Genomic DNA, 54,180 nt, shown 5'->3' with positions numbered 1-54,180 from the left:
CCCCGGTACCGGCCCCGGCCGCGCCCCAGGTGCAGGCCGTGCCCGCTCCGGAGCCCGAGCCGGCCCCGGCCCCCGAACCCGCGCCCGCCGCGCAGGCGGCGCCGTTCGGCAGGGACGCCACGAGCGAGGCGTCGCCGGCCCCCCACGCCTCGCCGTCCTCGCACGCCGAGCAGCAGCCCCAGGGGCCGGTGTCGATCCCGAGGCCGGCGCCCGAGCCGCCCACGCCGATCACCTCCCGCGTCTCCGAGCCCACCCGGCGCCGCCCGGTGGTCTTCGAGGAGCAGGAAGAGGAGCTCGACGTCCCCGACTTCCTGAAGTGATCGCACGCCTGACGAAGTGAGCGCCCGGGCACGACTCCGGGGATGCGGGCCGGAGTGGCCGCCCGGGCGCGAGGTCCGTAGGCTGAAGCGGTCCACCGTACGACTCGCCTGGAAGTGCCCGGACCCCCACGTGAACGACCCCAGCACCACACGACGCGACGAGATCGCGGCGGGCCTCGCCGAGGTGGAGCGCCGCATCGCCTCCGCCTGCCGGGCGGCGGGCCGCCCGCGCGGCGACGTCACCCTCGTCGCGATCACCAAGACCTACCCCTCCTCCGACGTGCGCATCCTGGCCGGGCTGGGCGTGCGCCACGTCGGCGAGAACCGCGACCAGGAGGCCTCGGTCAAGGCGGGGGAGTGCGAGGACCTGCCGCTGACCTGGCACTTCGTCGGCCAGCTCCAGACCAACAAGGTGAGGTCGGTGGTGTCCTACGCCGACGTGGTCCACTCGGTCGACCGTCCCCGGCTGGTCGAGGCGCTGTCGCGCGAGGCCGTCAGGACGGGCCGGCAGGTCGCGTGCCTGGTGCAGGTCGCCCTCGACGACGACCCCGGCCGCGGCGGCGCCGTCGCGGCCGAGGTGCCCAAGCTCGCCGAGATGATCGCCGGCGCCGAGGGGCTCACCCTGGGCGGGGTCATGGCCGTCGCCCCGCTCGGCGCCGAGCCCGGCCCGGCCTTCGCCAGGCTCCTGGAGCTCTCGCTCTCCCTGCGGGCCGACCACCCCGCCGCCACCGTCGTCTCGGCGGGCATGAGCGGGGACCTGGCGGAGGCGATAGCCCACGGAGCGACACATGTGCGAGTCGGTACGGCGTTGCTCGGCCGCCGCAAGCCCTTCGTCAGGTAATGTCCCCCCGAGTGGACCTTGATGTCCATGTATCCGAGCAGAGGTCGACAGCGGTGCCTTAGGTTGCCTTGGGTACGGCGACCATGAGCAGGAGGACGACGTAGCGATGGCCGGCGCAATGCGCAAGATGGCGGTCTACCTCGGTCTCGTGGAGGACGACCGCTACCCGGAGTATGGTAACTACGCCGACGACGACGATTACACCGACGACTACGTCGAGGGCCGTCGCGGCGACGATCGGGGTCTCGGAGCGGCTCAAGACGCCCACGAGGAGGTCGAGGCCCCCGTCCCGGCACCAAGGTCCGGGGCCGCCGTCGTCGAGCGCCGTACGACCGATCTGGCGCGCATCACGACCCTCCACCCTCGCACCTACAACGAGGCCCGCACCATAGGCGAGCACTTCCGCGAGGGCACACCGGTCATCATGAACTTGACTGAAATGGTCGACAGCGACGCGAAACGGCTTGTTGATTTCGCGGCAGGTCTGGTCTTTGGCCTACATGGCAGCATTGAACGTGTTACCAACAAGGTGTTCCTGTTGTCCCCAGCCAATGTCGAGGTGACCGCCGAGGACAAGGCCCGCATCGCGGAACGAGGGTTCTTCAACCAGAGCTAGAGTTCCACCATGAGCAGTGAACGGCCACTCAAGGCCTATCCGGACCGAGGCCGGCAGATCGGGATGGAGGCAGGGCGCGACCGTGATCGTTAGTGAAATCCTGGTCGCGATCCTGTCGATCTATCTCGTGTTGCTGATCGGCAGAATGATCTTTGAGACGGTGCAGCAGTTCGCCCGATCCTGGCACCCCAGGGGGGTGGTCCTGGTGCTGGCGGAGGTCATCTACACGGTGACCGATCCCCCGCTCAAACTCTTCCGCCGTTTCATTCCGCCCCTCCGGTTGGGTACGGTGGCCCTTGACCTAGGCTTCACTTTGCTGGTGCTTGGGGTCCTGGTCATGATCCAACTCGTGTCCGCGCTTCCTTTTTGATCGGGTACCGTCCTCCGGACAGACTCCGAGCGCGCCAAGGAGACCGAAATGCCGCTGACGCCCGCTGATGTGCGGAACAAGCAGTTCAGTACGACCCGGCTCAGGCCGGGATACGACGAGGAAGAGGTTGACGCCTTCCTTGATGAGGTGGAGGCCGAGCTCGACCGCCTCATCCAGGAGAACGAAGAGCTTCGGGCGAAGCTGACCGAGTGCCTGCGGGGCAAGGTGCCGGGCGGAATGGGCATGGGCATGGCACCGGCCCCGGTCGCCGAGCCGAAGCCCGAGATGATGATGCCTCCGCAGCCTGAGCCCATGAAGCCGCCGGAGCCGATCAGGCCCGAGCCGGTTCCCGTGGCGATGGGCATGCCCCCCGCCGAGGACAACATGGACACCGCCGCCCGTGTGCTCGCCCTCGCGCAGCAGACGGCCGACCAGGCGATCGCCGACGCGCGCCGCGAGGCCGACGAGACGGTGACCCGCGCCCGCCGCGAGGCCGACGAGATCCTCGGCAAGGCCCGCCGCCAGGCCGAGCAGATCATCGGCGACGCCCGCGCCCGCGCGGAGACCCTCGAGCGCGACGCCCAGGAGCGTCACCGCCAGGCCATGGGCTCGCTGGTGCAGACCCGCGACGAGCTCGAGCGCAAGGTCGAGGAGCTGCGCAGCTTCGAGCGCGAGTACCGCAGCAGGCTCAAGCTGTACCTCGAGAACCAGCTCGCCGAGCTCAACGTCGCGGCCGAGGGCAGCGGCGGCTTCCCCGTCGTCGGTGCTCCCATGGGCGGCGCCCCGGCGATGTCCCACGCGGTGGCTCCGGGTGGCCAGCAGCCGCTCCCCGGCGGCCAGAGCAACCCGTTCGGCCCCGAGCCCACCCAGCACTCCGGAGCCTTCCAGGGAGTTGACGGCCCTCACAACGATCGCCGTTAAGGTAACGGGTCAGGTTCAGCCCGACCCGCGACTGGAGACCCTGTGATCTACCTCAGCGCCATTCTGGTCGTCCTCGCCTTCGGCCTGCTGGTCATAGGCGTGGTGACCGGAACAGCGGTCCCGCTTGTGTGGTCGATCGTGGTCAGCGCGCTGGCTGCGGTCTTCCTGCTCATCGGGATGCTGCTGCGACGCCACGAGCTCTTCCCTTCCGGCGGCACCAAGGCGGCCCAAGCGCCGCCGATGCCCCCGGCGGGTGCGGGCGTCGCGGCCGGCGTGGCGGGTCATCACGGGATGGCGGGCTCTCCGGCGATGCCGCCGCGCGGGCCCTCCTCACCTCTCGCCCGGCCGCCCATGGCCGCACCCCACATGGCGGCGCAGTCCGCCGCGTCGGCGGTGTACACCCCGTCCGGGCCCCCGCGCGGCCCGGTCGCCGCGGGCGGCAAGCCGTCCCCCGAGGGGATCGTCCTCGTCATCCCCGGGCGCAAGCGGTTCCACCTGCCGGGGTGCCGGCAGCTCGCCGGGCGCGACTTCGAGGAGCTCACCTACGAGGAGGCCCGCGAGGAGGGCTTCTCCGCCTGCACCACGTGCCTTCCTGAGGGCTACAAGCCCCAGGCCCACGCCCCGGCCGCCCCCGACACGGCCGCCAAGCCCCCGGCTGCCGCCTCCAAGCCCTCCACGGGCGCCTCCTCCGAGGCGGCTACCACGTCCCTCACGGGCACTTCTTCCGAGGCCGCTCCCAAGCCCTCCGCGGGAACCCCCGAGGCGCCTTCCAGGCCCTCCACCGGTACCTCCCCCGAGGCTGCTCCCAAGCCCTCCACGGGCGCCTCCTCCGAGGCCGCTCCCAAGCCCTCCACGGGCACATCCCCGGCTCCGAAGCCCCCGGCGGGCACTTCCCCCGAGGCCGCTTCCAAGGCTCGTACGGCCTCCGGCGTGGATCCCCGTGGCAAACTGTCCACCGCCTCTCCCGTCGAGGCCCAGGCCTCCGCGGCCTCGCCCGCCGAGAGCGCCGCCAAGCCCTCCACGGCCTCCCGCGCCGGCGCCGGGGGCGCCAAGAGCACCCCGTCCGACGCGGCGGCGAAGCCCGCGTCCGGTGAGGGCGGTGCCAAGGGCGCCTCCGCGACCGGTACCGGGACCTCCTCCGGAGCGGGTGGCAAGGACGGCTCCGCGACCGCGGACAAGGCCGCCTCCCGCCTGGGGGGATACGTCTCCGAGCCGACGCGGCCGGTGACCAAGCTTCCGTCCGAGTCGCCCTCCGCCACGCCGCCGAGGCCGGCCGATCCGTTCGCCGGCATCAAGCCGGTGACCGTCCCCGAGGCCAGCACACCGTTCGAGGCCTTCAAGCGCCCTGCCGCCGCCACGCCGGACCTCGACCCCGGCAAGTCCGCCGGTGAGACCACGCCCGAGCCGTCCGGCAAGTCCGCCGGTAAGACCGCGCCCGAGCCATCCGGTAAGACCACGTCCGAGCCGTCCGGCAAGTCCGCCGGTGGGACCGTGCCCGGTGCGTCCGGCAGGCCCGGTGGTGCGGCCGCGGACGACGACACCGAGGACGACTCCCCGATCGTCGTCGTGACCGGCCGCTCCCGTACGCCCGCCGGCGCCGCGGCGAAGCCGGGAGAGGCCGCCGCGACCAAGGACGAGCCGCAGGGTCGCCCCTCCAAGGCCACCACGGCACCCAAGGGCAGGCCGGGAGACCCGGCCGCCGAGGAACCGACCGGCCCGGCCGCGGAGGAATCCGGCGGACCCGCCAAGGCGTCCGCGGGTGCCGGCGCCGCCGGCAAGGCCCGGGACGCCGAGTCCGGCAAGGCCCGGGACGCCGAGTCCGGCAAGGCCCGGGACGCCGAGTCCGGCAAGGCCCGGGACGCCGAGTCCGGCAAGGCCCGGGACGCCGAGTCCGGCAAGGCCCGGGACGTTCAGGCGGACAAGGGCGGGGACGTCGGGTCCGGTGAGGGGACCAAGGGGGAGCCCGCCGGTGAGGAGGGCGACGGTGGCGGGAAGCCGCGTAAGAGCGGGCCGACCGTCGAGGCCATGCGGCCGGGCATCGTCAAGGTCATCCCGGGCACCCGGCGCTACCACAGCTCCGCCTGCCCCCTGATCAAGGGATCCGACCCCGGCACCCTGGAGACCATGTCGAAGGCCGACGCCGAGGCCGCCGGTCTCACCCACTGCTCGGTCTGCGCCACCGACGACTAGCGTCGGCCCGGCTGAGGACGGCCGCGGCCGCTCCAGCAGCATGGATTGTGTGAGCCGCACACTTCCGGGCACCGTCATGCAGACGTCGGCACGGCAGGCGAAGGGGGAGCGATGATCTCGGAATCACATGTGATCGCGAGCCTTGCGGAGCTGGCGTCGCTGCTGGAGGGGCGCCAGGGTCTGTTCATCCGGTGGTCCCGGGACCTCGACGGGGACATGGCCAACGGCGGCAGCCGCGACGCCCTCACCGGTGCCGAGCTGCCCGGCCTGTCCGCCAACCCCATGGACCTCGAGGAGTGGTGGGGCGAGCGCCCGACCCGCCTGTGGGCGGCCCGCCGCCTGTACGACTACTCCCATCTCCGCCGCGAGCGCGGCCCCGGCGTGCGGGCCTGGGTGCTCGCGGGCACCGAGGTCGGCCGCGGCCCCGACAACGAGCCCCTGATCAGGTGCACCGAGGTGATCGGCCCGGTCGGCGACGCCGTCATGCGCGAGGCCGCCACACTGGTGGAGGGCCAGGACTGCCGGACCTGGGGTCCTCTCGACCGCGCCCGCACCACCTGACGCGCCCCGCTTCCCGCGGCGGCGGTGCGTCGCGCAGCCGGGGGCGCCGACCGCGCCGGGACGGCCGCCGGGGGTGGTGGCGAGCACGCGTGGACGTCCTGAAGGCCGGGAGCCCCCGGGGCGCGCCCGGTCGTGGACCTGGATCCCGCTAAAATTCGGTCATGACCGAGCTTGACGTTATCACCGGGAAATCAGATCCCGCCGTACAAAGAATCATCGACGTCACAAAACATTCGAGATCCGTTGTCAAGACGGCGCTGATCGAGGACCCCGAGCCTCTCATGGAATGCATTCGCGCGGGGCTGGAGTTCATCGAGGTCTACGGGATCGAGAGCACTCCCATGCCTGATGAACTTCTCGACGCGTGCAGGCGCCGGAACATTCCGGTCCGCCTGATCGAGTCTTCGATCGTCAATAGTCTGTTCAAAACCGACAAGAAACCTAAGGCGTTCGGTATCGTCCGGGTCCCGAAGCCGTACGGTTTCGGCGATCTGGCCCGCACGACCGGCGACCTGATCGTCCTCGACGGAGTGAAGATCGTCGGAAACATCGGCGCCATCGTGCGGACGTCCTTCGCGCTCGGTGGCGCGGGCATCGTGCTCGTCGACAGTGATCTCACGAGCATCGCCGATCGGCGCCTGATCCGGGCGAGCCGGGGATACGTGTTCTCGCTTCCGATCGTCCTCGCGTCGCGGGAGGAGGCGATCGGCTACTTCCGCGAGAGCGGCATCCGGCTCATGGCCTTCGACGCCGAGGGCGATCTCACCGTCGACGATCTCCGCGGGGTCGACGAGCGGCTCGGACTCCTGTTCGGCAGCGAGAAGACCGGCACGTCGTCCGGTTTCGAGGGCCTCTCGGCGGGTTCGGTGGCGATTCCCATCAACCCGGCGGCCGAGTCGCTCAACGTCTCCGTCTCCGTCGGGATCGTGCTCCACGGACGGGCGCACCGGAACCTCCCGGCCCGCCCCGCCGCCGCACGCCGCGGCTGACCCCGCACGGTGGGGGTGCCGAGTCGGCCGCGGCGCCTCCCGCTACCGGCCACCCTCAGATCTCCCCGGTACCGGGCTCGTCCCGAAGTCGGTGAGGGCCTGAGCCGCCAGCCGGGCGATCAGGGCCTCCTGGGCGGGATGCACTCCCAGACGGTTGTTCGTGGTGTGAAGGTAGTTCGCGACGCAGCTCAAGAAGGGAACTCCGGCGACCTGCAGCTCGGTGACGGGCTTCGCAGGTCCGCGCGGATCGAGCAGTTCGGCCTCACGCCTGGCCCCCGCGTAGATCGAGGCGAACTCCGAACGGTGATCGCCCGGCAGTATCGCCTCCAGCATGCGAGCGAACGGCGTCCGGACCTTGGCGTAGAGCGCCGCCCATCGATCGCGTGCGTCCGGCGGCTGGTACCGCTGCCAGTCGTCCGCGTACCGGCGCATGAAGCCGCGCATCCGCGCGGCGTCCAGGCCGATGCCGGCCAGCGACTCGAGCATGATCCTGGCCGCCTCGCCGACCGGGGGCCCGGACGCAGGCCGCCCGGGCAGCAGGCGAAGCAGGGCGCCCGAGGTCGCCACGAAGACGGATTCGGCGATGGCGACGCCGGCCGGGCCGCCGTACTTGGCCGGCTCGGGCACGTACGCCTCGGCCGTGACCGTGCCGAGGCCGCGCAGGCCGATCGGCTGCTCTCCTTCGAGGGCGGCCAGTCGCGCCTGTGCGCTCGACTCGTACTCGTACTCGGCGATCTGGGTGCCGGTGAAGCCCGGCACCCCGGCGCGCAGCGCGTCCTCGACCCGCGCGCGCCACGTGGTCCCCTCCCCGGCGAATCGGAGCCGCACGTGGGGGCCGCCCTGCCAGTACCGCAGGAAGAAGAAGGAACGGACGGCGGGCAGGTCCGTCAGCAGCGGCCGCACCACCCGGCCCAGGTAGTCCGACTGCATCGAGTAGGGCAGGAACACATGGAAGGCGGTCCAGTCGTTCATCGCGGCGCCCCGGGTTCCTGGCCGCGGTGGAGTTCGACGAAGAATTCCTCGGCGCTGTGCGTGCCCTTCTCCGCGTCGTAGTCGTCAGGTGCCGGAAGGCATTCACGGACGGACACGTGAAGGCCGGGCCGTGACAGCGCCGCCCTCGCCAGGCTGCGCAGCAGGCGCGGGTTGCGGAAATCGACGTACATGGGCTTGTGCACGCCGGCCCGCCGCATGTGGGTGAGATCCTGCCACGACTTGACCGACGTCAGGTTGCGCCCCGAAAGGACGTTGTACTCGTCGACGCTCTGGCACAGAACGAAGGCGTGCCGGGGCCAGCCCTGGGCGCGGCGCCACTCGTCGAAGTCGACCACCGCGGCGAGGTCGTCGGCCGCGAGCTCGTCGAGCAGCGGAACGGCCTGCGCGGCGATCGTCCACGATCGTCGTTCGGCGACCACGTCGCCGACGCACAACCTGGGGGCCGATGAGGGGAACGCGTCGACGTCCGCGTCAGCCTGGAGATCGCTGAGCAGGCGCCACGGGTAGAGCGTCGTCGGGCTCAACGCCTCGAGCAGTTTGTACAACGGCGGCGCCCACACCGGGATGAGGAAGTTCATGCCGACGAGATTCAGTTCGGCCCCGGTCCGCGCGTGGCGCATTCGCAGCGTCTTTCGGGCGTGGTCGGGGTGCAGTTCGATTTCGTCCAGGGAATATCGGGTCTGTGTGCGGTCGGATATGCAGCCGCCCGGGTAGTCCAGCACGTTTTTCGTCAGTTCCGGGTGGAGATTGAAGTTGAGGCCGAAGACGGCGTTCAGGTCCGTCTGGGCCGGAAAGACGTCCCGCAGGTGGCCGCGAACCGATTCCTCCAGGCTCCACCCGTCCGGCCCGGCGGGGATGAAACCGCAGAAACGCGAGAAGAACACCCCGTACCCGGTGTGCACTCCGTTGACGACCAGGGTGTCCTGCCCCTGGCGGGCGTGCCGGGTGAACTGCACGCGGAAGGTGATCGAATCGGGATCCAGCACGTGGCAGACCGAGTCACACGCCTGCGCGACGGCGTCGGGATCGATGTGCAGCACGCCGTCCCCGGATTCGCGGGCGGCGTCCCGGATCCGCCGCACCGCCCGCCTGCGAGCCGTCCGGAATTCGGACACCAGCTCGCTCCCGGTACCGGCCAGCAGCCGGTCCTGGTCGGCGGGCGACAGCCGGGCGAACTGCTCGTAGAAGTCGAGAAAGGCGACCGGGCCGCCCTCGGGGAAACGTTCCAGGGCGAACGCGTACAGCGCCAGCCGCTTGACCTGCCCGTAGTCCAGGAGCGACGCGAGCCGCCACAGGCTCGTGAGAGCCTTCGTCGCGTCCGTCACGCAGTCGGGCCGCCAGGCGGCCGAGGCGCCGGGTGAGGCCATGTCCTCGTAGACCAGCGACTTCATGCTCTCCTCCGGCGGGGGCGTCACCCCCGTCGACGAGGTCGCCGTCTGGATTCCCCGCCGTGCGGCACTCAGGAGCTCCTCACGCTGATCGAGCGAGGCGCCGGCGAAGCCCGCCTCCAGACGCAGCAGGTCGTCGAAGCACTCCGCGAGAGCCGACGCCTCGGGTGTCTGGGCCCTGGACAGCAGCGCCGCCAGCTTCGCGCCGTAGCGAGGGTCCTGGTCGTCGATCCCGGTGCCGAAGACGAGGAAGCCGACGCGCATCAGCGCGTCGAGAACCGTCCGGGCGTGCTCGGCGTCCCCGCCCGGCGGCGTGATGTCGGCGAGCACCTTGGTCGCCTCGACGGGCCCGTCGGACAGCAGCGTGAGAAGCCGCTCCACCACGGGCTCGATCCGGAGCCGGATCATCTCGAAGCCGCAGTACCCGTGGTCGTGCCAGGCGCGGCTCTTGCCGATGAACCGCACGATCGGCCCGACACGCTGAAGGCTCGAGTTGAGTGACAGGACACCCGTCTCCAGGCCGCCGGGAACCTGTGCCAGCGAGCCGATCAGCCAGTTCACCAGCACCCTGTTCACCGTGACGTGCGAGAAGGCCCGTGATTCGTCCGGCGGCTCGCACCGTGCGGACGAGGCGAAGGCGCCGACCTCGGTGAAACGGGCGAACGGGGACGGCTTGTAGGCGGCCCGGTAGAGGAAGTTCACCAGCGAGGTCTCGATCGAGCGCAGCTTGCTCGGCTTGAGCGGCGCCGGCGCCGGGCCGAACCTGCGCGCCATGGACGCGTACAGGCTGCTCCCCGAGAGCTGGATGCTCCCGGCGATGGCGTCGTGCCGGAACAGGTCGCCCAGCAGCGCCTCGGACGCCGCGTACTCATCGCGCAGGCTCGCGTGCGCCTGCCGCAGGACGTCCTGGACGGACTGCTGCCGCCGGCACCACGACCGGACGTCCTCCACGCACGAGTCGGGCAGCACGCCGCCGAGCGTCGCCAGCCGGTCGTCCACGCGGGCGGTCCGCGCGTTGTAGATGTCGCGGCGCAGCGTGACGACGTCGCTCCGGGCGTCGCCGTCCAGCCCCGCGATGACCGCCGACAACTCGTCCGAGAGCCGGCCGGCCAGCCGTTCGGCGTCGGCCCGTTGTCGCGCCGCCTCGTCGAAACGACGCCAGCTTTCGGTGAACGCCAGACCGTCGAGCATCGCGACCGGTAACCGACCGCGGCGGTACAGGACGTAGGGGCTGATCCGCATGTTCACGATGATCCTCGGCTGCTCGTGCTTCGGTGCCGCTGCCATGTTCGGGAGCGGCGGGCTCACGGGAAGGTGTGCGGGGGGACGTCGAGGTGGCTCTCCCCGGGCCGCAGCTGTGACGGGTACGGGAGCGTCGCGGTGGTCAACCGGGGAAGCCCCTCGGTCCGCCGCAGGTCGTGGCCGAAGGTCATCGGCAGGAACCCCGGGATGACGGCGCGGACGCAGACGAAGTCCCTCCACCGCAGCTCGGGCGTCGTCACGTCGGCGACGTAGGCCTGGTGCCCGGCGTGCGACACCTTGGCGGTCACGTAGCCGAGGTCGTCGGCGATGCTGTCGAAGCCGGGGTAGTCCGAGGGCACCTCGCTCAGCTTCATGGTGGGCGCCGGCGACTCGGTCAGGAAGTCGAACCACGGCCGCGACGACGGCAGCGCGCCGACCAGGCAGTGGTCCAGCATGGTCGTGACCAGCGTGAAGTCCTGCGCCATGGCGTGTGCCCTGGGGAGGTCGTCGAGGTAGGTGACGCTGATCGCCGCGAGGATCGCGGCGACCTCACGGACCGCCGACTCGGCGGCCTGAGCCGCGTCGAGGCTCGCGCCCGCCGAGACGAAGGTGCACGGGCCGGTCGGTGATTCGTTCCGGGCCAGCGCCACCACCACGGGGATGCCGGTGTCGAGCCCCGCCCAGAAGAGCCGGATCCGGAATCCGGAGAACAACTCGACCCTGGCGATGATGTCGCGAAGATCGCGGTGGTGGTGATCCAGTTCGATCTCGGGCAGCCGGAGCCTCCGGTACCAGGTCAACAGGAAGGCGTCACGCTCGATCACTTCCAGCATGCCGTGCAGCGCCGCCTCGTCCACCGTGCGCCCCAGGGCGTAGCCGTTGGAGCTGTCGGCGAAGAACGCCTTCGCCCGGCCGGGCCGCTCGGCCCAGTAGAGCGCGCGCTCGGGCAGGTAGCGCGGCGGTCCGCCCCCGGCCGGGGTGACCTCGACCCAGTCGGTGACCTCGTCCGGGGAGAGTTCGGCGAACGGGAAATCGGGACGGGCATAGCACCTCGGCAGGTGGTAGCCGAGCTCACGGGGGTCGATGGCGGCCGGTCCCAGATCCGCCAGCGACCCCGGGATCCGTCCGTCCCCGGCGGAGTGGCAGAAGCCGGCGTACCGCTCCAAGGCTTCGAGGATCGCCACCTCACGGCTCCGCCGCAGCGACGAGGTCCTGCCGACCCCCGGTTCGAGCTCACCGGTTCTGAGCGGGATCGAGACCTGAGCGGCGGGGACGGCGCTGTCCAGGTCGGCCATCGGCCGCTTGAAGAGGGTCTGCGGACCGACGTAGGCCCGCGACAGGTCCGCGGGCAGCGGCCTCGCGGAATGGAACGAGCCGGGCGCCTTGGCCAGGGACGCGGGGTCGGTGCTGAACTCGGCCCTCGTGCTGTGCGGAGGGCGGCACGAGCGGCACTGGGACCGTGGCGGTACCTCGCGCTGACCGACCTCCATGGTCACGAGGTCCAGGGTGATCAGGTTTCCCACCGGGAACCGCGCGTCGCGCGACGCGCCCGCGAGCGCGGCGACGATGTCCCGGGTGGCGTCGTCCAGCGACTCCCAGACATCGTCCCGCCCGGGTTCGGAGGAGGTGTAGCCGACCACCTGCTGGGAGGTGAGATGGCCGCGCAGGCAGTTCGGGCACGGGCCCGTCCCAGGGCTGCCGTATTTCAGCACGTGGACGCTGCCCCGCCACTCGAGCACGGCCAGCCCGATCCCCGGTGATGCGCCGGTGGCGCGGTGGATGACCTCGGGGTGCGTCATGCGGCCCAGGAGGATCTCACCGACCACCTGCCCGTCCTGCCGTGACGTCACCATTGTGACCAGCGATGCGCGCGTCAACACAGAGGAGCTCTCTCCGGCTCGTGCCATGCCTCATGGCGTCCGATGTGACCCGGGACCGCGACGCCGACCAGCGCCGCCCCCGTGCCGAGGAAGGGGACGAACCCCGACAGGTCCCACAGCTTCGGTGGAGGGGCCAGACTTTCCCAGACTTCCGGCCACGTCGCCTGGTGGGGCTGCACCGGGATCATGACGTCCGGGGCGTTGAGCAGCCGCAGGCACGCCATCGCCACGGCTTCGGCGCGGCACATCCCGTGGCCGCGGGCCGTGACGCCTCCGGCTCCGGTCCACGACGCCGTCCACAGGCCGCGGGACGTCGGCCCGCTGCGCCAGCCCCGTTCGATCGGCAGCCCGTCCCGGCGCAGGACGTCCACGAGGTACGCGGCGCGCTTGGCGCAGTCGTCCGGCCCCAGGTCCAGCGGCTCGACGGCGCCCGGCGGCTCGCCTTCCAGGAGCGAGAGCCGGAGCAGGGCGCGGTAGCGTGCCTCGGACGGTGACCAGCCGGCGGCGACGGCGAACCCCTCGGGGGCGACGGCCGCGCCCATCCGTTCGATCGCCAGCAGGGCGGCCTGATAGTGCGCCTCCCGCGTCGACAGGGTGTAGGCGGCGCATTCGCCGGCCCGCGTGCCATCGGGGCCGTGCACGAGGTAGCTGGCGCGGGCGCCGCCCAGCGGGACCTGCCGGAGGTCGTCTCCGTCGACCTCCAGGAACGGGCCCAGCAGCGGGTCGGTCCAGCGCTCCAGGGTCTGGAGTATGGCGTTGTTGTCGTCGAGGACCTGCTTGCCGTCCTCGTACCGGGCGATGTCGCTGCGGATCATCGTGCCGGTCGGATCGGCGGCGTCCAGGGGCTCGGCCACGGCCGCTCCGCGCCGGTGCGCGCAGGCTGCCAGGACATGGCCGGTGACGGAGGCACCCGAGGTTTCGACGCACAGAACCGGGGCGGCGTACGGGTCCCGGTGCGGCACGGCGCACCTCATGACGAGCCATTGCGCCACGGCGTGCCACTTGAGGGCCTGTGCCGCGGGCGGGGGCAGCGCCCGGCCGGACGGGTCCTCCTCCGGCAACGCCGCTCGCCGCTCCAGGCAGCGCCAGCAGGCCGGCGCACGCGTGTCCGACCAGAGGGCCCAGTATCGCGTCCCGAGCCGGCCCACGACGGCGTGCCGGACGTCTCCCGCCGCGAGCTCGTCGTGCAGCGACGCCAGCGTGTCCCGGTCGGTGGAGTCCGCGTCCAGGACCACCACGCGGCGGGCGCGCGCCTCGGGGTCCTGGAGCGCCGTCCCGGCGGATCCCGGTGAGCCGGTCCGCGCGATGTCCACAGCGCCGGGCAGCGCGCGTCGCAGGGCGTCGTGAAGCGTGCCCGCCCAGGCTCGGGAGCCGTCCAGCACCAGGCGCAGGTCACAGAGCCCGAGCAGGGCCTGCTCGGGGTCGGGCGTGAGCATCGCGAGGCGGCGGAGTACGGCGCCGGCGCCCCGCCCGATCGCGGCCTGGTGGGCCTCGATGGGCCGTGACAGCGGCGCGGCGAATCCACGGGCGACCAGAACCTCGATCGCCTTCTTCACGAACTCTCTCGCCCCGTCGGGGAAGGCGGCCAGCGCGGACGCGAGGTCCCGGTCGCCGTCGAGGACGGTGGCGAGCCTGGCGAAGACCCTGTGGCCTTCGGCTCCCTTGACGGTGAAGTACCCGTCCCGATGCCCCACCCAGGCGCCCGTGCCGGTGCGCTCGACGGCCACGTCGGGCCGGAGCAGCGGATAGCCGGAGCGTTCAGTCGCGGTCATGGCGCGGATACGCGTAGGTGCAGGAGAACAGCGGTTGCCGGGTGACACCGTCGGCCTCGATGAGGTGCTTGACCGAGGCGACGATGAAGCCGCCGAGTGTCGTGCCGGTCAGGCCGCGCGACTGGCACCGCAGGTGGAAGTCGTAGGCCATCATCGCGGCCCGGACCACCATGACCCGGTATCCGTGCGATCCGGCCCAGGTGTCGGCCTGGTCCAAGGACGCGCACACCGTGACCAGGCCACTGGCGTCGGCCAGCTCGCGTTGCACGCTCAGGCGCCCGGGATCCACCTGCCGCGACGTGGCCACCCGCCGCACGCCCGAGGGGGTGACGTGATGGACGCCCGTGTCGTCGTGCTCGCCGCGAAGGACGATGACGAAGACGTCGAGCGGACCGGCGAGCGCGTCCAGGCGCCAGTCCTCGACGTCGCCGAGCAGCGCGGCGTGCAGCATCGCGAAGACCTCGGCCGTGGGCACCGGGCGCGTCGAGTACGTCAGCGAACTGTGCCGCCCGGTCAGGGTCTGGAGAAGGTCCCGGCCCGCGCGCGACTCCGGCGCCGCCGGGATCGCGCCCAGGGGCCCGGAGCCCGGATCACGGCGGTGGCGCTCGGCGGCCCTTCCGTCGGCGGTGCTCCCGCGGGCCGAAAGCCCTTCGAGCACCCGCGTCATCTCGCTCTGCTGGAACCTCATGACCTCATCCCCAACTCCATGACCGCCGCCACCGGTTCGCGCGCGGGCGAGGTGCCCAGCACCTCGTGCAGGACGCCGTCGTCCCAGTCGGGCACCGGCCGGTACGGGACGCCGAGCCCGCGGCACACCGCTCGTACGGTGCTCAGCGCGCACCCGGCGTCCAGCCAGCACAGTCGCAGCCCGAACGCGCCGTACTTCTTCACGGACTTGCTCAGGTTCGCCGTCACCACCAGCCCGACGCGGCCCTTGCCCGGCACCACCTCACGGGTGATCCGGGCGAGCTGGTGGTCCCGGTCCACGTAGGCGTAGACGCCCTCGGGAAGGATCGATTCGTCCCGCGACACGACGTAGGCGATGGCGGATCCGATGTTCGCCGCGGAGGCCGTCCACCTGGCCACGCGGTCGGCCGTCAGCGTCTCGTCCCGTATCCCGAAGCCCATCTTCAGGATCACCGACAGGTCGCCGCCCGACATCCCGGTGTCCTGCTCGGGTGGGCCGGCCGACAGCCTGTCCATCTCCACGGGCGGAAGCTCGAACCTGGTCGCGCTCGGCCAGGAACGGAACTCGAACGGCAGACGGATGTTGGACGCGTGGTAGTGGCCGCGCAGGCCCTTGGGGTCGAAGTAGTCGTACGGCGGCAACGCCACCGCGGCTTCGTACACCGCGCTGTCGGGCGCCTTGGGCGCCACCGGACCGGAGACGAAGGAACACGACGGGCAGCCCGGACGGGTGGCCGGTGAGCGGTAGGCGGTGCGCAGCGTCGTCAGGTCGATCTCGCAGACGTCCAGGGGCAGGAACGTGGCCCAGGATCGCGAGAGCAGCGCGACCACGTGGTGGCCCGCCATGCCGGCGACGAGGTCCACCGAGTGCCGGGGCACCTCGCCGCCGAGGTTCCCGGCCCCCGACAGCACGCACTCGAGACACGGGCTGAAGGAGCGGTCGATCACCGGGCCCACCGCGGCGGTGCGGGCGTCCGCGCGGACGAGCAGCAAGGGGCGTCCCTCCCGCCACCATCGCCGCGCCCGCTCGGCGAGCCCGTCGTCGCCGCCTGTGCTGAACGCCACGACCAGATCGCCTCCGGCGGCGTCGCCGGAGGCCGGGTCGTCCCGCAAGGAGCAGACGCCCGACAGCAGCTCGCGGGTGGCCGCGACAAGTGCGGTGTCTCCCACCAGCGTCACGGTCCGGCTCGCCAGCCGCTCGGCGGCGTCGGCCCAGGACGCGTTGGTGCCCGTGGAGTTCCCCAGCCGCGACAGGGCGCAGATCAGCTCCGGCGGCAGCCCGCCTCCGGCCCCACCCGGCCGGTGCTCCTCCAGCGCCCCGACGCTCCACATCAGCGTGACGGCCTTGTGGACGGCCTCCTCGGGCAGGCCCAGCTCGGTGGCGATCGCCGCGTGGTCGCGAGTGCCGTCGCACAGCGCGGCCAGGGTGGCGAGCATCTCCCTGGCGAAGCGCCCGGTGAACACCTGCGGCCTGTCGGCGCCGTCGAGGACCACGACGTCGCCGGCCTCGCGGAGGCGGACGCCGATGCGCAGGACCGGCAGGCGAGGGACCGACAACTGCCTGTCCCGTCGGGCCGCGTCGCCGATGACGTCGGCGTGGACTTCGTTACCCATGGCAGATCCTCACGGCAGACTCGACAGGGCGACGGTCGAGCCGTCACTTCGTTCCCGGAAACGCCCGCCGCACCGCCGGCATCCGTTCACGCTGAGTGTCCCGGCGGACGAGGGGACTCCCGACACGAGATCGAAGGCGCGCACGGTCCCCCCCAGGCCTGAGGGGCCGGTCCGGATCTCCTCCAGGGCCTGGGCGAGGAAGCTTCTCGCGATGGCGACGTGCTGCGGGCCGAACCCCTCGGGAAGATCGCGTGTGGCCGCGTCGAGGTCGTAACCGTCGTCGCCCGCGCGGTGCTGGCGCAGGCGTTTCTCGAAACACGCGTAACACGCCGTTCTCCCCGGAATGGTGACCGGCCCGCAGACGATCCTGGCCGGCAGGAGTTCGACTCCCACCGAAGGGACACCCTGGGCGTACGCGACGGCGTCCAGCGCGTCGCGCAGTCCGCTGTCGTGACCGGCGTGCACGCAGACGACCTGGTCCGCCCCGGCCACGAGTTCCGGCGTCACCTCGGCCGGGCCGCAGGTGACCGGACGCGGAAGGTCGAGGCCCGCCCTGAGGGCATGGCCGAACCGGTCGCGCACCACCAGTAACGTCGATGATTCGCTGAAAGAAGGCAAGGTCTGTTCCAATGTGCGGCTATGCGAACGGCTGCGGGGCCGGATTGATGTCCGCCTCGGCGCGGGACGGGTACCCCATGGCGCGGGGAGCCTGGTAGAGCCGCGGCGTCGCCAGATAGCGCTCGGCGTGGATGAACGACACCGGCATGGCCTGCGGGACCATCACCTTGACCACGTGCTGTCCGGCCTGCCTGGCCTCGTCGGTGGTGATGTCGACCGCCAGCACCTCGGCCCCCCGGGCTCGCAGCCGGTCCACGGCCTCGGCCAGCGGGTCGCCGGCGTCGTCCAGGCCGGGCATCTCGGCCGGGGTGCGGGGCGGGCGATGACCGCCGAGCAGGAACGCGAAGTTGTCCCGTCGTTCCCGCGCCGCGTTGTAGGCGGCGCCGCCGACCACGCTGACCTTCCCGGCGTCCGGCACCCGATCGGCATCGCCGCGGTACTCACGCAGGGCGATCCGCAGCGAGGCCAGCTCCCGGTAGAGCTTGCCGACGGCCGCGCTCGGTGAGACGTCGCAGGTCGCGGCGACCAGCTGGGCCATGCTCCGGTCTCCCTCGCAGAGCTGCACCCCGTAGACGACCGGGATGCCGAAATCGGTCGTCGCGTCGAACAGCCGGACCGTGAGGCCCGACGATGTGCCCCTCTCGTGGCATGACCGGGCGTAGGGGTCCAGCGACTCGGGGTCGACGGTCAGCTCGGGCAGTTCGAGGCGCTGCAGCCACGTCAGCGCGATCGAGTCACGCTCGACGACCTCGAGCAGGCCGCCGAGCACGGCGCGGCGCAGGTCGGCGTGCACGGCGGCGCCGGTCGTGATGGTGCGGATGAACATCTCGGAGGACGTCGCCGGCACCATGTGCAGGTACACCGCCATCGCCGGGACGAGTACCTCGCGGCGGCGCGTGAGCGACCATCCGCGCACCCACCTGATCGGGACGGCCGGGTCGTAACGGCGCAGCCCGCACGACGGCTGGGCGAACTCGGTCTCCGAGCACCGCGGCCATCGGCGTGGCGACACGTACTCGGCGCCGAGTTCCGATTCGCTGGCGTGGACGAGGGTGTCCTCACGCCAGGCGCAGGTGGAGTACCTTTCCAGGGCTTCGGCGATGGAGATCAGGCGGGCTCTTTCGTCGGTGAGCGCCGTGCCGACGCCGTTGATGTTGCCCATGTCCGGGTCATGACGCCAGGCCCGCAGGTTGTCCAGCGCACCGGACAGGTTGCCGACCGAGGAGACCCTGATCGACACGTCGGGATCCCCTTCCGAAGGGAAGAGGGGATACGTCTGTGAGACGAGGCCGAAGGGCGATACCAGGCGCTCCAGCCTGCGGAGCTCCGGAGCGACGGGAGGGGAGGTTACGGGACTCAAAGAACCACCGACCTGGAATCGAGTGCGAACGGATCACGCCGGACCGGAGCCGCCACGACGCCTCCCTAGAACCCGGGCCGGGGACGGGCGACGGTGGCGGCGAACATCTGGTGCCGGGAAACGCCGTCGGACGCCAGCACCGCACGTGCCGCGGCGGTGTTGAAGCCGGCGAAGACGGTGCCCCCGAGGCCTGCGGCCAGGGTGCGCAAGTGGAAGAGGTAGACCAACGCGCTGCACCGCGACATCGCCATCCGGTACCCGTGGGCGCCCCAGCGTGTCTCGGCGGCGTCCAGGTCCGCGGCGACGCTCAGCACGGCCGCGGCGGTGGCGAACTCCCGCTGGAGCCCGAGGTACTCGTCCGCAGGCCCGTCAGGCAGGTCCCCGAACCAGTCGGCCGCCTCCGTGCTCACGCGGTAGATCCCGGCGTCGCGGTCCATCGGGCGGAGCGCGATCAGGAACGCCTCGATGGGCGCGGTGGCGGCGTCGCCCCAGCCGGCGGCGTCGTCCCGCATCAGGTCCCGCAGCGTGACCAGCATCGGCGTGACGGCGACCGGCTCCTCGGTGTAGACCAGCGTCGATCGCCGCCGGTCGAGGCACGCGCCGACCGTGGTCGACGGCAGCGGCTCACAGCCGCTCAGCTCCAGCCGCCGGACGCTCGCCGGCTCGCGGCGCCGCCTGCCGGCGCCCGCTGGGGACCCGTCCGGCCTGGTCGGCAGACCGCGGAGAACCTCGTTCATCGGTCCGAAGTCACCGCGCACCGTCGTCACCTCCGAGCAGATCCAGGACGCCGCAGATGACCTCGCTCTCGGCGAGCCCCAGCTCGGCGCGCAGCTCTTCCTCGTCCCAGTCGGCGACATGCCGGAAGCCGACGCCGAGCGCCCCGGCCACCAGGACCGCGGTGGCCAGGGCGCAGCCCGCGTCCTGGAAGACCACCCTGAGCGCGAACGCTCCGTACTTCTCCGCGACCTTGTCGACGTCGCCGGTGAAGACGACGCGGGTGCCGGCGCCGCGCCGGGCGCCGCCCCGGCCGACCTCGGCCAGCTCGTGGTCGAGGTCGACGTAGGCGTAGGCCCGGCCGGGCAGGCCCTCGACCGCGCCGGGCAGCACGTAGGTCGTGACGGCGCCGATGTTCCCACCGGCGGCCGTCCACCTGCGGATCTTTCCGTGCACCGGCTCGCGCGACCTGATCCCGCTCGACGCGAGCAGGATCATCGCGAGGTCGTGCGGGCCGGGCGGCCTCCCGGTGCCGTCTCCGGCGGTCATCCCCGCCCGCAGGCCGGCCGGATCAACGTGGGGCAGGGAAGTGCGCGCGGCCCCCGGCCAGTCACGGAACCGGTGCTGGAGCTCCATGTTCCCGACCTCGTAATGGGCCTGATGACCCTTCACGGCGAGGAACTCCCGAGGCGGAGCCGCGACGGACGCCTCGTAGGAGCCGCCCGGCGAGAGCCGGTCGCTCACCGGGCCGTCGGCCTGCGAGCAGTACGGGCAGCCCGGGCGGGTCACCTGCGGGCGGTAGGCGGCGCGCAGGTCGTCCAGGTCCCACTCGATGGAATCCATGGGCAGCGCCGAGTTCAGCGACCGGCTCAGCAGGCTGGTCAGCTCGCGGGCGATCAGGCCGGCGGCCAGCTGGATCCCCGTGCGGCTCCCGCCGTCGCCCTGTGGGATGCCCCTCGCGCAGTGCAGGCATGGCGTGAAGGCCGGATCGACGTACGGCCCGATGAGCAGCCGGCGTCCGCTCCAGGCGACGTGCAGCAGCGCGCGCCCGCTCGTCCAGCAGGTGGTGGCGAGCCGGGAGAGCGCGGCGTCCAGGTGGCCGTCCGTCAGGACGACCGTCAGCGCCGGCCGGGTCCGGTCCTCCTCCGTATGACGGGCCACCTGGACGCCGGTCGCCGCCAGCGCGCGCCCCACCTCGGCGACCAGTGGCTCATCGCCCGCCAGTGTCACGGTCCGCGCGGCCAGGTGGTCCAGCGCCAGGCTCCAGTGCTCGTGCACGGCGGTCGAGTCGCCCAGGCGGGAGAAACAGACCGCCAGTGGGGTGACGTCACGAACGACGGCGTTGGCGTGGTCTTCCACGGCGCCGGAGGTCCACAGCAGGGCGATCACCTTGAAGACGATGTCCTCGCTGAGGTCCAGCGCGGCCGCGATCCCGGCATGGTCACGCGTACCGTCGAGCAGGTCCGCGAGCTCCATGAGCCGGGTCCGGGCGAACTCGCCGCGCAGGAGCCGGCTCCGGACCGCGCCGTCGAGGGACACACCGTCGCCGGCAGGTCGCAGCCGGACGCCGAGCCGCAGAACCGGCCGCTCCGGGACGGTCAGTTGCATGTCGAACCGGGCGGCCCGCCCGATGTGCTCCGCTCGCAGTTCAGACGGCATGCTCGGGCGCCTCCTTGTGCGGCGGGGCGGCCGGTTCGCCGCACCGCGGGCAGCCGTCGTGCCTGTTCACCGTCCGCACCGTCATGGTGCCGTGCACGCAGTCGTACGAGACGAGCTCCGCGGCGGCGGACAGGCGGTCGAACGCGCGCAGCAGCAACCCCGCGCCGATCAGGACGTCGTGGGGGGCGAATCCCTCCGGTAGGCCCCGCAGCCGTGACAGCCGGTCGTCGGCCCCCGGGGTGTGCTCGCGCCGTTCGGCGGCGAGGCAGGCGTGGCACGCGGTGCGTCCCGGGAGGACGGACGGCCCCAGCACGATCCGGGTCGGGAACAACTCCAGCACGCTGGTCGGAAGCCGCCGGTCGGCACCGACGTGGTCGATCAGCGCGTGGACTTCGGCGAAGCCCGCCGGCAGCACGGCGACGATCGCGCTCGCCGCGGGGATCTCGCCGGGCGTCAGGCCCGGGTGGATCGCAAGGCGTCGTCCCACGGCGACCCGCGCCGCGTCGAGCACCTCGACGGCGAACCCGCCGGAGTACAGGAAAAGGGCGTCGTCGACGATCATTCGGTCCGCGCCGCTCGCTTTCGAGCCGCGCCCCCACTCGAACCCGTGCTCATGTCACACATAGCTCATTCCTGCGCCGTCCCTCGACCGCGCGAAAGCCTCCGCCAACTCACCGAACGCCCGCAGAAGATCGCTCGCCGTGCACCCGGCGACGTCCTCGTTGGAGCGGGCGACCACGTAACACAGGAGATACCGCTCGGGGACGCTGAGGCCGAGCGTGTGAACCAGGCTGTAGAGCACGCTGGATTCCATCCTGAAGGCCTGGAAATCCGCGCTCCGGTACAGCAGACGCTCCAGCGCCTCCCGCCGGCCGAGAAGCGAGTGGAACCTGGTGGGGGACAATGGTTCGTCCCGTCCCTGGTCGAGGTTCTCGAGGCTGTCGCCCGTGGACTCCAGCACGCCGTTCCTGAAAGCCTGCCGGAGGTCGCCGAACGTGGCCTCGACGAAGCGGCCCCAGGAGCCCGAGGGCCCCTCCGGAGTCCGCGCCGTGGGGACGAGAGCGAGGCGGATGTCGTCCCGCACCTGCTCGCCCAGGCGCCGATAGGCGTTCTCGAAGTGCTCCCGCAGCCGTTCGGGCTCGGCCACCCGCGCGATGAACCCCTCGAAGTGGGACCTGAAGCTGAGCAGCCGCAGCGGCATCAGACGTGCGTGGTCGACGCCCTGGAGGTCCAGGAGCTCCGACACCGCGACGTTCGACCGGGCGTGAGCCACCATGGTGCGGGCCAGCAGGCGGTACGCCGCGTCGCGGTCACCTGTGAGCAGCCGCCGGGCGTGGTCGAGCAGGGCCGGGCCGCTCGCCCGGCACAGCCGTTTGGACATGGGATCGAATTCGACTCCGGAGAAGCCGGCGTTCCACAATGGCGACGGCCCGGAGTCCGCCGGATCGTCCCGCGTCTCACCGGAGAAGCCGTGGTCCCGTAGCACTCGCAGTGCCTCGGCGGTGCGGCCGTCGTCATCCAAACTTATTTGCAAACAGTCGTGAAAGGAATCGCCGTCCCAGGTCCGGACCGCATAAGAGCCGGAAACGGACGCCCCCAGGACCAGTATTTCGGCAATGCAGGCCCTCAACGCCGTGGCGTCCAAAGAATTCTGGCCGGGCAGTCGCGCGGTGATGAACAGACGCAAGGTGAGCCCTCGCTCTCGCCGTCGGCGTGCAGAGGAAGTGAATCAGTGAAGACCGCTCCCGGCGCCGACACATCTGCGCGGCAGCGCCGGGAGCGGTCTTTTCTCACGCCGAGCAGGTCGAGCTGCAGGAGCTGCAGGCGCAACCGCTCGTCGTGGTGGAAGCGGCCATCACCTGCGACGGCGTCTCGTCCGACCGGGCGTCGGCGCTGATGAGATCGGAGATCTCAATGGCGCTCAGGTCGATGCTGTCAATCATCTTGTCCATGTTTTTCACCCCCTTACGGATATGAGGGGAATCTAGCCCAGGCAATGAAGGTTTCGCAATGGATCACGACGACGAATTATGGGATCCAATTCCCTGCAAAATAGGTAGAGTTCAGTTATTCGCGGGGCTGACCTGCGATTTCAGGGAATGCATGACGATGAATGGAGTTTCGAATCGAAGAGGTTCGGCGCTGTCCGGGGCGAGGCTCTGGTCACAAGTGCCGGTACTCGCCGCGGCCACGACGAATAACGCAGAGAAAAGTGGCGTTCTCTGCGTTAGGAATGGCGAGAGATGAATTTTTTGGACAGCGGCGTTCGGAGCCGGTCGACCTTCAGGTGAATCGCACCGATGAGATGACAGGCTGAGCGAGGACGACCGCGACCGGCGTCCGGGGACGGAACGGCCGCGAACCCCGGCCGGCCGTACCCGACGAGACTCGGAGGACCGTGACCCCTACGCCGGGGACCTCAGCTCGCTATGCCCGCCACACGCAGAGGTCGAATCGGCCGGCCGAAGCGAGGGCGGTGCCCAGGACAGCAGGTGCCATTGATCGACGAATGCGCATGGACTACCTCTCCGATTGAACGCCTGACCCGACCGGTCGGCCTGGTACGCGAAGACCAGGGACCTGGTCTCGTCGTCACGGCGATCTTGTCTCCGCCGTCACGGACATCATCGTGAAGGAGTTCCCATGAACTGTCATTGACGACTTCTGCACACTTCTTGTCGATTGCTGCACAGAGGCCGCATCTCGCGCACGTCCTGGAGGCGGCTCAGGGCTGAGCAGCAGGAACGCCGCGACGCCCGGACCGATCGCAGCACCGCTTCCCGCCGAGCCGGCGGCACGCGACCGCCGCACCCGACCAAGGTCCTGAGCGCGGACGACACGATCCACCCGCCGGCACTTGTTGCGGCGATCCGGCGGCTACGCCTTGCGGGCGACGGCGCCGTAGAGCCACTTGGTGGCGGGCGGGGCGGGGTCGGTGGGGTCGGGGTGCCAGGTGTCGATGGTGACCAGCCCCGGCTCGACCAGCTCGAAGCGCTCGAAGAAGCCGGCCACCTCGGCGTGTTCGCGGAAGTAGATCGGGGTCGGGGTGGTGGCGTAGACGGCCTCGATGCCCTCGACGGCGGACAGGGCGTGGCCGTCCCGGGTGACGTGGGTGGCCGTGATGAGGCTGCCGGGCGCCATGGCGTCGTGGAGGGCGCCCATGACGGCGTCCCGCTCGTCCAGGGTGAGGAAGTGGATCATGGCGATCAGCAGGACGCCGACCGGCCTGCCGAAGTCGATGAGCTTGATGGTCTCCGGGTGCCGCAGGACCTCGGCGGGCCGGCGCATGTCGGCGGAGACGACCGTGGTGTTGTCGTCGGTGGCGAGCAGGGCGCGGCCGTGCGCGAGCACGATGGGGTCGTTGTCGACGTACACCACGCGGGCGTCCGGGACGATCTGCTGGGCGATCTCGTGCGTGTTGCCCACCGTGGGCAGGCCGGAGCCGATGTCGATGAACTGCCGGATGCCCTGCCGCGCCATGTGGCGCACGGCCCGGCGCAGGAACGCGCGGTTCTCCAGGGCGAGCTGCCCGATCTCCGGCATGGCCTCGGCGACCCTGCGGACGGCGGCGCGGTCGACCTCGTAGTTGTCCTTGCCGCCGAGGTAGTAGTCGTACATCCGGGCCACGCTCGGCCTGGTGGTGTCGATGCCGGCCGGCGCCGGGCCTCGCTCCGCCACGCTGGGATCTCCGTTCACGAGCGCCGGGCACGCGGGAAGGCATGGAGTTGGCCTGCGGACCGGCGTCAGGGGTTGGCAGGGGTCCTATAACTGTAGATCTTTCCCGATCTTGACGTGCCGAGTTGGCGGAATTGCCCCCCTGTCGGCGGAAGATCGGCACATGCACAGTCTGAGATCCGCCGCCGCCGGACTGGCGGCCGCCGCGATGCTGTCGTCCGTCCAGTGCGCGGCCGTCCCGGCCTGGGCGGACCGGACCGCGGAAGCCGGGGCCACCAGGGCCCGGACCGTAAGAGCCGGGGCCGTCAAGACCCGGACCGCAAGAGCATGGGCCCCCAAGGCCCGCACCGCAAGAGCCGGGGCCGCCAGGGCCCGGACCGCAAGAGCCGGGGCCGCCAATGCCGGGATCGCACAAGCCGGGCTCACCGAGGCCCGGCCGGCCGAAGCCGCGGCCGTCACGGCCGGGGCCGTCCAAACCCGGGCCGTCCAAGCCCGCACTGTCAGGACCGGCGAGGCGTGTCCCTCGGACGCGACCTGCGGCACCCTCGTCGTCCCGCTCGACCGCACCCGCTCGGCCGGCTCGACGAGGGTCGCCTACATGCTGGTGCGCCGGCGCGACCCGTCCCGCCCCGCGGAGGGCACGATCGCGCCGAACCCGGGCGGGCCGGGCGTCGGGGTGATCGCCCAGCGCGACTTCTACGGCTCCCGCTACCACGACCTGCTCGCCACGCACGACCTGCTGCTCGTCGACCCCCGCGGGGTCGGCAGGTCGGACCCGCTGCGGTGCCCGTCCGGGGGCTGGGACGACCTGCGCGGCAGCCGCGCCGCCGCGGTGGGGGCCGTCGCCGCCTGCGGGCGGGAACTGGGCGAGGTCCGCCGCTACTACACCTCAGCGGCCGCCGCCGACGACATCGACGACGTCCGCGCGCATCTCGGGATCGGGAAGCTGACCCTGATCGGCCAGTCGTACGGCAGCTACCTCATGACCGTGTACGCGCGCCGCCACCCCCGCCACGTACGCACGATGGTCCTGTCGTCGGCGTACCCGTTGCGCTTCGACATGCTCGGCCGGCCCACCGCGCGCGCCATGCGGCGGGCCGTGCGCCTGCTGTGCCGCCGCTCCGGCGGCGCCTGCGACGGGGACCAGGTGCTGGCCGACCTCGCCACCGTGGCGGCGCGGCTGCGGCGCGAGCCGGTCCGCTACGCGGACGGCGACCGCGTCCTGGACGAGACGGCGCTGGCGAGCACGGTGTACAAGCTGGCCTCGGGCCACGCCGACCTGTTCGGGAAGCTGCCGCTGGCGCTGCGCACGGCGGTGGCCGGGGACACCGGCCCGCTGGTGGAGCTGGCCGAGCAGGTGCGGCCGATCAGCGGGGCCCTCGCCGCGGGCCCCTCCAGCATGCCGCTGTTCGTGACGATGGTCTGCAACGACTACCCGGCGCTGTGGGACAGGGACGACCCGGTGCGCCGGCGCGCCCGGACGTACGGTGCGCGCCTGGCCCGCCTGGACCCGCGCGACTACCGGCCGTTCCGCCCGAGGGCCTGGATCGCCGGCATCGTCGACCTGGGCGATCTGTGCCTCGCCTGGCCGGGCCGCCCCGCGCCGTCCCCGCCCGGCGCGGGGCGGCTGCCGGACGTCCCAGTGCTCGTCCTGTCGGGGGAGCTGGACACCAGCACGCCGACCGAGGAGGGGCTGCTCGCGGCCGATCAGTACCGCGACGCCCGGGTCGTGGAGGTGCCGAGCACCGGGCACGTCCCGGAGAAGAACGGCAGGGCGTCGGCCTGCGCGATCTCCATCGAGACCGGGTTCATCCGCCTGCGGCGCGTCCCGGACACCGGCTGCCTGCGCCACGTCGCCCCGATCGCCGTCGAGAGGGTGCCGAACGCCCTGACCTGATACGACGGACAAATCACGCCGCGGATTTTCGTCGATCACGTGCATCCGGCGGCGGCCGCGCCTCCTGGCACCGTTGTACGGGGGCATCCCGGCCGCGTCCCGCGCCGGACGGGCCCCACACGGAAGGGGGCATGTGATGCAGCAGACGACGAAGGACGGCGCGTCGGTCACGGGGCTCGGCGCGACCACGCCGCTCGGCGCGGACGTGAGGTCCACCTGGGCCGCCATGCTGGAGGGACGCTCGGGGATCGTGCCGGTGGAGGAGGAGTGGGCGGCGGCCCTGCCCACCCGGATCGCCGGACGGCTGGCGGCCGACCCCGCCGAGGCGCTGGGCAGGGTGCGGGCCCGGCGGCTCGACCGCTGCCAGCAGGCCGCCCTGGTCGCCGCGCTGGAGGCCTGGGCGGACGCCGGGGCCCCCGAGGTCGAGCCCGAGCGCCTCGCGGTGGTGATCGGCACGGGAGTCGGCGGCGTGCTCACCACCCTGGGCCAGGACGATCTCCTGGAGACCTCCGGGGCGCGGAGGGTCTCGCCCTACACCGTACCCATGATGATGCCGAACGGACCGGCGGCGGTGGTCAGCATGGAACTCGGCGCGCGGGCGGGCGCCCACACGCCGGTCAGCGCCTGCGCCTCCGGGGCCGAGGCGATCGCCATGGGGCTGGACCTGATCAGGCTCGGCCGCGCGGACGTGGTCGTGGCCGGCGGAGCCGAGTCCTGTCTCCACCCTCTCACCCTGGCGGCCTTCGGCCAGGCCAGGGCGCTGTCCACGCGCAACGACGCGCCGCAGGAGGCCTCCCGGCCGTTCGACGCCGCCCGTGACGGGTTCGTGCTCGGCGAGGGGGCCGCCCTGGTCGTCCTGGAACGGCCGGGGTTCGCCGCCGCGCGCGGCGCCCGCGTCCACGCGACGCTGGCCGGCGCGGCGACCACCTCCGACGCCCACCACATCACCGCCGCCCACCCCGCGGGCCAGGTACGGGCGATCCGGCTCGCCCTGGCGTCGGCCGGGCTCGACGCGCTCGACGTCGGGCACGTGAACGCCCACGCGACCTCCACCGAGGTCGGCGACCTGACCGAGGCGCAATCGATCACCGAGGCGGTGGGGACGCATCCGGCGGTGACCGCCGTGAAGTCGATGACCGGGCACCTGTGCGGCGCGGCCGGGGCGCTGGGCGCGATCGCCACGGTCCTCGCCCTCCGCGAGGGGACGATCCCCGCCACCCGCAACCTGGACACGCCGGACCCGCAGATCAAACTCGACATCGTGACCGGCGCCCCCCGGCACGGCCGGTGGACGGCGGCCCTCACCAACGCCTTCGGCTTCGGCGGCCACAACGCCTGCCTGGCCTTCACGATCTGATCTACAACGTAAAGGGCGCCGCGACGGTGCCGCGGCGCCCTCCGTACGGCCGGCTCAGCCGGACGTGCGGGACAGGTGGAAGGTCAGGCCGAGGTCGGCGTCGTGGTGGGCCCGCAGGGCGGCGCCCGGCTCGCCCTCGGTCATGCTCACCGCCAGGACCTCCTCGGCGACCTTGCCGCCGTCGGCGCGCAGCGCCTCGGCGAGGTCGCCCGAGGCCGTCCACCACAGGTCGATGCGGTCGCTGATCTCCAGACCGTTCGACTTGCGGGCGTCCTGCACCAGGCGGATCACGTCGCGGATCAGGCCCGCCCGCGACAGCTCCGGCGTGATCGTCAGGTCGAGGGCCACGGTCTCGCCGGTGCCCGTGCCGACCGCGCCGGTCTCCACCGCCCAGCCGGCGCGCGGCTGCTCGGTGACGATGACCTCCTCGGCCGCCAGCGAGACATCCTCGCCGCCGACCACGACCGTCGCCGCCTCACCGGCCCGGATGCGGGCGGCCAGCTCCGCCGGGTCGGCGGCCGTGATCGCCGCAGCGACGTCCTTGGTGCCGCTGCCGAACCGCTTGCCGAGCGCGCGGAAGTTGGGCTTGACCGTGAACGACACCAGGTCCGCCGAGAACGCCGAAAGGTCCTCCAGCGTCTGGACGTTGAGCTCGTCGGCGATCAGCTCGCGCAGCTCGCCGGGCAGGGTGGCCCACCGGGACGCGCCGATGAGCGCCCGCCCGAGCGGCTGGCGGGTCTTGACGCCGCTGCCCGCGCGGGCCGACCTGCCGAGCTCCACCAGGCGCCGTACCAGGGCCATCTGCTCGGAAAGGCCCCGGTCGAGCAGCTCGTGGTCCACCTCCGGCCAGGTGGCCAGGTGCACCGACGAGGGCGCGTCGGGGCCGCGCAGCACGTCCCACAGGTAGTCGGTGAGGAACGGCACGATCGGCGCCATCAGCCGCGTCACCGTCTCCAGCGACTCGTACAGCGTCGCGAACGCCGACTCGTCCCCCGACCAGAACCGGCGGCGCGAGCGGCGGACGTACCAGTTGGACAGGTCGTCGAGGTACTCGGTGATCCGGCGACCGGCCCGCGCCGTGTCGAACACCTCGAGCGCGTCGGTGACCTCGGCCACGGTGCGGTGCAGCTCGGCGAGAGCCCACCGGTCGATCAGCGGCCGGTCGGCGTACGCCGGGGCCTGTGCCGGCCGGGACGGCGTCCACGACTCGGCGCCCGCGTACAGGGTGAAGAACGAAGTGGTGTTCCAGTAGGTCAGCAGGACCTTCCGGACGATCTCCTCCAGGGCGGCGTGCCCGACCCGGCGCGGCGACCACGGCGAGCCGGAGGTCGCCATGTACCAGCGCAGGGCGTCGGCGCCATGCTGGTCCATCAGCGGCACCGGCTGCAGGACGTTGCCGAGGTGCTTGCTCATCTTGCGGCCGTCCTCGGCGAGGATCAGGCCCAGGCACAGGACGTTCTCGTAGGCCGACCGGTCGAACACCAGCGTGCCGACGGTCATCATGGAGTAGAACCAGCCGCGGGTCTGGTCGATGGCCTCGCAGATGAACTGGCCGGGGTAGGCCTTCTCGAAGACGTCCTGGTCGACGTGCGGGGCGCCCCACTGCGCGAACGGCATCGCGCCCGAGTCGTACCACACGTCGATCACGTCGGGCACCCGGCGCGCCTCGGCGCCGCAGGTGGGGCAGGGGAAGGCGACGTCGTCGACGTACGGCCGGTGCGGGTCGAGGCCGGTGAGGTCACGCCCGGCGTGCTCGCCCAGCTCCTTCAGCGACCCGACGCAGGTCACGTGGTCCTCGTCGGCCGAGCACACCCACAGTGGCAGCGGCGTGCCCCAGTAGCGCGACCGCGACAGCGCCCAGTCGACGTTGTTGCGCAGCCACTCGCCGTAACGGCCCTCCTTGATCGTGCCGGGGAACCAGTTCGTGCGCTCGTTCTCGGCGAGGAGGCGGTCCTTGATGGCGGTGGTGCGGATGTACCACGAGGGGAGCGCGTAGTAGAGCAGCGGCGTGTGGCAGCGCCAGCAGTGCGGGTAGCTGTGCTCGAAGTGGCCGCCGCGGAACAGCAGGCCGCGTTCGCGCAGGTCGTCGGTGAGGCCCTCGTCGGCGTCCTTGAAGAACTCGCCGCCGACCTTCGGCACCTCGGGCAGGAAGCGGCCGTCGGGGCCGATCGGGTTGACCAGCGGCAGGCCGTACCGCTTGCAGGTCGCCATGTCGTCGGCGCCGAACGCCGGGGCCTGGTGCACCAGGCCGGTGCCGTCCTCGACGGTGACGTAGCCGGCCAGCACGACGTAGTGGGCGCCGGGGATGTCGACCAGGTCGAACGGCCGGGAGTACGGCGTGTGCTCCAGCTCGGTGCCCGGGAAGCGCTCGGTGACGCTCCAGCCCTCGCCGAGAGCGGCCTCGACCAGCGGCTCGGCCACGATGACCGGCCGCTCGCCGTCCTTGGCCGCCACCACGTAGGTCACCTCGGGGTGGACGGCGACGGCGGTGTTGGACACCAGGGTCCAGGGCGTGGTGGTCCAGATGAGCAGGTCGGCGCCCTCGAACCGGCCCGAGGTGACCGGCATGCGGACGTACACCGACGGGCTGGACACCGTCTCGTACCCGCCCGGCTGGCCGAGCTCGTGGTCGGACAGGCCGGTGCCGCAGCGCGGGCAATAGGGCGTGATGCGGAAGTCGCGGAACAGCAGGTCCTTGTCCCAGATGACCTTCAGCGACCACCAGACCGCCTCGACGTAGGAGGGGTCCATCGTGCGGTAGGCCTGGGACATGTCGACCCAGTAGCCCATCCGCTCGGTCATCTCCTCGAAGGCGTCGACGTGACGCAGCACCGACTCGCGGCAGCGGGCGTTGAACTCGGCGATGCCGTACGCCTCGATCTGCGGCTTGCCGGACAGGCCGAGCTCCTTCTCGACCGCCACCTCGACGGGCAGGCCGTGGCAGTCCCAGCCGGCCTTGCGGGGCACGTGGTAGCCGCGCATCGACTTGTAGCGGGGGAAGACGTCCTTGAAGACGCGGGCCTCGACGTGGTGGACGCCCGGCATGCCGTTGGCGGTGGGCGGGCCCTCGTAGAACACCCACGACGGGCCGCCGGCGTTCTGCTCCAGCGAGCGCTCGAAGACCTTGCCGTCGCGCCAGCGGCCGAGCACCTCCGCCTCGAAGGCGGGCAGATCGACCTGCGCGGGGAGCGGGCGGAAGTACGGTGAGGACATCGTAGGGGCAGACCTCCACGCGAGCGGTTCGTCGATGGCGTGGAGGGACGAGGCCTGCGGGCCCCGCGGTACCACCCTCCTTGGCCGGGATTCGGAAGATTGACCGAATCAAGGCCCACTCTTGTCCTTGCTGCCGGGTCTACTGGGCCGCGCGCACGCCCTGGGGCGTGTCACGGCCGTTCTTCCGGCGGCTCCGGGGTGATCTTCCCTCCGGCTCTCGCCCCGGGCTCGCACCGTCCCCGGGTCGCTCCTGCGAGTGGGCTCGGAGGTACTCCTCCCCATCAACGCCTTGCAAACTAAAACGATAGCCGACGGCGGAGAGAGGACCGACACGTTCATGAGGCTCGCGATCAGAGTACGGCCCGGGGCGGCCCGCGAGGGCGTCGGGGGCGTGTACGGCGAGGGCGCCGTGGTGGTGAAGGTGAACGCCCGCGCGGTCGACGGCAGGGCCACAGAGGCGGCGCTGAGAGCGGTCGCGGACGCCTTCGGTGTGCGGCGGGCGGATGTGCGGCTGGTAAGTGGTGCGACAAGCAGGGATAAAGCCGTGGAGATCACCGGTAACGACGAGGAATTGACCCAAAGGGCTGCGGCGTTACGGATGGCGTAAAGGGGCGGCGCGTCGTTTGTTCTTCGGATATGGCGGGCCTATGCTTCCCGCACTGCTCATATGGTCCGAATGGCGAGGAGGCCTTCCATGGCCGGTGTGACGCGGGCGGCCAAGACCGCCACGGAGACGAACGGCGACGCCCAGTGGACCTCCGAAGAACTGTCCGAGGTCCGAAGCCGCCTGTTGGGCGAGATCGAGGAGCTCAACGCCGAGGTCGCGAGAGCCGAGTCCCAGATCGCCTCCGGTGACATCAGCGACAGCGCGGGAGACGACCAGGCCGACGCCGGGGCCAAGACCTATGAGCGGGAACGCGAGATCGCCCTTACCCTGAATGCGCGAGACCTGATAGCGCAGAACGAGCGGGCGATCGCCCGCATCGACGCAGGAACATACGGAGTGTGCGAATCGTGCCACAAGCCGATCGGCAAGGAGCGGCTGCAGGCGTTCCCGAGGGCGACCCTGTGCGTGTCGTGCAAGCAGCGGGAGGAGCGCCGCTGACGCCGCCGCCCGACGCCGCCGGGGGGCGCGCCGCCGCGCGCGCCAGGCGGCTCGGGATCCTCGCCGTGGTGGCCGTGCTCGTGTACGTGCTCGACCTGGTGAGCAAGACCCTCGTGGTGAAGCTGCTGGAGGGCGGGGAGCCGGTCACCGTCATCCCCGAGGTCCTGCGGCTGCAGGTGATCCGCAACTCCGGGGCGGCCTTCAGCATGGGCACGGGCATGACGGTCGTCTTCACGGTCATCGCGGCCGGCGTCGTCGTGGCGATCCTCCGCACGGCCCGCAAGCTGCGCAGCGCCCCGTGGGCGATCACCCTGGGGCTGCTGCTCGGCGGCGCGCTCGGCAACCTCACCGACCGGCTGTTCCGCTACCCCGCGCCGTTGCGGGGGCACGTGGTCGACTGGATCGAGGCGTTCCCGGCCACCCACTTCCCGATCTTCAACCTCGCCGACTCCGGCATCGTCTGCGGGGGCGTCCTCGCCGTCTTCCTCGCCTGGCGCGGCTACCAGATCGACGGCACCCGGGCGGGCGACGGGGAGCGGGAGGCCGCCGCGCCTGCGGAAGCGTCCTCGTCCGGCACCGAGGGAGAGGGTGAGCGGCATGGGTGAACAGCGCAGTCTTCCCGTCCCCGACGGACTCGAGGGCGAGCGTCTCGACGCCGCCCTGGCACGGCTGTTCGGCTTCTCACGCACACGCGCGGCCGAGCTCATCGCCGCCGGCGACGTCCAGGTCGACGGGGCCACCGCCGCCAAGTCCGACCGCGTGCACGCCGGCGCCTGGCTCGACGTCGTGATCCCCCCGCCGCCCAGCCTTCCCATGCCGGTGGCCGAGCCCGTCCCCGGGATGCGGGTGCTCTACGAGGACGACGACATCGTCGTGATCGACAAGCCCATCGGCGTCGCGGCCCACCCCACCGTCGGCTGGACCGGCCCCACCGTGCTCGGCGGCCTTCTCGGCGCCGGGCACAAGGTCGCCACCAGCGGCGCGGCCGAGCGTCAGGGCATCGTCCACCGCCTCGACGCCAACACCACCGGCGCCATGGTGGTCGCCAAGAGCGAGGTGGCGTACTCCCGGCTCAAGCGGGCCTTCAAGGAGCGCACGGTCGACAAGCGCTACCACGCCCTCGTCCAGGGGCACCCCGACCCGCTGCGCGGCACCGTCGACGCCCCGATCGACCGCCACCCGGCGGGGGACGGCCGGTTCGCCGTCGTCGCGGGCGGCAAGCCGTCGATCACCCACTACGACACCATCGAGGCCTTCCGGGCGGCGTCGCTGCTCGACATCAAGCTGGAGACCGGCCGCACGCACCAGATCCGCGTGCACATGGCCGCCACCCGGCACCCCTGCGTCGGAGATCTGACCTACGGCGCCGACCCCAAGCTGGCGGCCCGCCTGGGCGTCACCCGCCAGTGGCTGCACGCCGTCTCACTCGCCTTCGAGCACCCTGCCACCGGCGAATGGGTCCAGTTCACCAGCGACTACCCCGAGGAACTCGCCCAGGCCCTGAAGATCGTCCGCGCCGAATCCTGACCTGCTCCGTCCCCGGGGTCAGGTGCCGGAGACGGAGCCGTCCTGGACGATGGCGGGGATGTCGCCGGCGTCGAGCTGGTCGCCCTGCTGCCTGCCGTCGTCCCGCTGGTCGCCGGCGTCGCCGGGCGGGTCGTCGACCGGGGGGATGCTGCCGCCGGCGCCGTCCTGGTCGTTCTGGTCCTTCTGCTTGGTCCTGGTGGGCTTCGGGGTGGGTTTGCCGTCCCCCTGGCCGTTCTCGCTGCGGGTCTTGTCCGGGGTCGGCGTCTTGTCGTCCCGGGTCCTGGTGGGCTCGGGGGAGGAGGACGGCGACGAGGAGGACCTCGGCGTCCAGGAGGGGGCGTTCTGGCCCCTCTCGGAGGAGGTCGGCTCGGACGACCGCCGGTTCACGGTCTCGGCCGAAGGCTCCTCCGAGGGAGTGACGGAGACGGTCACCCGGACGGTCGGGGAGTTCGCCGGGGTGATGGTGGGCGGGGCGGACCGCGCCATGACCCAGGCCAGCCCGCCGGCGACCAGCCCGACGGCGAGGATCAGTGAGGTGACCCCCGTCACCGCCATGCCCCGTCCGGGCGCCCCCTGCCGTGCGGGCACGGCCGCGGCGGGGGCGGTGGCCACCGCCGGTCCAGGCTCCAGGACGGCGGCGGCTCCGCCGATCGTCCGGCGGGTCTGCACCGGGATCTGGGGGACGGGGATGGCGGGCGCGGTCGCCTCGGGCTGGATGCCCGCCGCCACCATGCGCAGGTAGTGCTCGGCCTGAGAGGCGGTCAGCCGCTCCTTCGGGTCCTTGCGCAGCAGGCCCATGAGCACGGGCGCCAGCGGCCCCGCGAGCCGCAACGGCTCCGGCGGGTCGTGCATGACCGCGCCGAGCGTGGCGAGCGGGTTGCCGCGCTGGAACGGCGAGCGGCCCTCCACGGCGACGTACAGGGTCACGCCGAGCGACCACAGGTCGGACGCCCGCGTCGCCTGGCCGCCCTCGGCCCGTTCCGGGGCGATGAACGCCGGGGTGCCGATGAGCGTGCCGGTACGGGTGACGGGGGAGTCGTCCTCCAGGGTCGCGATGCCGAAGTCGGTCAGCACGGCACGGCCGGTGCCCCTCGCCAGCAGCACGTTGTCGGGCTTGACGTCCCTGTGGAGCACCCCGGCCTGGTGGGCGGCGCGCAGGGCGCCGAGCACCTGGAGGCCGATCTCGGCCACGCGCGCCGCGGGAAGCGGGCCGCTGTCGCGGACCACCGCGCCCAGGGTCTCGGAGGGGACGAGCTGCAGCACGATCCACGGGTGCCCGCTCTCCTCGAAGACGTCGTACACCGTGGCCACGTTGGGGTGGCTCACCCTCCCGGCGGCGCGAGCCTCCCGGAACGTCCTTAAAGTGAACATCTCGCGCTCGGCTCCGGTCAGCTCCGGGGGCGCGATGAGTTCCTTCACGGCGACCTCACGGCCGAGGACCTCGTCATGAGCACGCCAAACAGTGCCCATCCCACCTCGGCCGATCGGCTCGAGCAGGTGGTACCTGCCCGCTACGACTCGGTCTTTGACCTGGGAGGATTCCGGCATGTGGGTCGGGCTACCCCAGAATTACCGTCCCATGCATCAGCCGTTAGGAAGGCCGGAATGTCTTGGTGAAGTGCAAGTAATAGGAATAATCGGCTTTCCAGCGGGCATCGGTGGTGTGCCAGTAGACGGCGAACTGGCGCCCGTCGCCCGTGGTCAGATAACGGTCGGCCACGTGGGCGAGGCCTGTGCTCATCCGCCAGGTGAACTGCCATTCGAGCGTCTGCCCGCCCCACGGCGATTTGCCCAGGAAGAACTTGCCGGGCCGGTAGCCGGGAAGCCTTTTCTCGGCCTGCGCCTGCTTCTCCATGATGGTCTTGGCCTGATACGGATCCTTGTCGGGCCAAGGGGTCAGGTCGATCAGCAGGAAGCTCGCCGCGCCGGGCAGCCGGAACCGCACCCGGGTCTTCTCGCGACCGAACTCGGCCCAGTCGTCCGGCAGGGCGATGCTGAACCCGAGAGGGTCGACGTGCGTGTGCCAGCCGGCGGGGACGGCGGCCTCGGACGGGGTCGTGCGGGGCGTGGGGGAGGGGGAGGACGACGCCGGCCAGGCGGCGGTCGGGGTCGGGCCGCCGGAGGAGGGGGGAGGCGGCGGATCGCTCGCGGCGAGTCGCTGGTAGCCGTACCAGCCGCCCACGCCGGCCGCCGCCAGCAGCAGCGGCACGCCCGCGAACAGGGCGACGGCGGACGTCCTGCGGCGGCGGCGCGCCTCGGGCCGGCCGTTCGCACGCTCGACCGTCGGCCAGTGGGCCTGGCCCGGCCCGGAGGCGGTGGCCCAGGAGGCCTCGCCTCCCTCGCCCGCGCCGTTCCCCTGCGCCTGACGGGCGGTGGCCCAGGAGCCGTCGCCCGTGCCGCTCCCCGGCGCCTGACCGGCAGCTGCCCAGGCCGCCTGCCCTGGCTCCCCCGCGGGGCTCCAGGCAGCCTGGCCGGGCTCGCCCGTGGGGCCCCAGGGCGCCTGCCCTGCGGAGGCGGCGGCGGGTGCCTGGCCCGCGGCGGAGTGGGCGGCCCCTTGGGAACGGCCGCGCCGCCCGCGGGACGGCTCACCCCGGCGTGAGCCCTTGCCGCCGGCGGCGACGCGGCGCAGCGCCTCGGCGGCGTCGGCCGCGGACATGCGCTCGGCGGGGTCCTTGCGCAGCAACCCCGCGATCACCGGCCCCAGCGGCCCGGCCCGTCGCGCGGGATCGGGCTCGTCGCTGAGCACCGCCGCCATGGTCGGCACCGGCGCGCCCCGGTCGAACGGCGGCCGGCCCTCGACCGCGGCGTACAGTGTGGCGCCCAGCGACCACAGGTCGGACTCGGGCACCGCGGGCAGCCCTTGCAGCCGCTCCGGCGGGATGAACGCCGGCGTGCCCGTCAGGCCGCCCGTCGTGGTGAGCGCGGTCTCCTCGGGCATGGTGGCGATGCCGAAGTCGGTCAGCACCACCCGCCCGGCGTCGGTGAGCAGGACGTTCTCGGGCTTGACGTCGCGGTGCAGCACCCCCGAGGCGTGCGCGGAGCGCAGCGCGTCGAGGACCTGGCCGCCGATCTCGGCGACCGTGCGGGGGGCGAGGGGCCCGTTGGCGCGCAGGACCTCGCCGAGGGACCGGGACCGCACCAGCTGCATGACGATCCAGGGCCGGCCGTCCTCCTCGATCACGTCGTGGACGACGACCACCGACGGATGGTCGAGCCGCCCGGCGGCCCGCGCCTCCCGGATGGTGCGGCGGTTGAACGCCGCGCGGTCCTCCTCGCTCAGGGCGTGGTAGAGGACCTCCTTGACCGCGACCGGACGGTCGAGGAGCTGGTCGTGGGCACGCCAGACCACGCCCATGCCGCCCCGGCCGATCGGCTCCAGCAGCTGGTATCTGCCGGCGACCCGGCGCTCCGTCCCCGCGGTCAACTCGCCCGCCCCTCCTTTCCGCTCCCGCATCGTCCCACAGCCGCGGCACGGCCGGGACCCTACTGCTAGTCGGCGGGCTGGAAGGTGGCGGCGAAGGTCTCGAACAGGCGCCTCTTCTCGTCCCAGTGCGCGTCCTGCGCCTTGAAGAACAGGGCGTAGCCGTGCTTCTTGTCGGTGACGAAGCCCCGGTCGATCGCGTGGGACTTGCCCCTCCCCGAACCGAAGGTGAACTCCCAGTCGGCCGCGGTCTTCCAGAAGCCCTTGACCTCCCGGATGGCGATCAGCCTGTAACCGGGGAACCCGCCGGTCATGCTCGGCACGTCGCGGTCCCAGGTCTTCTTCGCGTCGGTCCCCGGCGTGCTGGTCTGGTCGACCATCAGGTAGGTGTGCCCGTCGTCGCTGCGGAAGTAGACCTGCGACCCCCGGCGTTCGGCCGGCTTCCACCCCTTCGGCAGGGCGATGGAGAAGCCGCTCTTGTCCTTGTACTTCTTCCAGCCGTCGGGGACCCCGTCGCTCTTGGACTCGCTCGGCGTGGGGGTGGGGGTGGCCGTCGGCGTGGGGCTCGGCGAGGCGGAGGCCGACGGCTGGGACGAGGACGGCGCGGACGCCGGGGCCGAGGTGGTCGCCGGCGGCTGGGCCTGCGCCGAAGTGGACCTGGCGTTCTTGGACGACGACTGACCGGGCTTGGGATCCTCGTCGGAGGCCTGGTTGGCCCCGAGCCACAGGGCGACGGCACCCACGATCAGGATCACCGGAATGGTGATCAGGATGATCCGCAGGATCGGCAGGCCCTGCCGCTCGTCCGGGCCGGCGTACACCGGCCCGCCGGGCGAGATCGGCACCACCGGCGGTTCGTGCGAAGCACCACCCGCCGCCGTCTCGAGGCGGGTCACCGGGGAGGAGCCGTCGTACGATCCGCCGTAGGGGGGCCGCCGGGACGAGCCGGAATACGGCTCGGCGTAGGACGCCCGGGTGGGCTCCCCGTAGGGGCTCTTGCGCGTCTCGGCGTCGTCCTTCTCCGGGCGGGAGAACCGGCTCGGACGGTACCAGCGGTCGTCCTCGTCGTCCTTGACGGGCAGCGGGGCGGGCTTGACCGGCTGGACGAGCCGGATGGGCTTCCTGGCCTTGGGCCGGGCCGCGGGCTCCTTCGGCTCCCGGGCCTCCTCCGGCTCCTCGTCGCCGGTCCGGTCACTCTTGGCGTCCGGCCTGACGAGACGGGTCTCCTCGGGCATGGCCGCCCCGGAGGCCTCCGGGGCGGCGCCGGACGCCTCCCGCTCCGCGCCGGGCTCGTCCGTCTCGGTCTCGGTCTCGGCGGAGGCGGGCGCCGCGCCGGAGCCCTTGCCCTCGGTGCCGGAGGCCGCCTTCGACCCGGTCACGGGCCGGGAGGCCGTGCCGGCGCCGGTGGCGCCGGCCTTCGAGCCCTTCGCGGGCTTCGCCGTCTTCGCGGCGCCGGCCGGGCTGGGCGACTCCTCCGCTTCCTGGACGAGGGCCTCCTCGTCCCCGGACGGCTTCCCGGCGGTGTCGCCCGCGGGGGTCTCCTCGGGCCGTTCGGAGCCCGCACTCCCGGCGGCTGCCTTCGCGGTCGCGGCCCCCTTGCGGGAGGGGGAGCGGCCGGCCGTCGCGCCCTTGCCGGCCGGCGAGGCGCTCTCGTCCGGAGCCGGCGTCTCCTCCGCCACCTCCGAGGAGGACATGCGCTTGGTCGCGCCCGGCCGGGGGGACGAGGGCTCGCCGGCCGCCCCCTTCGCCGCGGACGCCGGGGAGCCGGTCCCTGGGGAGGCGCCGGTGCCCCGAGTGCCCGAGGCCTTGGAGCCGGCCCCCTTGGCCGGGGGCGCCTGCCGCAGCGACTGCATGCGCTGCAGCGCCTCCTCGCGGGCGCCGGTGCCGGTCTCCGGCGGGGCGGGCGCGGCCGGTGCCGCGGCGGCCTCATCGGCCCTCGAGGGCGCGCCCTCCGGGGCCTGCCTGGGCTGGCGGGGCTGCTTGCGCGGCGGGCTGGTCTCGGGCATCGGGAGCGGCGTGGCCGGCATGGTGTGCTGCTTGGAGGTGGGGACCGCCGACCGTTCCTCGGCGATGCTGCGCAGCATGCGCTCGGCCTGGTCGGCCGACAGCCGCCGCTCGGGGTCCTTCTCCAGCAGCCCGGTGAGGACGGCGCCGAGCCGCCCGGCCCGCTTGGCGGGCTCCGGCTCCTCGTTCAGCACCGCGTGCATGGTCGCCATGGCCATGCCCTTGTCGTGGGGCGGGCGGCCCTCGACGGCGGCGTACAGGGTGGCGCCGAGCGACCACAGGTCGGACTCGCGCTGGGCGGGGTACCCGCGCAGCCGCTCGGGCGCGATGAAGGCGGGGGTGCCGACGAGACCGGTGCGGGTCATCGTCGCGTCGGTCTCCATGCGGGCGATGCCGAAGTCGGTGAGCACGACGCGCCCGTCGTCGGTGAGCAGGACGTTCTCGGGCTTGACGTCGCGGTGCAGGACGCCGGCGGCGTGCGCGGACCGCAGCGCGTCGAGGACCTGCAGCCCGATCTCGGCGACCATGCGGACCGGCAGCGGCCCGTCCTGGCGCAGGATCTGGCCGAGCGAGCGTGACTCGACCAGCTGCATGACGATCCAGGGGCGGCCGTTCTCCTCGATCACGTCGTGGACGACGACGACGTTGGGGTGGGTGAGCCGTCCGGCCGCCCGCGCCTCGCGCAGCGTGCGCTGGTTCAGCTCGCTGACCTCGTCGTCCTGCGGATCGCCGGGGTAGCGGACCTCCTTGACGGCCACCGCGCGGTCGAGCAGTTCGTCGTGGGCGCGCCAGACGATGCCCATGCCGCCCCGGCCGATGGGCTCCAGGAGCTGGTAGCGGTCGGCCACGCGGCGTCCCTGCTGCCGCCCGCCGGGCCGTGCTTCCGACATCACCCGCCGCTACCCCCTTTCAGGCGAATGAATCGTCCCATAGCGCTGGGCAGGCGCAAACGCGGCGGCGGGCATACCGTCCGGTATATGAGATCAGCCGTCCAGTAGGTGACAGGCACCTGCTAATCTTGCTGGCATGACTTGCTATTTCGTGTTTATCGGGCCGGCTCCGGGAGGGCCGGTCGCAGGCGCATGAACTAGCGACCATCCGGAGCCGGCAACAGAGGCGGAGACATGGGTGTCTCTGCCTTTTCGTTATTCCGAACCCCGCCGGCTCGCGGACGACGCGGCCGGCGTCCGAAAAGGAGCCGACATGTCATCGAACGGTCAGGCCGGTACGCACGGCGTACGGATCGGCGGCGTCATCGTGGGGGAGGGCGCGGCGGTCGTCCTCGCGCAGGGGCACGAGGCCGACGTGCGGTGGCTGAGCCTGCGTGGCGTGGCGGGCCCCGGCGCGGTGGCGCGGGCCAGGGCCGGGTGGGACGGGCCGTTGCTGGTGGAACCCGGTTCGGCGGCCGACCTCGCCGAGATCGCCGAGCATGCCGACGGCGTGGTGATCGAGACCGGCGACCCGCTGGCCCGCGCGGCGGCGGCGCTCGGCCTGCCGGTCGTCGTGCTCCGCGCCCCCGGGACCGGCCTGGACGACTGGCTGGACGCCGCCGCCCGCTGCGCGGCCGAGGGCGCCGCCGGCGTGGTCCTGTGCGAGGGCGTGGGGGAGACGGGCGGGCCGGACCTGGCGCTCGTCCGGGCGGCCAGGCGGTCGGGACGGCCCGTCCTCGCCGCCCCGGGGGAGGACGCCGGGCTCGCGGGCGCGGCGGTGGCCGCCGGGGCGGACGGCCTCTGGCTGGCCCCCGGGGCCGACGCCGAGGCCGTCGCGACCGCCCGCGAGGCAGTGACCGTCGTGGGTGCGCTGGTGCGGGAGGAGCGTCCCTCGGCCGTCCCCGCCGCGCGGCAGGCCATCGACCGGGTCGACGCGGCGCTGGCGGTGCTGCTGGAGCGGCGGGCGGCCCTGGCCGGCACCATCCAGCGGCTCAAGCCCGTCGGCGGGTTCGCCGGGCGCGACATGGACCGAGAGCGCCGCCTGGTCGCGGCGATGGCCCGCCGCGCGCCCCGTCTCGGCGAGGCCCGGCTCGCGCCGATCATGAACGCCGTCATCGAGGGCGGCCTGCACCTGGCGGAGGAGCTCAGGGCCGCCGCGCGGGAGAATGGCCGGGAGCCCTCGAACCAGGACCAGGCGGACGCGCAGGCGCTCGCCGGAGGGAGGCCGCATCACGATTGAGACCAGGGGGCCCGGTGTGCTCCGAGAGGTGCCCGGCACGGCGTAGCATCTCATGCGCCGCACCGGATCGAGGGGAAAGGGACGGCCCGCATGGCTGACTCGTTTGTCCATCTGCACGTTCACACCGAGTACTCCATGCTCGACGGTGCGGCGCGGTTGAAGCAGATGTTCAAGCAGGTCGGCGACCTCGAGATGCCGGCCATCGCGATCACCGACCACGGCAACATGCACGGCGCCTACGACTTCTACAAGCAGGCGACGGGGGCCGGCATCAAGCCGATCCTCGGCATCGAGGCGTACGTCGCGCCGGAGTCGCGGCTGAACAAGAAGCCCGTGCTGTGGGGTGAGCCCCACCAGAAGAGCGACGACGTCTCGGCGGGTGGCTACTACACCCACATGACGATCTGGGCGCGCAACGCCACCGGCCTCGGCAACCTCATGAAGCTCTCCTCGCGCGCCTACACCGAGGGCTTCGTGCGCAAGTGGGCCCGCATGGACGCCGAGCTGCTCGCCGAGCACGCCGAGGGGCTGATGGCCACCACCGGCTGCCCCTCGGGCGAGGTGCAGACCCGCCTGCGTCTCGGCCAGTACGACCAGGCGGTCGCGGCGGCGGCGCGCTACCAGGAGATCTTCGGCAAGGAGAACTACTACCTGGAGATCATGGACCACGGGCTCGACATCGAGCGCCGGGTCCGCGACGGGCTCACCCGCATCTCCAAGGAGCTCGGCATCCCGCCGCTGGTGACCAACGACTCCCACTACACCTACGAGTCCGACGCCACCTCCCACGACGCCCTGCTGTGCATCCAGACCGGCAAGCAGCTGTCCGACCCCGACCGCTTCCGGTTCGACGGCAGCGGCTACTACATCAAGACGGCCGACGAGATGCGGGCCGTCGACTCCTCGGAGCTGTGGGCCGAGGGCTGCCGCAACACCCTGCTGGTCGCCGAGAAGGTCGACCCGACCGGCATGTTCACCTTCAAGAACCTCATGCCGACCTTCCCTGTCCCCGAGGGCGAGACCGAGGAGAGCTGGTTCCGCAAGGAGATCGACCGGGGCATGCGGCGCCGCTTCCCGGAGGGCATCGACGAGGAGCACCAGCGCCAGATCGAGTACGAGATGGACGTCATCATCCAGATGGGGTTCCCCTCCTACTTCCTCGTGGTCGCCGACTTCATCATGTGGGCGAAGACCAACGGCATCCCGGTGGGGCCGGGCCGAGGCTCGGCGGCGGGGTCGCTGGCGGCGTACGCCCTCGGCATCACCGACCTCGACCCGCTGCCGCACGGCCTGATCTTCGAGCGGTTCCTCAACCCCGACCGTGTCTCCATGCCCGACGTCGACATCGACTTCGACGAACGTCGCCGGGCCGACGTCATCAGGTACGTCACCGAGAAGTACGGCGCCGACAAGGTCGCCATGATCGCCACCTTCGGCACCATCAAGGCGAAAGCCGCCATCAAGGACGCCGCCCGCGTCCTCGGCTACCCCTACGCCCTCGGCGACAAGGTCTCCAAGGCGTTCCCGCCCGCGGTGATGGGCAAGGACATCCCGCTGTCGGGCATCTTCGACAAGGACCACCCGCGCTACAACGAGGCCGGTGAGCTGCGCAAGCTCTACGAGGAGGACGTCGACGTCAAGGCCGCCATCGACCTCGGGCGGGGTCTGGAGGGCCTGATCCGGCAGACCGGCGTGCACGCCGCGGGCGTGATCATGTCCCGAGAGGTGCTCACCGACTACATCCCGATCATGCGCCGCGACTCCGACGGCGCGATCATCACGCAGTTCGACTACCCGACCTGCGAGACGCTCGGCCTGCTGAAGATGGACTTCCTGGGCCTGCGCAACCTCACGATCATCGACGACTGCCTCAAGATGATCGAGGCCAACACCGGCAACCGGATCGACCTGCTGAAGCTTCCGCTCGACGACCCCAAGACCTACGAGCTGCTCGGGCGGGGCGACACCCTCGGCGTGTTCCAGCTCGATGGCGGCGGCATGCGGTCGCTGCTGCGGCTGATGAAGCCCGACAACTTCGAGGACATCTCCGCCGTGGGCGCGCTCTACCGCCCCGGCCCGATGGGCGCCAACTCCCACACCAACTACGCCCTGCGCAAGAACGGCCAGCAGGAGATCACCCCGATCCACGAGGAGTTCAGGGAGTCGCTGGCCGACATCCTCGGCACCACCTACGGCCTGATCGTCTATCAGGAGCAGGTCATGGCCATCGCGCAGAAGGTCGCCGGGTTCTCGCTCGGCAAGGCCGACCTCCTGCGGCGCGCCATGGGCAAGAAGAAGAAGGCCGAGCTGGACAAGCAGTTCGAGTCCTTCGAGCAGGGCATGAAGGACAACGGCTACTCCGACGCGGCCATCAAGACCCTGTGGGACATCCTGCTCCCGTTCTCCGACTACGCCTTCAACAAGGCCCACAGCGCCGCCTACGGCCTGGTCTCCTACTGGACCGCCTACCTCAAGGCCAACTACCCCGCCGAGTACATGGCGGCGCTGCTCACCTCGGTGAAGGACGACAAGGACAAGTCGGCGCTCTACCTCAACGAGTGCCGCCGCATGGGCATCAAGGTGCTGCCGCCGGACGTCAACGACTCCGACTTCGACTTCACCCCGCGCGGCACCGAGATCCGCTTCGGCCTGTCGGCCATCCGCAACGTCGGCGGCAACGTCGTCGACGGCATCATCGCCGCGCGGAAGGAGAAGGGCCGCTTCGGCGACTTCAAGGAATTCCTGCGCAAGGTGCCCGCCGTCGTCTGCAACAAGCGCGTCATCGAGTCGCTGATCAAGGCGGGCGCGTTCGACTCGCTCGGCCACGTCCGCAAGGGCCTGGTCATGGTGCACGAGCAGGCCGTCGACGCGATCATCGACATCAAGAAGAACGAGGCCATCGGCCAGGACTCCCTGTTCGGGGCGATCGACGGCGCCGAGGACCAGACCTTCGACGTGCAGATCCCGCCGGGGGAGTGGGACAAGTCGACCCTGCTGGTCTTCGAGCGCGAGATGCTCGGCCTGTACGTCTCCGACCACCCGCTGTTCGGTGTCGAGCACATCCTGTCGGCGGGCGCCGACTGCTCGATCGCGGCGCTGCAGTCGGAGGACCGTCCGGACGGGCAGGTCGTCACCGTCGGCGGCATCCTGACCGGCCTGCAGCGCAAGGTCACCAAGAAGGGCGACACCTGGGTCCTGACCACCCTGGAGGACCTCGAAGGCGCCATCGAGGTCATGATCTTCCCGTCGGCCTACCAGTTGTGCGCCACGGTGCTCGCCGAGGACGCCATCGTGTTCGTCAAGGGCCGCCTCGACAAGCGCGAGGACGTCGCCAAGATCGTGGCCATGGAGGTCACCGCCCCCGACCTGACCCAGGGCACCGACGGGCCGCTGGTGGTCAGCATGCCGCTGACCCGCTGCACGCCGCCGGTCATCGGCCGCCTGAAGGAGGTCCTGACCACCCACCGCGGCACCACCGAGGTCCACCTCCAGCTGCACAACGGCCCGAAGACCACCGTCATGCGCCTGGACGACCGCCTGCGCGTCGCCCCCTCCCCGGCCCTCATGGGCGACCTGAAGCAACTCCTCGGCCCGGCCTGCCTGGCCGGCTGACGGTCCCGGGTCCTTCCGACGCTGAGGACCCGGGACGGCCCGGCTACCGCCGCGGAGCCGGGCTCGGCGTGCCGGGGCCGGGGCCGACGGAGAAGCCGTACGCGACCGGCCGGTTGCGAAGGTGAGGATCGAACGCCGACGACGGGCGGGCGGCTCATCCTTCCGGGTCCGGCAGTAGGACGGAGGGCAGGCGGCTCTCGGGGTGCATCCGGAGCAGCTGGTACACGATGCCGCCCACGCCCGACAGCAGGCCGGGGGCGAAGGCGTCGCGGGCCAGGCCGCTGACCGGGCCGTGCCGCTCCAGGCTGCCGATCACCCGAGCGGCGAGGGCCTGCGGGGACAGGCCCTCGGGGCCGAGGCCCACCTCGATCGCCCGGTGCAGGACCTCCCAGTTGCCCAGATCCCCATGGCAGAGCGTGTGGTTCCAGTCGAAACCGTGCGACCAGCACGACGCGGCGGCGCGGCGCAGTACGTCCCGGTGGCGCCGGTCGTCCTCACGGGCGAGCAGGTCGGCCGCGACGACGCCGATGCCCCCGGCTCCGTGGCACCACGCGCTGGAGGTCACGCGGGGGTCGTCCGCTTCGCGAAGGTCCCGCCAGCCGCCCCCGGCCGGGTCGTACAGCGACTCCTCGAAACGGAACGCCTGGCCGGCCAGAGCGTTGAACCGCTCGAACCGGGACGCCTGGCCGGCCAGAGTGCCGGACTGCTCGGTCCCGACGGCGCCGGAGAGCCGGGCCAGGGCCCAGCCGATGCCGGTGGCGCCGTGCGAGAGCCCGCCCAGCCCCTGCGGGTAGGTGGTGGTGGGCCAGCGGGCCCCGTCGTCCCCGGCCCGGGCCAGCGAGGCCAGCCGCTCCCCGATGCCGTGCGCCGCCGCGGCCCATTGACGGTCGCCGGTGCGCTCCGCCAGGCGGAGCAGCGGCACCACGGCGCCGGCCATGCCGGTGAGCAGGTCGTGGTTCTCGTCGGCGGCCACCGCCTCCGGCAGCTCCCGCGCCAGCGCACGGGCACGGGAGGTCGCCTCCTCCGTGCCCACCGCGCCGAGCCGGTGCAGCAGCAGCCAGCCCCAGACGCGCGAGCCGATGCCGACGTAGCCGCCGGGCGGGTCGGGACGGCGCCGCGGCCCGGTGCGCGACGACTCGGCGTCCTGCTCCTCGCCCATTCTGATCGTGCGGAGCAGGCCGGCCAGGAGGGCGTCCAGCCCCGGCACCTCATCGGCCCTGTCCTGCCCGGTCTCGCGGGCGTATGCGGCCAGGACGACGGCGACGCCGTACGACCCGCCGTACATGTCGGGGGTGAGCGGCTGCACCGACCAGCCGGTCGCGTTCAGCACCGGCCCGATCCAGGTGACCGTGCCGTCGTCGCCCTGGACGGCCGTGTCCAGCAGGCGGCGGACGAGGCCGGCGGCCGCCCGGCGCCGGCGGAGGTCGAGGTCATGGTGGCGGACGGGAGGCGCGCCGAGCCGTCCGCTGTCCGGAAGCCACCCCTCGTTGAGGTAGGCGCTGACCAGGGCCGACCGGATCACCTCCCGGTCCAGGGCGGGGTCACGCTCGCGCCAGCACCGCAGCGCGTCCGCGACCAGGTCCTGCTCGTCTCCCCAAAAGGTCCCGCCGGGGCCGTCCAGCCGGCCCCGGCGAGGCGTGGTGGTGAAGAAGGGGATGTCCCCCTCCAGCAGTTCGGCCACCTCGGCGTCGACCACCTTGGGGTCCGACGGCGCTCCGGGCAGGTGCTCGGCCTGCTCCGCCAGCAGCCGCGCCGCCCGGCGGACCGCGGCGGCCTCGTCGTGCAGCGAGACGGGATGCCACAGCATGCGGCTCAGCTCGGCGTACGCCTCGGTGGCGCGGAGCACGACCCGGATCGGGCAGCCGGCGAAGTCCGCGAGCAGACCGGCCAGCTCACCACGCCGGTCCAGTGATCCGAGATGCCCGGCCAGTTCGTCGAAGCCGGACAGCACCTGGTCCCAGTGGCGGGCGAGGCTCGGGTCCGGGCTCGGATGGTTGGCGGCCGCGTCCATCTCGACCTCCTCGACGCCGACCCTGGCCATGTCGGTGCCCGCGTCGACGACGACGGGCATGCACGCGGACGGCTGCTGCCCGGGTAGCGCGCCGACGGCGGAGATGTCGACGCCCCGCCAGCCGAGCGAGACGCCTCGTCCCGGAAGCAGGCCGATGCGCAGCACCGATTCCCCGAGCAGGCCGGCCGCCCGGTCGACGGCGGCGCCGTACCCCGAGGGCTTGGCGGCGGGGTACGGGGTGAAGATCGTTTCGCAGTCGACGACGACGGGCGCGGGACCGGCCGCGATGAGGTTCTCCGCGTGCAGGTCGCTGCCGCCGACCAGTCGCATCAGCGCCAGCCAATGCCCGATGCCCCGGTAGAAGGACCGCAGTTCCGCGTCGCCGGCGCAGTAGCGGTGGCGGACGTGCTCCGCCCAGCCGTACCGCTGCCGTTCCAGCACCTGGGGTACCCGGATGGTGGTCCCGGCGGCCAGCCGGGCGATCAGCCGGGCCAGCGCCGCGTCCACGGCGAGGGACCGGGGCTTGTAGACGGCGCGGCCCTCCGTTCCCTGGAGGAGGGCCACGGTGCGCCCGCCGCGGTGGCTGTCCCCCGCTCCGAACTCGACCCGGACCAGCCGGCCTCGCGGGCCGTCCGGCAGCGCGGCCAGTTCAGCGCGGTCGGCGGCGAACCTGCGGGCCAGCTCCTCGGCCGCCGCGCACCTGTTGGCGATGATCGCGCCGAGCCTGGACGGCAAGGTGGGGTAGTGCGGGGTCAGCGATCGCCAGAACTCCGGTGTCGAGACCCTTGATCTCCATTCCTCCCAGCGGAGCTCCGGCGTCGGCGCGGTCAGCTCGCCCCTGATCCTGGCCGCGTTGAGTTCCAGCAGCAGGACCCGGTTGACCTTGCGGCGGACGGTCTCCTCCAGGGCTTCGGCGGCCCCTTCGCAGATCACGCGGGCCTCCGCCTCGGCGAGGCCGGGGACCGTTCCCAACCTGGCCGCCAGCCCGGCCAGCGCCGGTGCGGTCAGGACGTCCAGTGACGGATCGAAGTCCCCGGCCACGGTCTCACCTTTCGTCGATCAGCAGCACGCGATGGTGCGGGAGCCGCTGCACGAGCTCGGGATCCGGGTGTCGAAGGCACGCATGGTGATCTCGGACTCGGCGTACTCACTCGACATGAGCGGACCGGCGGGGTTGTCGGACGCGGTACCGTCCCGCCACGCGGCGATGATCTCTTCGGACCGTTCCAGCACGAGAGGCATTTCCTGCTCCCTTCGGGGCCAAGGGGTTTCCAGGACCACGCTAACCAGCTGTTACGAAAAATCAATACATGACGGCTGTGGCGGTTATTTGAATTAAATGCCGATAAATGCCTTATAGCGGTGGCCGAAAAGGCTCCTGATCGTGGACGAAGATCGGCTGCATGCGCCGTACCCCAAAAGGTCGTCGAAGCCGACGAAACGGTGCTTTCGGCGCGTTTCACCTGAGAGCGCGTCTCGCCTGAGGGCGCGTCTCGCCCCACATGATGCTCGCCGCACCGCATCCGGGGCCTCTGGCTCCGGGGTGCAGGGAGATGACGACAGGAGCTCAGCGTCCGACGACGGCGCAGGTGATGCAGGTCCTTGCAGCCGGGCGGACTCTCAGGCGTTCGACGGCGATGGGACGGCCGCACCTCTCACACACGCCGTACGTGCCCTCGCTGAGCCGTTCCAGGGCCGTGTCCAGGTCGGCGAGGTGCCTGTGGGCCTGGTCCAGCAGCGCCTGCACGTGGGCGCGTTCGAAGGCGGTGGACGACCCCTCCGGATCGTGCTCGTCGTCGGTGGCGACCAGAGAGGACGACTCGACGATGTCGTCCCGGTCACGGGACAGCGAAGCGACCCGCGCCATGGTCTGCTCCCGCTCGGAGCCGAGGAGCTCGCGCAGGGTCTCCAGCTCCGCTGGGGAGAGCGCGGCGTCCTGAGGTCGATCCGCCGTCACGGTGCCTCACCTCCTCATCGAGCCTACGCAAGGTCCCCCGGCGTGCCGGATCCGGGCATGCGGCACGCTCGGTGACGCTGGTCATCCTCGTGCTGTGGGCGTTTGGACCATTTGTCGCCACTCGAGTGCTCCTGTGCGTGTACGTGGGCGTGGTCGTTGTCCGGAACGCCTGTCAGGCAGCGCGCCTTCGGCCACCTGGCCGGCGCGCTGGGCCTGCGCACGAGCCTGCACCTGACCACCGTCACGCTGGCGCTGTCCCCGCTGTTCATGGCCCTGTCCCCGCTCGCCCGCCTGGGGGGGACCTTCCCGGTACGACGGACGGTGGCGAGGGATGAACCTCGTCGCCTCAGAATCCTCCGGCTTTCGCGTAGGTGAGGAAGCGGTGCCATTCGGCGGGGGTGAAGATGAGGGCGGGGCCGGTGGGATTCTTGCTGTCGCGTACGGCGATGATGCCGGGCAGGTTCGAGGCCACCTCTACACATGTCCCGCCGTCGCCGCTCGACCAGGAGGACTTACGCCATTCCGCGCCGCTCAGGTCCATTGCGCCATCACATCCTTGATGATGCCGAGCGATAGGTTCTTCGGGAGGGCCGCAGCTCGTAAAGCGTCGTAGCGCCCCACCAGCTCTGTGACCGTTTCACGTTCTCCAATGGTGATGCCACGTGGTGCGCTTTCAACGTACACACTGTGCGGGGCGCCGTGTAGCTCAGCGATCGTGAAGGATGCTTGAAGGCCGACAGCGGACCATGCGGAATACGGAACGATCTGGATCGTCACCCGTGGATACTTGGCCAGCTCCAGGAGCCATGCCAGTTGCTCACGCATCATGTCCGCCTCGCCCATGGGCCGATGGAGGACACCTTCGTCCACGAGACTCCAGATCATGGGTGGACTTTCGCGGCTGAGCATGGCTTGACGCTGCATCCGGTTGGCGACTCGTTGTTCCACGAGTTCGCCGGTGATACCGGGTTCATCGTTGAATATCCGCCTGGCGTAGGCCTCGGTCTGGAAAAGCCCCGGAACCAGAAGAGGATCCCAGATCTGAAGGGCCGAGGCCTGAGCCTCCAGTGACATGAAGTCGCGGAAATGCTCCGGAGCCATATCCCACTGCGTCTTCTTCCACAGTTCGAGGAAGACGCCGTCCAGGTTGAACACCTTGTCGCAGGACTCGGCGAACCGGCGGTCGGGCCTGCGTTTCATGGTCTCCAGCATGCCGACGGTGCTGACCGCCAGGTTGAGCCGTCGAGCCAGCCGCAGTTGGGTCCACCCCTCCTGGAGTCGCTGCTGCCGTAGCTCGTACGCGAAACGAGCTTGCGGTGATTCTTCCGGGTTGATCGAAATTGGGTTGGGCATGCCCCTTTTGCTCCTAGGATCTCACGCAACCTCACCGACGCCTTCGTCGTCTCGCGGATAATGTGCCGCCACGCGAGACCATTTCTCTGGTTAAAGCTATCCCCGGTCCGCATTCTTTGGAGGGTGAATTCCCCTGAGAACAAGAAAGAGGGCGCGGCGGAAGGCCGTGTGGTGCGGACGACGGACCTCTTGGGCGCCGTCGAGCTTCTCGGCCAGGTCGGCTCGGTCTCGCTCGCGCGCGCCTACGTGCGCGGGCTGCTCCTGGCGGCCGGGCGCCGTGACGTCGACGACATGGAGCTCCTGGTAGGAGAGCTGATCGCGAACGCCGTGAAGCATTCGAACTCGGGCCGCAGGCCCGGCGGGACGGTGAAGCTGCGGGTGTACGACGACGGCCGGACCGTGCGCGTGGATGTGGTCGACGAGGGTTCGGACGGTGACATTCCGCAGGTTCCGGCCCAGGTGGACCCGCTCAGCGAGGGCGGCCGCGGGCTCTGGCTCGTACGGGAGTTGTCCTCGGCGTGGGGCTGGGATCAGGAGGCGGCGGGACGGCGGGTGTGGTTCGAGGTGACTCCGTGAGGGGGAGCTACGCCAGGGCCGAGCACGAGCCTGCCCGCTGTGGCCACGGCGATGCCGATGTCGCGGCCTGCGGTGAGCGGCGGGTGCGGCCCCGGCGTCGGCGAAGCCGGTCAGGGGACGACGGCGGTGGCGGTGATCTCCACGAGCTGGCCGCTGTATCCCAGGAAGGAGACGCCGAGGAGGGTGGAGGTGTGCGGGCCCGTGGACAGTTCGGATTCCTCCACGACGTTCCAGGCCGTGGTCAGGTCGGCGTTCCCGGTGCCGGCGACGTAGACGGTGCTGGCGATGACGTGCCGCAGGTCGCTGCCGACGGCACGCAGGGCGGTGGCGAGGTTGTCCAGGACCTGCCGGGTCTGCGCGGCGACGTCGCCGGGACCGACCAGGTTGCCGTCCGCGTCGAGCGGCACGGCGCCGGCCATGAACGCCAGCCGCTCACCCGCCTCCACGACGGCGGCGTGCGCGTACCGGGGCGGCGGGAAAAGCGCGGGCACGGTCGTACGGTTCACCATTGCCGGAGTACTCCTCACTGCGGGGGTGGATACGACGACTCATGCTGGCAACGAGGCTCTGGCGTGTCACATGGTTTAGGCGGGGCTAAATCATCTGCCCGCACAGCGGACCTGATGATCGCCTCTGTGGCCGTCGCGAACCGGCTCCCTCTTTACACCTGCGATCCCAAAGACTTCAAAGGCCTGGATCACTTGCTCACCGTGGTCCCGGTGACAAGGCCGCGATGAGACCGTGAAGGATCGCCGGCCGAGGCGACGGCAGAGGGAGGCGACCTCTACAGCGAGTCGGCCGGGAGCAGATCCGGGAGGAGGGAGGCGAGCACGGCCTGGTCCTCCTCGTGGTGTGGGGCGTATTCGGTGATGCCGAGGCCCGCGAGTGTGAAGCGGGTCGTGAGGGCACGTACGGCTTCGCGCAGCGCCTCGACGCCGAGGCCGCCTGGTTCGGGGTAGCTCTGCGACCCGAACGTCCCGGGGTCGAGCACGTCGAGGTCGATGTGGACGTAGACGGCGGTCGCCCCGGTGGCCGTCACGGCTGACACCAACGAGTCCGGAGACGCCGTCAGGTCGGCGACGGAGTGCCAGGCGAGCCCCGCCTCGGCCACGTAGGACGCCTCGGACGGATCCAGCGCGCGGGCACCCGCGAGGATCACCTGTTCCGGCCTCAGCGCTCGTCCCGGCACCAGCTCGGGATGCCCTTCGCCCAGCAGGGTGCGCAGGACCATGCCGTGGAAGGCATGAGAGGGCGAGGACGCCGGAGTGTTGAGGTCGCCGTGCGCGTCGAACCAGACGATGGCGAGCGCGTCGCCGTGCCTGGTCAGCGCGGCCGACACCGGCTCCAGTTCGACCCCGCAGTCCCCGCCGACCGTCACCACCGGCTCCCCGCTCACCTCGTCAAGGGCCGCCCGGGCCCGGGCGGCGACGCCGGTCAGCACGTCGAGGGCGCGCACGCCGTCCCGCTCGACGCCCTCGGCGTCCGGCACGGGTACCTGGACGACGCGCCCGGCCGGCACCAGAGGGGCGAGCATCTCGGCGCCGAGCGCGAGACGACGAGCATCGGCCACGCTCGAACCCTGCCACTGCGGCACCTGGAGGACCATGGTGGAAAGCATGGCCGGAGCATCGCACACCTCACTCCGGGAGCGGGAGGCCGGGTTCGGCACTCGGCCTTCGGCGGTGCGCGGCGTCCCGGCGGTCACCTTCGATCCGTGCCGGGCAGGCGGCGTAAGGCGTCCATGCCGTGCCGCCGGTGCCCTTCGATCCATGTCGCCGGTACGGCTGAGGTCTGCTCGGGTCTGTCCGAAAACATGCCCGAAAAGGGGCGCCTCCTGGGTGACGGCAGGCTCGGCCGGGACGGGCTCGCGGCCGGACGGTTGACAACGATCTTGACAGAAAGCGAGGGCGACTCGCTTACGCGCGGCGGTCCACCCGGTGGGACGCATCGCCACGTGCAGGATTACCTTACATTCGGTTGACTATCGTGACAGAACGGGAATACTGGGGTTCCTGATCGGCCAGTGCTCTTGTGAGACCGAGGATGCCCATGTCGCTTGGCCCCCGCCATGCCCGAAACACAGCCGCAACGGGCACTCGCACGTGCCTGCTGCGCGGGATGGCGCGCGCGACTCCTACCCGGTCCCGGCCGGCCACCTCATGAGGCCGACATGCTCGGCTAGCAAGCTCTTGGGCGGTCGACATCTCCCGCCGCGCTCCCCCCGACCTCAGGACTGTCATGCCGCCAGACTCTCTCAGCGTCCCGATAGTGATCGGCGTCGCCGTCCTCGCCCTCGCGGGCGTCCTGCTCTTCCACCTGCGTGTACGCCGTGAACTCGCCCAGGCCCGGCGGAAACTGGCCCAGGCCCGCCAGGCGCAGGAGCACCTGACCCGTGAGACCGGCGCCCGGGACCAGCGGCTGGTGCAGGCGGAGCGCCAGGCACAGGACGCCGCGGAGCGGCTCCGCGAGGCTCTCGCCCAGCAGGACCTGCTGCGCGCCGAGACCGAGCACCTGCTGTCCACGCGGATCCCCGCCCTGGTCTCCCACCTGCGCGCCCCCCACGTGGTCGTCCCCGGCGTGCAGAACCCCGCGCTGGCCGGCACGGACGTCGACCGGCAGCACCGCGGCATCCTCGACGCGCTCGCGCGCGGCGTCCGCGAGGAGGCCGAGCGCATCGACGAGGCCGCGCAGGCGGTCGTCAGAGGAGCGATGTCCCGCGTGCAGACGCAGGCGCTGCGCGCCCAGGACCTGCTCGCCGGCGTGCAGCGGCGCTACAGCGGCGACGAGCACACCGCGCTGCTGCGCGAGGTGCTCGGGCTCGACATGTTCAACGAACTCATCATCCGCCGCGTGCAGGTCACCGGCATCGCCTGTGGCGCCACGCCCGGCCTGTCGCGTGACGACACCTACCTGATCGACCTGGTGGTGGGCGCCATCTCCCGTGTGGAGAACTTCGAGCAGCGCATCGAGGGCCCGGCCAACCACCTGCGCCGCCGCATCGGCGTCGCCGCCCGCGCGGCCGAGCCGATGCTGTTCATCACCTCCGAACTGCTGGCCAACGCGGTCCACCACTCCCACGGCACGCTCAAGGTGTCGATCGCCGTGCACGAGACCAACAGCGGAGCCGCCATCGTCATCGACGACGCCGGCGTCGGCCTCAACGAGGACCAGTACGCCCGGGCGACCCGGCTGCTGAGCGGCACCCACCCCGTCCGCCTGGCCGACCTCGGAAACCCGCCCCGCACCGGCTGGGCCGCCATCGGGCGCCAGGTCGCCCACTACGGCATGCAGGTCACGGTCAAGAAGAGCGCCTTCGGCGGCGTCCAGGCAGTGGTCAGCATCCCCACCGGGCTGCTGGTCGAGATGCCGGAGGACAGCCGGCCGTCGGTGCTGGCGCCCGAGCCGGTCCGCGTGGCCGCACCCGCAGCGTCCGTCCGGCCGGAGCCCGTCGTCCAGGCGGCGGCGCCCGTCACGGCCCCCTCGCCCGCACCCGCGACGGTGCCCGCGATGGCGCCGGCCGCCGCGCCCGAGCAGCGGCGCGACCCGGCCGAGGGGACGGCGGCGCTGC

Annotated in this window: 42 protein-coding genes and 1 pseudogene; 18 read left to right on the top strand and 25 right to left on the bottom strand. The window is 71.8% G+C overall.

What is annotated here, in order from left to right:
- The 8 genes and pseudogenes from KIK05_RS43380 to nshR all read left to right on the top strand — a co-directional run.
- Positions 1 to 320: pseudogene (locus KIK05_RS43380) on the top strand (cell division protein FtsZ); the annotation flags it as partial.
- A 130-nt stretch (positions 321 to 450) separates the two neighbouring features.
- The gene (locus KIK05_RS43375; RefSeq protein WP_214416754.1) at positions 451 to 1,161 is read left to right on the top strand and encodes a YggS family pyridoxal phosphate-dependent enzyme; all 711 of its coding nucleotides are present in this window, start codon (positions 451 to 453) and stop codon (positions 1,159 to 1,161) included.
- A gap of 106 nt (positions 1,162 to 1,267) precedes the next feature.
- On the top strand, positions 1,268 to 1,777 hold the full coding sequence (locus tag KIK05_RS43370; RefSeq protein WP_214416753.1) for a cell division protein SepF: 510 nt from the start codon (positions 1,268 to 1,270) through the stop codon (positions 1,775 to 1,777).
- Positions 1,778 to 1,859: 82 nt separating this feature from the next.
- The gene (locus KIK05_RS43365; RefSeq protein WP_214416752.1) at positions 1,860 to 2,147 is read left to right on the top strand and encodes a YggT family protein; all 288 of its coding nucleotides are present in this window, start codon (positions 1,860 to 1,862) and stop codon (positions 2,145 to 2,147) included.
- Positions 2,148 to 2,195: 48 nt separating this feature from the next.
- Positions 2,196 to 3,068 carry a DivIVA domain-containing protein gene (locus KIK05_RS43360; protein WP_214416751.1) on the top strand — a complete coding sequence of 291 codons (873 nt, stop codon included), beginning with the start codon at positions 2,196 to 2,198 and terminating at the stop codon, positions 3,066 to 3,068.
- Positions 3,069 to 3,110: 42 nt separating this feature from the next.
- The gene (locus tag KIK05_RS47745; protein ID WP_250564423.1) at positions 3,111 to 5,258 is read left to right on the top strand and encodes a hypothetical protein; all 2,148 of its coding nucleotides are present in this window, start codon (positions 3,111 to 3,113) and stop codon (positions 5,256 to 5,258) included.
- Between the two features lie 111 nt (positions 5,259 to 5,369).
- Entirely contained in the window at positions 5,370 to 5,819 is a 450-nt protein-coding gene (locus tag KIK05_RS43350; protein WP_214416750.1) for a DUF6098 family protein, read from the top strand.
- Between the two features lie 161 nt (positions 5,820 to 5,980).
- Positions 5,981 to 6,808: an NshR/TsnR family 23S rRNA methyltransferase gene (gene nshR, locus KIK05_RS43345; RefSeq protein WP_214416749.1), complete on the top strand. Its 828-nt coding sequence runs from the start codon at positions 5,981 to 5,983 to the stop codon at positions 6,806 to 6,808.
- Between the two features lie 42 nt (positions 6,809 to 6,850).
- Here the strand turns inward: nshR and KIK05_RS43340 are convergent, their stop codons facing one another.
- The 14 genes from KIK05_RS43340 to KIK05_RS43275 all read right to left on the bottom strand — a co-directional run bounded on the left by KIK05_RS43340 (position 6,851) and on the right by KIK05_RS43275 (position 24,413).
- The gene (locus KIK05_RS43340) at positions 6,851 to 7,780 is read right to left on the bottom strand and encodes a lantibiotic dehydratase C-terminal domain-containing protein (RefSeq protein WP_214416748.1); all 930 of its coding nucleotides are present in this window, start codon (positions 7,778 to 7,780) and stop codon (positions 6,851 to 6,853) included.
- Positions 7,777 to 10,476, bottom strand: a complete 2,700-nt coding sequence (locus KIK05_RS43335; protein WP_214416747.1) for a lantibiotic dehydratase — start codon at positions 10,474 to 10,476, stop codon at positions 7,777 to 7,779. The genes KIK05_RS43340 and KIK05_RS43335 overlap by 4 nt, the downstream gene beginning before the upstream one ends.
- A 17-nt stretch (positions 10,477 to 10,493) precedes the next feature.
- Complete coding sequence (locus KIK05_RS43330; protein ID WP_214416746.1) at positions 10,494 to 12,311, bottom strand: YcaO-like family protein; 1,818 nt, start codon at positions 12,309 to 12,311, stop codon at positions 10,494 to 10,496.
- On the bottom strand, positions 12,305 to 14,083 hold the full coding sequence (locus KIK05_RS43325; protein ID WP_214416745.1) for a hypothetical protein: 1,779 nt from the start codon (positions 14,081 to 14,083) through the stop codon (positions 12,305 to 12,307). Before KIK05_RS43325 ends, KIK05_RS43330 begins: the two co-directional genes overlap by 7 nt.
- Entirely contained in the window at positions 14,070 to 14,771 is a 702-nt protein-coding gene (locus KIK05_RS43320; RefSeq protein WP_250564422.1) for a nitroreductase family protein, read from the bottom strand. Before KIK05_RS43320 ends, KIK05_RS43325 begins: the two co-directional genes overlap by 14 nt.
- Positions 14,768 to 16,384, bottom strand: coding sequence for a tpaE (locus KIK05_RS43315; RefSeq protein ID WP_214416744.1), 1,617 nt, complete (start codon positions 16,382 to 16,384; stop codon positions 14,768 to 14,770). The genes KIK05_RS43320 and KIK05_RS43315 overlap by 4 nt, the downstream gene beginning before the upstream one ends.
- A gap of 9 nt (positions 16,385 to 16,393) precedes the next feature.
- On the bottom strand, positions 16,394 to 17,002 hold the full coding sequence (locus tag KIK05_RS43310; RefSeq protein ID WP_214416743.1) for a cyclodehydratase: 609 nt from the start codon (positions 17,000 to 17,002) through the stop codon (positions 16,394 to 16,396).
- 19 nt (positions 17,003 to 17,021) lie between these two features.
- Positions 17,022 to 18,242 carry a YcaO-like family protein gene (locus tag KIK05_RS43305; protein WP_308250384.1) on the bottom strand — a complete coding sequence of 407 codons (1,221 nt, stop codon included), beginning with the start codon at positions 18,240 to 18,242 and terminating at the stop codon, positions 17,022 to 17,024.
- Between the two features lie 185 nt (positions 18,243 to 18,427).
- A complete protein-coding gene (locus KIK05_RS43300) occupies positions 18,428 to 19,099 on the bottom strand; it encodes a nitroreductase family protein (protein WP_214416741.1) in 672 nt (223 codons plus the stop codon).
- Positions 19,100 to 19,109: 10 nt separating this feature from the next.
- Positions 19,110 to 20,735 (bottom strand): nitroreductase family protein, encoded by a 1,626-nt coding sequence (locus tag KIK05_RS43295; RefSeq protein ID WP_214416740.1) that lies wholly within the window; start codon positions 20,733 to 20,735, stop codon positions 19,110 to 19,112.
- On the bottom strand, positions 20,725 to 21,297 hold the full coding sequence (locus KIK05_RS43290; RefSeq protein WP_214416739.1) for a hypothetical protein: 573 nt from the start codon (positions 21,295 to 21,297) through the stop codon (positions 20,725 to 20,727). The genes KIK05_RS43295 and KIK05_RS43290 overlap by 11 nt, the downstream gene beginning before the upstream one ends.
- Before the next feature lie 54 nt (positions 21,298 to 21,351).
- On the bottom strand, positions 21,352 to 22,116 hold the full coding sequence (locus KIK05_RS43285) for a hypothetical protein (RefSeq protein ID WP_214416738.1): 765 nt from the start codon (positions 22,114 to 22,116) through the stop codon (positions 21,352 to 21,354).
- Between the two features lie 409 nt (positions 22,117 to 22,525).
- Positions 22,526 to 22,687, bottom strand: coding sequence for a thiocillin/thiostrepton family thiazolyl peptide (locus KIK05_RS43280; RefSeq protein ID WP_250564421.1), 162 nt, complete (start codon positions 22,685 to 22,687; stop codon positions 22,526 to 22,528).
- A 925-nt stretch (positions 22,688 to 23,612) separates the two neighbouring features.
- A complete protein-coding gene (locus KIK05_RS43275; protein WP_214416737.1) occupies positions 23,613 to 24,413 on the bottom strand; it encodes an SAM-dependent methyltransferase in 801 nt (266 codons plus the stop codon).
- Positions 24,414 to 24,573: 160 nt separating this feature from the next.
- Between KIK05_RS43275 and KIK05_RS43270 the strand changes: the two genes are divergently transcribed.
- Positions 24,574 to 26,307, top strand: a complete 1,734-nt coding sequence (locus KIK05_RS43270) for an alpha/beta fold hydrolase (protein ID WP_214416736.1) — start codon at positions 24,574 to 24,576, stop codon at positions 26,305 to 26,307.
- A gap of 136 nt (positions 26,308 to 26,443) precedes the next feature.
- Positions 26,444 to 27,664 carry a beta-ketoacyl-[acyl-carrier-protein] synthase family protein gene (locus KIK05_RS43265; protein ID WP_214416735.1) on the top strand — a complete coding sequence of 407 codons (1,221 nt, stop codon included), beginning with the start codon at positions 26,444 to 26,446 and terminating at the stop codon, positions 27,662 to 27,664.
- Positions 27,665 to 27,718: 54 nt separating this feature from the next.
- Here KIK05_RS43265 and ileS read toward each other — a convergent pair whose 3' ends face one another.
- Positions 27,719 to 30,877, bottom strand: a complete 3,159-nt coding sequence (gene ileS, locus KIK05_RS43260; RefSeq protein ID WP_214416734.1) for an isoleucine--tRNA ligase — start codon at positions 30,875 to 30,877, stop codon at positions 27,719 to 27,721.
- A 256-nt stretch (positions 30,878 to 31,133) separates the two neighbouring features.
- Here ileS and KIK05_RS43255 point away from each other — a divergent pair, with 256 nt between their 5' ends.
- The 4 genes from KIK05_RS43255 (at position 31,134) to KIK05_RS43240 (ending at position 33,509) form a co-directional block, all read left to right on the top strand.
- Complete coding sequence (locus tag KIK05_RS43255; protein WP_308250383.1) at positions 31,134 to 31,484, top strand: DUF167 domain-containing protein; 351 nt, start codon at positions 31,134 to 31,136, stop codon at positions 31,482 to 31,484.
- 87 nt (positions 31,485 to 31,571) lie between these two features.
- Positions 31,572 to 31,982 carry a TraR/DksA family transcriptional regulator gene (locus tag KIK05_RS43250; RefSeq protein WP_214416733.1) on the top strand — a complete coding sequence of 137 codons (411 nt, stop codon included), beginning with the start codon at positions 31,572 to 31,574 and terminating at the stop codon, positions 31,980 to 31,982.
- Positions 31,955 to 32,587, top strand: coding sequence for a signal peptidase II (gene lspA, locus KIK05_RS43245; RefSeq protein ID WP_308250382.1), 633 nt, complete (start codon positions 31,955 to 31,957; stop codon positions 32,585 to 32,587). Before KIK05_RS43250 ends, lspA begins: the two co-directional genes overlap by 28 nt.
- Entirely contained in the window at positions 32,580 to 33,509 is a 930-nt protein-coding gene (locus KIK05_RS43240) for an RluA family pseudouridine synthase (RefSeq protein ID WP_214416732.1), read from the top strand. Before lspA ends, KIK05_RS43240 begins: the two co-directional genes overlap by 8 nt.
- Before the next feature lie 18 nt (positions 33,510 to 33,527).
- Here KIK05_RS43240 and KIK05_RS43235 read toward each other — a convergent pair whose 3' ends face one another.
- From KIK05_RS43235 to KIK05_RS43225, 3 genes are all read right to left on the bottom strand, one after another.
- Complete coding sequence (locus KIK05_RS43235) at positions 33,528 to 35,057, bottom strand: serine/threonine-protein kinase (protein WP_284681606.1); 1,530 nt, start codon at positions 35,055 to 35,057, stop codon at positions 33,528 to 33,530.
- A gap of 43 nt (positions 35,058 to 35,100) precedes the next feature.
- Positions 35,101 to 36,933: a serine/threonine-protein kinase gene (locus KIK05_RS43230; protein WP_250564420.1), complete on the bottom strand. Its 1,833-nt coding sequence runs from the start codon at positions 36,931 to 36,933 to the stop codon at positions 35,101 to 35,103.
- Between the two features lie 65 nt (positions 36,934 to 36,998).
- The gene (locus tag KIK05_RS43225) at positions 36,999 to 39,824 is read right to left on the bottom strand and encodes a serine/threonine-protein kinase (RefSeq protein ID WP_214416729.1); all 2,826 of its coding nucleotides are present in this window, start codon (positions 39,822 to 39,824) and stop codon (positions 36,999 to 37,001) included.
- Between the two features lie 313 nt (positions 39,825 to 40,137).
- Here KIK05_RS43225 and KIK05_RS43220 point away from each other — a divergent pair, with 313 nt between their 5' ends.
- Positions 40,138 to 41,103, top strand: a complete 966-nt coding sequence (locus tag KIK05_RS43220) for a chorismate mutase (RefSeq protein WP_214416728.1) — start codon at positions 40,138 to 40,140, stop codon at positions 41,101 to 41,103.
- A 90-nt stretch (positions 41,104 to 41,193) separates the two neighbouring features.
- Positions 41,194 to 44,715, top strand: coding sequence for a DNA polymerase III subunit alpha (gene dnaE, locus KIK05_RS43215; protein WP_214416727.1), 3,522 nt, complete (start codon positions 41,194 to 41,196; stop codon positions 44,713 to 44,715).
- A 154-nt stretch (positions 44,716 to 44,869) separates the two neighbouring features.
- Here the strand turns inward: dnaE and KIK05_RS43210 are convergent, their stop codons facing one another.
- The 5 genes from KIK05_RS43210 to KIK05_RS43190 form a co-directional block, all read right to left on the bottom strand.
- The gene (locus KIK05_RS43210) at positions 44,870 to 47,767 is read right to left on the bottom strand and encodes a type 2 lanthipeptide synthetase LanM family protein (RefSeq protein ID WP_214416726.1); all 2,898 of its coding nucleotides are present in this window, start codon (positions 47,765 to 47,767) and stop codon (positions 44,870 to 44,872) included.
- A gap of 18 nt (positions 47,768 to 47,785) precedes the next feature.
- Entirely contained in the window at positions 47,786 to 47,968 is a 183-nt protein-coding gene (locus KIK05_RS43205) for a DUF6229 family protein (protein WP_214416725.1), read from the bottom strand.
- A gap of 325 nt (positions 47,969 to 48,293) precedes the next feature.
- The gene (locus KIK05_RS43200) at positions 48,294 to 48,683 is read right to left on the bottom strand and encodes a TraR/DksA family transcriptional regulator (RefSeq protein WP_308250381.1); all 390 of its coding nucleotides are present in this window, start codon (positions 48,681 to 48,683) and stop codon (positions 48,294 to 48,296) included.
- 346 nt (positions 48,684 to 49,029) lie between these two features.
- Positions 49,030 to 49,224: a DUF397 domain-containing protein gene (locus KIK05_RS43195; RefSeq protein ID WP_214416724.1), complete on the bottom strand. Its 195-nt coding sequence runs from the start codon at positions 49,222 to 49,224 to the stop codon at positions 49,030 to 49,032.
- A complete protein-coding gene (locus tag KIK05_RS43190) occupies positions 49,215 to 50,036 on the bottom strand; it encodes a helix-turn-helix domain-containing protein (protein WP_214416723.1) in 822 nt (273 codons plus the stop codon). Before KIK05_RS43190 ends, KIK05_RS43195 begins: the two co-directional genes overlap by 10 nt.
- Positions 50,037 to 50,159: 123 nt before the next feature.
- Here KIK05_RS43190 and KIK05_RS48565 point away from each other — a divergent pair, with 123 nt between their 5' ends.
- Positions 50,160 to 50,612 carry an ATP-binding protein gene (locus KIK05_RS48565; RefSeq protein ID WP_214416722.1) on the top strand — a complete coding sequence of 151 codons (453 nt, stop codon included), beginning with the start codon at positions 50,160 to 50,162 and terminating at the stop codon, positions 50,610 to 50,612.
- A 110-nt stretch (positions 50,613 to 50,722) separates the two neighbouring features.
- On the opposite strand, the gene KIK05_RS43180 is transcribed toward KIK05_RS48565, so the two are convergent.
- A complete protein-coding gene (locus tag KIK05_RS43180; protein ID WP_214416721.1) occupies positions 50,723 to 51,121 on the bottom strand; it encodes a RidA family protein in 399 nt (132 codons plus the stop codon).
- Between the two features lie 275 nt (positions 51,122 to 51,396).
- Entirely contained in the window at positions 51,397 to 52,230 is an 834-nt protein-coding gene (locus tag KIK05_RS43175) for an arginase family protein (RefSeq protein ID WP_214416720.1), read from the bottom strand.
- A gap of 620 nt (positions 52,231 to 52,850) precedes the next feature.
- Here KIK05_RS43175 and KIK05_RS43170 point away from each other — a divergent pair.
- On the top strand, positions 52,851 to 54,180 hold a 1,330-nt coding region (locus tag KIK05_RS43170), incomplete at its 3' end, for a hypothetical protein (protein ID WP_214416719.1).

The organism is Sphaerisporangium fuscum (assembly GCF_018531465.1).
Lineage (GTDB): Bacteria > Actinomycetota > Actinomycetes > Streptosporangiales > Streptosporangiaceae > Sphaerisporangium > Sphaerisporangium fuscum.
This window is presented reverse-complemented; position numbering and strand designations above follow the sequence as displayed.

Bases quoted from the DNA above. Each gene is read 5' to 3' on its own strand.
- KIK05_RS43370 (WP_214416753.1), top strand. From the start codon at position 1,268: ATGGCCGGCGCAATGCGCAAGATGGCGGTCTACCTCGGTCTCGTGGAG.
- KIK05_RS43360 (WP_214416751.1), top strand. From the start codon at position 2,196: ATGCCGCTGACGCCCGCTGATGTGCGGAACAAGCAGTTCAGTACGACC.
- KIK05_RS43350 (WP_214416750.1), top strand. From the start codon at position 5,370: ATGATCTCGGAATCACATGTGATCGCGAGCCTTGCGGAGCTGGCGTCG.
- nshR (WP_214416749.1), top strand. From the start codon at position 5,981: ATGACCGAGCTTGACGTTATCACCGGGAAATCAGATCCCGCCGTACAA.
- KIK05_RS43340 (WP_214416748.1), bottom strand. From the start codon at position 7,780: ATGAACGACTGGACCGCCTTCCATGTGTTCCTGCCCTACTCGATGCAG.
- KIK05_RS43335 (WP_214416747.1), bottom strand. From the start codon at position 10,476: ATGGCAGCGGCACCGAAGCACGAGCAGCCGAGGATCATCGTGAACATG.
- KIK05_RS43325 (WP_214416745.1), bottom strand. From the start codon at position 14,083: ATGACCGCGACTGAACGCTCCGGCTATCCGCTGCTCCGGCCCGACGTG.
- KIK05_RS43320 (WP_250564422.1), bottom strand. From the start codon at position 14,771: ATGAGGTTCCAGCAGAGCGAGATGACGCGGGTGCTCGAAGGGCTTTCG.
- KIK05_RS43315 (WP_214416744.1), bottom strand. From the start codon at position 16,384: ATGGGTAACGAAGTCCACGCCGACGTCATCGGCGACGCGGCCCGACGG.
- KIK05_RS43300 (WP_214416741.1), bottom strand. From the start codon at position 19,099: ATGAACGAGGTTCTCCGCGGTCTGCCGACCAGGCCGGACGGGTCCCCA.
- KIK05_RS43295 (WP_214416740.1), bottom strand. From the start codon at position 20,735: ATGCCGTCTGAACTGCGAGCGGAGCACATCGGGCGGGCCGCCCGGTTC.
- KIK05_RS43290 (WP_214416739.1), bottom strand. From the start codon at position 21,297: ATGATCGTCGACGACGCCCTTTTCCTGTACTCCGGCGGGTTCGCCGTC.
- KIK05_RS43285 (WP_214416738.1), bottom strand. From the start codon at position 22,116: ATGTCCAAACGGCTGTGCCGGGCGAGCGGCCCGGCCCTGCTCGACCAC.
- KIK05_RS43280 (WP_250564421.1), bottom strand. From the start codon at position 22,687: ATGGACAAGATGATTGACAGCATCGACCTGAGCGCCATTGAGATCTCC.
- KIK05_RS43270 (WP_214416736.1), top strand. From the start codon at position 24,574: ATGCACAGTCTGAGATCCGCCGCCGCCGGACTGGCGGCCGCCGCGATG.
- KIK05_RS43265 (WP_214416735.1), top strand. From the start codon at position 26,444: ATGCAGCAGACGACGAAGGACGGCGCGTCGGTCACGGGGCTCGGCGCG.
- ileS (WP_214416734.1), bottom strand. From the start codon at position 30,877: ATGTCCTCACCGTACTTCCGCCCGCTCCCCGCGCAGGTCGATCTGCCC.
- KIK05_RS43250 (WP_214416733.1), top strand. From the start codon at position 31,572: ATGGCCGGTGTGACGCGGGCGGCCAAGACCGCCACGGAGACGAACGGC.
- KIK05_RS43240 (WP_214416732.1), top strand. From the start codon at position 32,580: ATGGGTGAACAGCGCAGTCTTCCCGTCCCCGACGGACTCGAGGGCGAG.
- KIK05_RS43235 (WP_284681606.1), bottom strand. From the start codon at position 35,057: ATGCCGGAATCCTCCCAGGTCAAAGACCGAGTCGTAGCGGGCAGGTAC.
- KIK05_RS43225 (WP_214416729.1), bottom strand. From the start codon at position 39,824: ATGTCGGAAGCACGGCCCGGCGGGCGGCAGCAGGGACGCCGCGTGGCC.
- KIK05_RS43220 (WP_214416728.1), top strand. From the start codon at position 40,138: ATGTCATCGAACGGTCAGGCCGGTACGCACGGCGTACGGATCGGCGGC.
- dnaE (WP_214416727.1), top strand. From the start codon at position 41,194: ATGGCTGACTCGTTTGTCCATCTGCACGTTCACACCGAGTACTCCATG.
- KIK05_RS43205 (WP_214416725.1), bottom strand. From the start codon at position 47,968: ATGCCTCTCGTGCTGGAACGGTCCGAAGAGATCATCGCCGCGTGGCGG.
- KIK05_RS43195 (WP_214416724.1), bottom strand. From the start codon at position 49,224: ATGGACCTGAGCGGCGCGGAATGGCGTAAGTCCTCCTGGTCGAGCGGC.
- KIK05_RS43190 (WP_214416723.1), bottom strand. From the start codon at position 50,036: ATGCCCAACCCAATTTCGATCAACCCGGAAGAATCACCGCAAGCTCGT.
- KIK05_RS43180 (WP_214416721.1), bottom strand. From the start codon at position 51,121: ATGGTGAACCGTACGACCGTGCCCGCGCTTTTCCCGCCGCCCCGGTAC.
- KIK05_RS43175 (WP_214416720.1), bottom strand. From the start codon at position 52,230: ATGCTTTCCACCATGGTCCTCCAGGTGCCGCAGTGGCAGGGTTCGAGC.